This window comes from Acidiphilium sp. JA12-A1, from assembly GCF_000724705.2.
In the GTDB taxonomy this organism is placed as follows: Bacteria; Pseudomonadota; Alphaproteobacteria; order Acetobacterales; family Acetobacteraceae; genus Acidiphilium; species Acidiphilium multivorum.
This window is the reverse complement of sequence record NZ_JFHO01000053.1, coordinates 1-57671: the sequence shown is the minus strand read 5'-3', so window position 1 is coordinate 57671 and position 57671 is coordinate 1. Positions and strand designations below refer to the sequence as shown.

Genomic DNA, 57671 nt, shown 5'->3' with positions numbered 1-57671 from the left:
GCCGGCAATCCGGTCCGCACCGCGCTGGGGTCGGATATCGGCGCCGGAACCAGCTTCTCGCCGCTCGCAACGCTGAACGAGGCATACAAGGTCGCGGCCCTGCGGGGCGAGGCGCTCTCCGCCCACCGGGCCTTCTACCTCGCGACCCTCGGCTCGGCGCGAGCCCTGTACATGGACGACCGGATCGGTCGCCTCGCGCCGGGGTACGAAGCCGATTTCGCGGTGCTCGACCTCGCGGCCACGCCCCTCCTGCGCGAGCGCCTGCGTTTCGCCGACACGCTGGAGGAGGCGCTGTTCGTGCTGATGACGCTGGGCGGTGCGGGATGCGTTCGGGCAACCTACGCGGCGGGCCGCCTCGTGCACGACCGCACCCGGCCCGATGCGTCAGCTCAGGCGGGCGAGGGCTGTTGCGACACCGTCGCCGTAGGCCGGATCGGCGCGACGGCAATTGGCGACGTGCCGCTCCTGGATGTGCCGCGAGGCATCGCCGAGCGCGCGGGCGGTGTTGTCGAATAGAGCCTGCCGTTGCGTTGGCGTCATCAGGCGGAACAGGTTGCCCGGCTGTTCCCAGTGATCGTCGTCGGCGCGATGATCGTGATGTGCTGCGTCCCCCTCCAACGGGACATGCGGTTCGGCATGAGCCGGCTGATCGTCCCAGATGCGGCCGGTATTGGGATGATAGCTGACGATGCCGCCAAGATTGCCGTCGGTACGCATCGCGCCATCGCGGTGATAACTGCGGAACGGGCAGCGCGGCGCATTGACCGGAATCTGGTTGAAGTTGACCCCGAGCCGGTAGCGCTGCGCGTCGCCATACGAGAACAGGCGCGCCTGCAGCATGCGGTCGGGTGAAAACGAGATTCCGGGCACGATGTTGGCGGGCGAGAAGGCGGCCTGTTCAACCTCGGCGAAGTAATTGTCGGGCGCGCGGTCGAGTTCCAGCACTCCCACCTCGATCAGCGGGTATTCGGCTTTTGGCCAGACCTTGGTCAGATCGAACGGATTGTGGCGATGAACCTTCGCTTGCGCCTCGGTCATGACCTGGATCATCAGCGTCCAGCGCGGGAGGTTTCCGGCCTCGATCGCGGCAAGCAGGTCGCGGCCGTGGCTTTCCCGGTCGCGCGCGACGACCGCCTCCGCCTCGGCATCGGTGAGATTGGCGATGCCCTGCTGGCTGCGGAAATGGAATTTCACCCAGACACGCTCATTCGCGGCGTTGATCATCGAGAAGGTATGGCTGCCGAATCCGTGCATGTGGCGGAAGCTTTTCGGAATGCCGCGCTCCGACATCACGATGGTCACCTGGTGGAGCGCCTCCGGCAGAAGGGTCCAGAAGTCCCAATTGTTGTCGGCGCTGCGCAGTCCGGTGCGCGGGTCGCGCTTGATCGCGTGGTTGAGATCGGGAAACCGTAACGGATCGCGAAAGAAGAACACCGGCGTGTTGTTGCCGACGATGTCCCAATTGCCTTCTTCGGTGTAGAACTTCACCGAGAAGCCGCGGATGTCGCGTTCCGCATCCGCCGCGCCGCGCTCACCGGCGACCGACGAGAATCTGACAAAGATATCGGTCCTCTTGCCGATATCGGAAAAGATCTTCGCCTTGGTATAACGTGTGATATCCTGCGTGACGGTGAAGCTCCCGTAGGCGCCCCATCCTTTCGCGTGCATCCGCCGCTCGGGAATCACTTCGCGATCGAAATGGGCAAGTTTCTCGATCAGCCAGATATCCTGCAGCAGCACCGGGCCGCGCGGGCCTGCCGTCATCACGTTGGTATTCTCCGCGACCGGCGCGCCGGTCGCGTTGGTGAAGGGGGTGTCGGTCATGGCAAACTCCTCGGGAGGCCTTCAGGGGCGGTGTTCTTGGGTCAGGCTTTCCATGCGGAACCGCGGATCACCGAGCAGAAATTGCCGCGGTGGAAATGCGCATCCTTGTCGGCGAGTACATCGGCCTTGACGTTGCCGAAGGTGGTGTCGGGCTTGTGGCGGATACCGTTGTAGAATGCGTCGATGATGTCTTCCTTGAAATGCTCAGTGCGGGGATAGGCGCGCACCACGGCTTCGCGCTCGGCATCGGCATAGTCGTCATAGGCGAGACCGAGCACGTCCATCTCCACGCCGGCGGTAACCAGGGCCACCAGCGGATGCATGTGCCGGGGAATGCCGGGCGTGGTGTGCAACGCGATCGCGGTCCAGACCGTATAGACGTCGGCCTCGGCAATGCCGCGGCTCAGCAGGAACGCTTTCGCGACATTGGCGCCGTCCACCTCGAAGCGCTCGTGATGCGAACTGTGGCTCGGCATCAGCCCCATGTCGTGGAACATCGCGCCGGCATAGAGCAGTTCGGCATCATATTTCAGCCCCCGCCGGGTCCCGGCAAGCGCGGCCCAGTAATAAACCCGTGTGGAATGATTGAAGAGAAGAGGCGTCTCCGTATCGCGCACCAGCTCCGTTATCGCATTGGCCAGGGGCGTATCGGGGATACCGATCCCGTTTACTGTGGTTTTCATCGTGATTTCCTTGACTTGACGGCAAGGAGATCATAACCGAGGCGCTGGATGTCCTCTATCGGCGTAACACGTCGAATCCAGACAAAATCCGTGCGGAAAGGCCGTGGCGATGAATGATCGTGGAATAAGGACGATCCTGGTGCTGGCGATGCCGGGCGTGCAGTTGCTCGACGTCTCCGGACCGCTCGACGTCTTCGCGGAGGCAAGCGCCCAGGCCGGGCGGACAGCGTATCGGCTGGAGATCGCCGGGATCGCGCCGGGCCCCATCGTCAGTTCATCGGGCGCGCGCCTGATGCCGGACCGCATCGTCGGCGACGGCATGACAGGCGGCAAGATCGACACGCTGCTGGTCGCGGGCTGTCCCAAAATGCCCGACACGGCGCCGCCGCAGCCGGTGCTGGACTGGCTGCGGCGGGAAGCGCGGCGGGCGCGGCGCTACGGGTCGGTCTGCAGCGGCGCCTTTCTGCTTGCCCAGGCCGGCCTGCTCGACGGCAAGCGGGCAACCACGCATTGGGCGGTGGCGGCGCGGCTCGCGGCGGCGTTCCCCGCAGTCACGCTGGAGACCGACGCGATCCATGTGCGCGACGGCAAGCTGCGCACCGCCGCCGGCGTCACCGCCGGGCTCGATCTCGCCCTCGCTCTGGTCGAGGAGGATCTCGGCCGCGAGATCGCCAAGCGGGTCGCCGCGCAACTGGTGATGTTCTTCAAGCGGCCGGGCGGGCAGTTGCAGTTCAGCCGCAGCGGGGAGTCGCTGCCCTCCGGTCGCGCCATGTTGCAGGAGGTGCAGCGATATGTCGCGGCAAATCCCGCCGCCGATCTCGATGTCGGCAGTCTTGCCGCCCGTACCGGCCTCAGCGCCCGGCACTTCGCCCGGCTGTTCCGCAGTGAAACCGGAATGACCCCGGCCAGCTGGGTGGAATCCGCGCGCGTGACGGCGGCCCGGGAGATGCTCGAAAGTGGCGCGGCCGCGCCGAAGCAGGTCGCGGCGCGGTGCGGGTTCGCCAATGTCGATACGCTGCGCCGGTCCTTCCAGCGTCATGTGGGGGTAACGCCGGCGGCCTACCGCCGGCACTTTGGCGGAAGGGCGTAACGCGCGGCGCCGGCATTTGGCAAACGCAACCGGCTGTGAGACATTTTTGCGATGAGGCGACAATCGGCATCTACCCGCGAGGGGCGGCAAGACCTCCTGCCCGTGCAGCGCCAGGCGCTGATTCTCGACCATGTCCGCCAGCACGGCGCGGCATCGATCCATGATCTGGCGGCGGCGATCGGCTCCTCGGTCTCGACGATCCGGCGCGATCTCGACCGGCTGGAGAAGCGGCGGGCCCTGGCGCGCGCGCATGGCGGCGCGGCCCTGCCGGCCGAACCCGCCGCGACGTTCGAACCCGCCCCGGAACTCGCGGAACAACTCGCGCGCGCGGAAAAGCGCCTGATCGGCGCCGCCGCCGCGGACATGCTCGCACCGGGCGAGAGCGTCATCTTCGACAGCGGCAGCACCGTGCGGTGGGCGGCCCAGGCCGCCATGGCGCGGGCGATCCCGCTCACCGCGGTCACCAACGATCTCGGCATTGCCCAGGTTCTCGCGCAATCCGAGACGATCAGGGTCATCGTCTCCGGCGGCACGGTTCGCCACGGCTCGCTCAGCCTGACCGGCGATCCGGGACGCGACTTCCTGGCCGGGCTCCATGCCGATACGCTGCTGCTCGGCACGCACACGATCAGCGGCACGGCGATCACCGACACCTCGGTGGAGATCGCGGCGATGAAGCGGGCGATGATCCGCGCGGCGCGACGGGTCATTCTCCTCGCGGACTCGACGAAGTTCCGCCTGCCGGCCTTCTGCACGATCTGCGATCTCGACGAGATCGACGCGCTGGTAACCGATGACGGCGTTGATCCGGGCGATCTCGATGCGGCGCGCGCGCGGGGCGTGACGGTCTCGCTCGTCTCGGCGCCGCGCGAAACGCCCCGATGACGACCTCGGTCCGCCTTGTTGCCGATGATCTGACCGGCGCGCTCGATGCGGCCGTCCAGTTCACGGGGCGAAATCCGGGCCTTCCGGTGCTTCTTCGCGCGCGAAACGGCGCGCCTGTGCCGGAGACCGCGGCGATCAGCACCGCCTCGCGTGATCTCGATGCCGATGCCGCCGGGCGGCTCATGGCCGCCGCCGCGCCGTTCCTGGCCGGCGCCGGACTCCGGTTCCTGAAGATCGACAGCCTGCTGCGCGGGCACTGGCCGCGCGATCTCGCGATCCTGCTCGGCGCCTGTCCCGATCACGTATGCATCCTTGCGCCGGCTTTCCCCGCGCAGCGCCGGATCACGCGGAATGGCCGGCAATACGCGCCAGGCGCGGATGGCATCCTGGCTGCCTTGCCGCGGAGTCCCGGCGAGGAACTGGCATTGGCGGGCTGCCGCGCGCGGCACATTCCGGCCGGCGCCCTGCGCGCCGCAGACCTCGCGGCGGCGCCCGGCACAGTGCTGATCTGCGACGCGCTCGTGCAGGAGGATCTGGACCGGCTCGTGGTCGTCGCGCGCGACCACGGCGCCCCCATCCTCTGGTGCGGCAGTGCCGGCCTCGCCCGCGCCCTGGCAGGCGAGGGGCCCTGCCGGATCGTGCCCGAGCCGGGACCGCAGCTGATCCTCATCGGATCGGATCATCCGGTCACGCACGCGCAGATTGCCGCGGTGCCACCCTCCGCCGCGGCGCGGGTTGCCCTGGGAACGGACGGCGAGCGGGCCGCGTCCCTTGTCGCGCAGAGTCTCGCGCGCACGAGTTGCATCGTCACCGCCGATCTCCCGCGCGGCCTCGCGCCCGCCGAGGCCGCGCCGATGATCGCCGCGCGCCTGGCCGCGACGCTGCCCCGCCTGCCGCGGCCATCCGGTCTCGTCGTGATCGGCGGCGAGACGCTTGCTTCCGTCTGCGACGTCATCGGCGCCGAAGCCCTGTGCCTTGCCGGCGAGATCATGCCCGGCGTGCCGGTATCCCGGATCGGCGGCGGCCTCTGGGATGGCGTCGGGCTGATTTCGCGCTCCGGGGCCTTCGGCGCACCCGATTTTCTCGCCCGCCTGCTCGATGATCGCCTTGTCCCATCATGACCGTCCGATACGGCATCTTCAATGATGCAGGACGGCCCGATATGTTTCACAATCAATCATGAAACGTGATCGTTATTGACACGTGAGCCGCCGCGGATCATGTTCCCCCGGTCACGAGTCCGGAGGTGCATTGGTGGCCATTCCGCGTATTGCCGTCACGATGGGGGATCCGGCGGGTGTCGGCCCCGAGATCATCGCGAAGGCCGCCCAGCGCCTGAAGGATCGGATCGAGGCTGGCGAGCTTGCGCTGGTGGTGACGGGGTCCGGCCACCGCCTCGCCGCCGCTTGCGCCGGGTTGGGCATTGCCCAGCCTTTCGCGGCCGTTTCCGCCGATACCCCGCGCGAGGCGCTGCCGCCTTGTGCGCTGGTCGAGGTCGGGCCGGACGCCTCTGCCATCGTGCCAGGCAAGGTATCGGCCATCGCGGGCGAAAGCGCCTATCAGGCGATCGCCGCCGGCGTGCGCATGGCGATGGGCGGCCTGGTCGATGCGATCTGCACGGCGCCGATCAACAAGGAGGCGCTCAATCTCGCCGGCCATCATTACAGCGGCCATACCGAGCTGCTTGCCGATCTCACCGCCGCGCGGAATTCGGTGATGATGCTGGCCCATGGCAACATGCGCGTGAGCCATGTCTGCACCCATGTCGCGCTGCGCGACGTGCCGAAGCGCCTCACGCCCGAGCGGCTGCGTCAGGTGGTGGAACTGACGGCGGACGCGCTGAACCGGCTGGGCATCGCCCGTCCGCGGATCGGCATCGCCGCGCTCAATCCGCATGCCGGCGAGAACGGCCTGTTCGGCCGAGAGGATATCGACATCACCGCCCCCACCGTCGAGGATCTGCGTCGCGCCGGCCACGACGTGACCGGTCCGGTTCCGGGCGACACGATCTTCGTGAAACTGCGGGCCGGCCAGTTCGACGCGGTCGTCGCGATGTATCACGATCAGGGCCATATCCCGGTGAAGCTGCTGGGCTTTTCGGTCGATCCCACGACCGGCGAATGGCAGGCGCTCAGCGGCGTCAACGTCACGCTCGGCCTGCCGATCATCCGCACGTCGGTCGACCACGGCACGGCGTTCGACATTGCCGGCAAGGGCATCGCCAGCGAGCAGAGCCTGCTGGAAGCCATCGACTATGCGGTGCAACTCGCGCAAGGATCGGACCGGACCGCGCCCTCACCGTAACGCAACGACCCGCCACGGCGCGCCGGTCAGGGCGTGCCGATCGATGACAAACGGCCGGACGCGGGCTCTGCCCGGGCGGTCACAAAGGGAGGATAATATTGATGCGCAATACCATCGTTTCCGCAGTGGTCGCGGCCGGCATCCTGGCCGCGACGGGCACCGCCGCCGCCGATAACCTCGTGGCGCCGAAGAGCCTCGCCGCCTGCTTCGTCCCGCAGACGGCATCGACGCCGATGGTCAAGCTGAAGGCGAAGCACGGCCCCTACAAGATCGCCTTCAGCAACTCGTATTACGGCAACAACTGGCGCACCGAGATGCTGAACATCGCCCGCGCCTACGTGAAGCAGCCGGCGGTCGCGAAATACATCTCGAAGTTCGAGATCCAGAATGCCGGCAACAACGTCGCCCAGCAGGTCGCGCAGATCCGCCAGATGATCCTGGGCGGCTACAACGCCATCGTCATCGACGCCGCCTCGCCCTCCGGCCTCAACAGCGTCATCAACGAGGCGGTCAATCACGGCATCGTCGTCGTCGCCTTCGACAATACGGTGACGACCGACAAGGCGATCAACATCAACGAGGACCAGGCGGCGATGGGCCGCATGTGGGCGCAGTTCCTCACGAAGGAAACCGGCGGCAAGGGCAAGATCCTGATGGTCCGCGGCCTCGCCGGCACGACGGTCGATAACGACCAGGGCGACGGCGCCATGGCCGTGTTCAAGAAATCTGCGGGGCTCACGGTCAAGCAGGTCTATGGCAACTGGGATGTCGGGGTGAACCAGAAGGTCACCGCCGATGCGCTCTCGACCAGCCACGATGTCGCCGGCGTCTGGGGCACCGAAGGGGCCACCGGCGCGCTGCAGGCCTTCCTGCAGGTGAAGGCGAAGCTGGTGCCGATGACCAGCGAGTCGGATAACGGCTTCATGAAGCTCGCGGTCGAGCATCACGTCCCGGCGCTGGTCATCGGCCAGTCGCCGGCGCTGGCGGCCGCGGCCATCCGCGCGGCGATCGCCGCCCTCGACGGGCAGAGCCTGCCGCGCACCGCGAACATCCCGCTCAACCCGGTGACGACGAAGCAGATGAAGGCCGGCGTCAACTACTTCCCGAAACTGCCGAACAGCTTCGTCACCGATATCGACATCCCGCAATGCGGCGTGAAGATCCCGGTCGGCGCCGTGGTCCACGGCAGCTGAGCAAGGCGGAACGAGGGCGAGGCCGGTGCCGATTGCGGCTGACGGAGCCCGGCGCGCGGGCGGCGCGGGTGCTGCTGCCGCGCCGACGCTGGCGGCAACCGGCCTGTCCAAGCGCTTCGGCGGCGTCGTCGCGCTGCGGCGGGCCGATCTCGCGCTTTATCCGGGCGAGGTTCACGCCCTGCTCGGCGCCAACGGCGCCGGCAAGAGCACGCTGGTCAAGCTGCTCGCCGGCATCGAGCAGCCGGATGACGGCACCATCGAGGTCGGCGGCGCCGCCATGCGCTTCGCCAGCCCGCACGCCGCCCTCGCCGCCGGCATCGCCACCGTGCACCAGGAACTCTCGCTCTTTCCGAGCCTGAGCGTTGCCGAGAACATCCTCATCGGCCAGGAACCGCTGCGCGGCGGGCACTGGATCGATGCCGCGGCAATGCGCGAGCGGGCGCGCGTCCTGCTGGCAATGCTGGGCGCGACGGATATCGACCCCGACGCGACCGTCGGCGATCTTCCGCTCGCCCAGGCGCAACTCGTCGAAATCGCGAAGGCGCTGTCGACCGATCCGCGCGTCCTGATCCTCGACGAGCCGACCTCCGCCCTCTCCATCGCCGAGGTCGAACACCTGATAACGGTCATCGAACGGCTGCGGGACCGTGGCACGGCGATCGTGCTGATCTCGCACCGGCTCGGCGAAATCGAACGCCTGGCCGATCGCGTGTCCATCCTGCGCAGCGGCGAGAAGGTCGGCGAGTTTCCGCCCGGCGATTTCAGCCGCGACAGGGCGCTGGCCCTGATGCTGGGCGAGGCCTGGCAGGAGCGCCAGACTGCCCGGCCAGCGGAAGCCTTTGCCGGTCGGGCGGACGACACGATCCTTCATGTCAGCGGCCTCACCCTGGCGCCGCATTTCGCCGATATCGGCTTCGACCTCCGCCGCGGCGAGGTGCTCGGCCTCGCCGGCCTCGAAGGGCAGGGGCAGAAGGAATTCCTGTTCGCCCTGTTCGGCCTGTTCCGCCGCGGGCTGGAGGGCGTTATCGAGATCGGCGGCCGGCGACTGCTGCCGCGCCGGCCCCGCGACGCCATCGCGGCGGGCATCGCCCTGATCCCCGACGACCGCAAGACGCTCGGCGGCTTCCTCGGCCTCAGCATCGCGGAAAACATCGCCATCACCGTGCTGGGTTCCCTGCGGCGGCGCCTCCTGATCAGCCGCCGCGCCGAGGCGGACCTGGTCGACGACCATATCCGTCGTCTCGGCATCAAATGCGCCAGCCGCGCGGTGCCGCTCGGCAGCCTGAGCGGCGGGAACCAGCAGAAGGTTGTGGTCGCCAAATGGCTGGCCCGGCGTGAACCCGTCTATGTCTTCTGCGACCCGACGCGCGGTGTCGATGCCGGGGCGCGCGGCGAACTCTTCGGCGTAATCCGCGAACTCGCCGCCCAGGGCACCGCCGTGCTGTTCTATTCCACCGACATTTCGGAGTTTTCGCTGCTGTGCAACCGCGTTCTGGTCTTCCGCGAGGGCCGCGTCGCCGGGTCGCTCGAAGGAGCCTCCATCACGGAACAGAACATCCTCGACCTGTCCTTCCACGAGGCCGCGCATGAAGCCGCCTGAAGCCGCGCGCCCCGCCGCCCCCCGCCGGCGCGGACGGATCGAGAAGCATCTGGGGCCGGTGTCCTGCGCCATCGGCCTTGCCGTGGTGATCGGCCTCTATGCGCTCCGCCAGCCGCTGATCCTCTCGCCCTTTGGCCTCGCCAGCCTCGCCAACGTCTCGGTGCCGCTTGCCCTTGCCGCGATCGGCCAGACCATCGTGCTGCTCGGCGCGGGCCTCGATCTGTCGATCGGCGCCGAGATCACCCTGGTCAACTGCTTCGCGGCGACGACGATGCAGGGCAGCCCGCTCGGCATCGGCGGCATCGTCGTGCTGTCGCTGCTGATCGGCCTCGGGCTCGGCGCGGTGAACGGCCTGATCATCGCCTACGGGCGCGTGGAACCGCTGATCGCCACCTTCTGCACCTCGTTCATCTATGGCGGCGCGGCGCTGATCATCCTGCCGCGCCCCGGCGGCGCCATCCCCGCCGGCTTCGCCAACGCGCTGACCGGCAACTGGGGCATTTTGCCGTTCTCGCTGGTGTTGCTGGCCGCCGCCGTGCTGCTGGCCTGGATTCCCGTCTTCCGCTCCCGCCTCGGCCGGTTCATCGTCGCGGTCGGCGATGACGCCGAAAGCGCGCGCGTCTCCGGCCTGCCGGTGCGCCGCGTCGAAATGACCAGCTACGTGCTGGCCGGACTGTTCGCCGCGATCGCCGCCCTGTTCCTCGCCGCCGAGACCACATCCGGCGATCCCACGATCGGCAGCATCTACACGCTCAACTCGCTCGCCGCCGCGGTGCTTGGCGGCGTCGCGCTGACCGGCGGGCGCGGCACGGCCATCGGGCCGATCCTCGGCAGTTTCCTGCTCTCGATCATCCTCAACGCCCTCGGCGTCTTCAACGTCTCCGCCTTCTGGCAGGATTGCATCGAAGGATTGATCCTCATGGTGGTTCTCGGCCTCGGCGGGCTGCGCCTGCTGCGCGGCGGCAACTGGCTCACGGTGCTGCGCCAGTGACGGCGCCCGGCAAGACGGCGCGCATCGGGACAGGCCCGGCGCCGTTCGTCGCCCGCCTCGGGCCGGCGGCGCGGCGCATGCTGCTGTCCTACCTGATCCTCCTTCTCGTTTATGGCTGCGCCGTCGCGGTGAATCCCGAATTCCTCGGCTGGGGCACCATACGGCTGCAACTCGTGCAGGCGACGTTCATCGGCCTGATCGCGATCGGCGAGACCTTCGCCATCCTGATCGGCCAGATCGACCTTTCGGTGCCATGGACCATCACCCTCTCGGCCATCCTGAGCACCAATCTCGCGGCGGTGTACGGCCATCAGTGGATCGCCTTCGCCATCGTCATCGCGGTCGGCGTCGCGGTGGGGCTGCTGAACACGCTCGGCGTGTTCGTGCTGCGGGTGCATTCGCTGATCTGGACGCTCAGCGTCAACCTGCTGCTCCAGGGCATCGCCCTCGTCTACACGAACGCCGTCGCGCCGACGACCCATATCCCCGGCGCCGCCCGCGCGCTCGCGCTCGGCAATGTGGGGTTCATGCCGGCGGCGTTCCTCGTCTGGATCGTCTGCGGCGCGACTTCCATCCTGGCCCTGCGGGCGATGCCGTTCGGCCGCTCGATCTATGCGATCGGCAACAGCCCGGCTGCGGCCCTGCTCTCCGGCGTGCCGATCGGACGGGTGACGGCGCTGATCTTCGTCATCAGCGCGACATGTGCCGCCTTCGTCGGGCTGCTGCTGAGCGGATATTCGTCGCAGGCCTATCTCGGCATGGGCAACGACTATCTGCTCCCGCCGATCGCCGCCGTCGTCATCGGCGGCACCCGGCTGTCAGGCGGCGAGGGGGGCTATGCCGGCAGCATCGCCGGCGCGCTGACCGTCGTCCTGCTGCAGGCGATCCTGGTGACGCTGAACATTTCCGAAGGCGCGCGCCAGCTCGTCTTCGGCGCCATCCTGCTGGCGCTGGCATTGCTGTTCCTCAAGCGGCGGTCATAGTTGCCGCCGCCGCACTCCCATCGCGAGGCAGGGCGGGATTGAGCCTCTAATGCCGGCAACCCAGCAGCGCCCGCGTCTTCGGGTGAACCGGCTGTTCGAACAGGCTCGCAGGCGGTCCATCCTCGACGATGCGTCCGCGATCCATCACGATGATCCGATCCGCGACATTTCGCGCAAAGCCCATTTCATGCGTCACGATCATCATCGTCATGCCGTCATGCGCCAGATCGCGCATCACCGCGAGCACTTCGCCCACCATCTCGGGGTCGAGCGCCGAGGTCGGCTCATCGAAGAGCATCACCGCCGGCTGCATCGCGAGCGCACGGGCGATCGCGACCCGCTGCTGTTGTCCGCCCGAGAGGGAGGACGGCATCGCCCTGGCCTTGTGCGAGAGGCCGACGCGTGCCAGCAGCGCTTCCGCTCGCGATACCGCTTCCGCTCGCGGCCTGCCGCGAACTTTCATGGGCGCGAGGATGATGTTTTCGATGACATCGAGATTTGCGAACAGGTTGAAGCGCTGGAACACCATGCCGACATCCCGTCGCTGCCGGGCGATGTTGACCTCGAGATCCTCCGCCAGTTTTCCGTTCTGCTCGCGGTAGCCGATCAGGCCACCGTTCACCACGATGCGCCCGCCCTCGATTTTCTCGAGATGATTGATGCAGCGGAGCAACGTGGTCTTGCCCGAACCCGAGGAACCGATCAGGACCACGGTCTCGCCGCGGCGGACGCCGAAACTGACACGGTCGAGAACTTTCGTGTTGCCGAAACGCTTTTCCACGTCCTCGGCTTCGATCAGGAGCGGCTGCATCAGGCGGTTTCCGTCATCGGCTGGCTGATGGCGTCGATGGCGCTGTCGTCGGGCTGCCTGTCCATCCGGCGCTCGACCTGCGCCATCACGACACCCCATATCGTGGTCAACGCGAGAAAATAGAGGGCAAGCACCGAGTAGAGCTCGAAGGTGCGGAACGTGGCCGAATTGATCGTCTCGGTGACCAGCAGCATTTCCGAAACGCCGATCACGCTCACCAGCGTCGAGTTCTTCAGCATGATGTTGAACTGATTGCCGATCGGCAACAAAACCACACGCAACGCCTGGGGCAGCACGACATATCGAAGGATCTGCCAGGGAACCATGCCGAGCGATTTCGCGGCCTCGGTCTGACCGCGATCGACGGCATCGATGCCGGCCCTGAATATTTCGGCCATGTACGCCCCTTCGTTCAGGCCCAGCGCGAGAATGCCGGCCTGCACATTGCCCGCGAGGGTGAGGCCGCCGAGATGGATGTCATGGAACCGGAGAATGCCGGCGGCCGCGAGTCCGGTATAGATGAAGACGATCTGCACCAGCAGAGGCGTGCCGCGCATCAGGAAGATATAGGCCCGCGCCGGCCAACGCAGGACGCCCATCTTCGACCGCCTTGCGAGCGCTGCGGGCAGACCGATCGCGAGCCCGATCGCCTGCCCCCCGACGCTGATCATGATCGTCAGCCAGAGCCCCTCAAGGAAGGCGCCGTTCGGCTCCAGCAGCTGATGCCAGAAATAAGGCCAGTCGAAATGCACCTCGATGCTCCGCGCTCAACCGGGCTTCAGCATGTCGATGCCAAGATTCCACTTCCGGAAGATGGCGGCATAACTGCCGTTCTTCATCATGTCGGCGAGTGCCGAACTGACCGCCTTGTGCAGCACCGCTTCGTTCTTGCGGATGCCGATGCCGGTGGCGATCTTGTAATAGGGCGGGCCGCCCAGCGCGAATTGTCCCGGCGCCTTGTGGATGTAATAGCGCGCGGTTTCGTAGGCGACACCGTAGGCGGCAACCTGGCCGAATTGAAGCTGCTGCAAGGCCTGCGTGTTTTCCGGAAACATCACGATATCGATCGGCTTCTTCCGCGCGCCTGCAAGTTCCTTGTTCGCTGCCTTCAGCAGCACCGTGGCCGTGGTGCCTGTGACCGTCGCAACCTTCTTGCCCGACAGACTTTCAAGCGAGGGAACGGCTCCCTTGCCTCGCTTCACGAGAACGGCCTCGTGCGAAATCATGTAGGGAATTTCGTCGATCACCTTGAGCCGTCCCGGCTTGATGAACAGCTGCGACATGATGATATCGCAGTGCGAGGCGAGCAGGGCAGGGATCAGCCCCGCAAAAGGCATGTTGATCCATTCGGGCTTCACGCCGAGATGGCTCGCGATGGCATCGCCAAGATCGATGTCCAGGCCAACCGGCCTGGTCTCCGCATTCATGAATTCCATGGGCGGCAGATTGACGGCGCTGCAGATGCGCAGGGTGCCCGATTTCTCGATACTCGCGGGCAGGCCCGGGGCCGCGGCATGCGCCGTCGTCAATCCCGCCAGCCCGGCTCCCGCCAATACCCCCAGGGCCGAAAACAGCGCTTTCATTCGAGTCATGATCGGTCTCCATTCGAAGCGGTTGATCTGGTGACAGGGCTGTCAGCACCGGCCCGGATGGATGAAAATTAGGCCGCTGAATGCGGCGCAACAAGACAAAAATATCAAAAAATATGCGTTTATAGAGCTATATGATCAAACAATAGCCAAATAACGAATAAACTCTATGCATACGAATTGAATATGAGCAACGCGAAGCCGGCTCACTTTTGCGGTGCGAAACGTGCCGCCGTGCCGTGCATCAAGCGAAGGCGCTGCCGGCAACACGCTCTGGCCCCTGCCATGACGCGGGTCCATTCTCATCGCGATGGTTGCATGGGGGCGCATCGTCCCCGTTGCCGGCGCCGGCGTGATCGATCCGCCGGCCGTCTCCTTATGCTGCGACCAGTTGCCGCAGGCTTCTGCGGGAGGGGTTTTCGACGTAGCGGTGAACGAGCGCGGTTGAAATGCCCAGGATTGCAATATAACCGCACACCGCCGCCGCACATTCGAGCGCTGTCCCGTGCGCGACATAGGCCAGGAGAAAGCGCGCGCCTTTTTCCACGGGCGCCTGCATCAGATAAAGCGAGTAGCTCGCGGCCCCAACAAGGACGAACGGCTTCGAGGAAGCGAGGCGTCCAATGGGATTTGCCCTCGAACTCGCGGCAAGGATGACAAAGGGAAAGACCAGCACCGGCATGAAGTCGGCAAGGCGGCTCTGGAGCACGAACATCGCTTCCGTGGCGACGATCATCAAGAGTATCGGCACGGTCCAGCGGATACGGCGCACCGGCACCATGTCGACGATGCGGCGCAGCAGGCACCCTTCCGTGAACTCGGCCGCCGCCCGCAGCAGCACCGGCCCTCCAAGGGTCACATTCATCGTGTGGCCAAATATCGTCGAATAACATGCCGCCAATGCCAACGGCAGCGCGACCGCTGCCGACATCACCAGACCATTGTTCAACTTCCGGAGGCCAAATGCGAGGAACGGGAAAAGGATATAGCAGAACATCTCCGCACTAACCGACCATGCCGGATAATTCCAATTGAGATGGTCGGTTAGTCCCCAACTTTGCAGCATGAACAGATCGACCAGAAACTGGCCCGGTTCATAATTCCTCGGATTGAATGAGGGATCGCCCAGCGCAGGCCCCAGGACGACAATCACGACAAACAGCAGCATCGTGAAAAGATAGACCGGATAGAGGCGGGCGAGGCGAAGCCCGATGAATCGCCGGAATGCCGGCACCGTCGGCTGATGGAAATCGGCCGCATGGACATGCCAGATCACGAACCCGCTCAGTGTGAAAAACAGATCGACGCCGAGATAGCCGAGTCGGATCACCCGCAGCGAACCCGCCGGATAGAGGTATGCGAACGCGCCGAAACTGTAATGAAATCCGACAACCCATAGCGCCGCAAGGGCGCGCAATCCCGTCAGTCCTTCCATCCGATCCGACTTTGCCGGCCGTGTTCGGATGTCGGCATATCCGTCGGGAATTTCAGGCAGACCCGGCATCGGGACGGATACATCCGTCTGGCCGGAAAACAGCGCCGGCCGGGTCATCAGGCCCCCCTCGCGCACTGGCCCCGAACGGTGGCGAGCGCTCCGCGTCCAGCATCCCGCGACGAGTGGCGGGCGAGGGGCAATCCTGATCCTGGCTCAACCGGGACCTGCGCCGCCCAGGCCTCACCACGCCACGTCAGAACAAGGCGAGGCGCCAGGCGAAAAGCCCGCAACATTCCAGTTGCGGTGAGAAGCCGAAATGAAAGAATGATTCTATTCCAATATAAACGCACATCTGCTCCAATGTATTTATGACGATTTGGATTTAAAAGTGAGAAATAATGTTTCAAGTGTAAATAAATACATGTTGTTATATGCATTTTTAATATTCACGCGCGACGCGGCTCGTGACGATGAATTTTCTGTTGCCCACATGGCGTCGATGGTGTCGCCACGCACGCTCCGGCCGATCCGGTCAATCCGGAACCGCGACACCGCCCGGCCGGCCTCCCGCATGTCGTGCCCCGGTCCGCTGGCCGCAACATATCGCAACAACTGTTACGAAACAGATACGTTAAATATGGGAAATCCGAAATCCGGCGCCCTTCACACGCACCATCTGCCCGAGCACATTTCGCGTTGACCTTCCCACGATGGAAGGCCCCATATCGCTCCCGCCACCGAACGCCGATCCCAGCCAGGAATATCGCCAATGTCCTCCCGCCTGACACGTCGCCTTCTTCTTGCCGCCGCCGGTTCCGCCGGTGCCGTTCCATGGGTTTCCGCGCAGGCCGGTCAGGCCCCTGCCGCGGCCGCGGGCGGGCATCGCCTGCTGGCCGGCACCCGCACCCTCGAGGTGAACGGCCGCGCGGCCCGGGTCTTCCGTCTCGCCGCCGATAGCGGGCAAGCCGGGCTGTTCCTGGCACCGGGAGAGCGCTTCCGCGTCGATCTGACCAACACGCTCGACGAGCACACGATCATCCACTGGCACGGCCAGCTGCCGCCCTGGACCCAGGATGGCTTCCCCTGGCCGCAGACGCCGCCGCTGGCGCCAGGCGCGACCCGAAGCTACGACTACGCGCCGATCCCCGGCACCTACTGGATGCATTCGCATGACGGCCTGCAGGAGCAGAGCCTGATGACGGCGCCGCTGATCGTCCGCACCGCCGCCGAGATGCGCGAGGACCGGCAGGACATCGTGCTGATGCTGCACGATTTCAGCTTCAGGACGCCGGACGACCTTCTGGCCGGCCTGACGGGGGCGAAGCCTTCCGCCGTCCACGATATGGTCCGCCATGCCGAGAATGTCGCGGCGCCGGCCATGAACATGCATGGCATGGCCTCCGGCGGCATGGCGTCGATGTCCTCCGGTGACATGGGGCAGGGGCACTCCATGGGCGGCATGACCATGGATGTGAACGATATCGACTACGACGCCTTCCTCGCCAACGACCGCACGCTCGCCGATCCCGAGGTGGTGCGCGTCGGGCGCAGCGGGCGCGTGCGCCTGCGCATCATCAACGGCTCGTCCTCCAGCCAGTTCTGGATCGATCTCGGGACCCTCAAAGGCAGGATCGTCGCCGTCGACGGTCATCCGGTTCACCCGGTCGCCGGCGCCCGCTTTCCGCTCGCCATCGCCCAGCGGATGGACATCCTCGTCGACCTGCCGCCCTCCGGCGCCTTTCCCATCCTCGCGCGTCTCGAAGCCTCGCGTCGCCGCACGGGCATCGTCCTGGCAACGCCGGGTGCGCGCATCCCCACGATCGCCGAAACCGGGCACGACAGGACGCCGCCGCTCGACAATGCGCTGGAAATGCGTCTCGCCGCGGCCCAGCCGCTGAGGCCGCGCAAGCCCGACCTCGTGCACCGCATCGACCTGTCCGGATCGATGAAACCCTATCGCTGGGCGCTGAACGGCGACTACTGGCCGCATGTCACGCCGCTCATGCTCGAAGCCGGGCAGCGCGTGGAAATCGAGCTGGTCAATCGCTCTTCCATGGCGCATCCCATGCATCTTCACGGGCATGCCTTCCAGGTCATCGGCATCAACGGCAAGACGGTGAACGGCGCGGTCCGGGATACGGTTCTGGTCACCCCCCGGCACGGCCGCGTGCGGATCGCCTTCGATGCCGCCAATCCCGGCCGCTGGGCCTTCCACTGCCACAACCTCTACCACATGGCGACCGGCATGATGACCGAGTTCCGCTATCGCGGGATCGCGGTCTGACGCAGGGGCCAGGCCGGAACTTCAGGACCGCGCCGCGGGGAGATGATGCCGCGAACAGTCCGTCGCGCACAGCGCGGCATCGGTCTCGATCTGCAGGGTGAGGTGGCCGATCCCGAAATTCCGCTGGATCGCCTCCGCGAGGCGGCCGGTGAAATCATCCCCGGGGTGGCCGCCGGGCGTCACGACATGCAGGGTCATGGCGCTGTCCGTGGTGCTTGTCGGCCACACATGCAGATCATGCACCGCCGATACTTCCGGCCAGTCCAGGACGAAATCGCGCAGCGCGGCGATATCGATGCCGTCCGGCACGCGGTCCATGGCAAGGGCGACCGAATCCCTGAGCAGCCCCCAGGTGCCGGCCAGGATGACGCCGGCGATGGCGAGGCTCGCCAGCGGATCGATGCGCTCCCATCCGGTCAGCAGGATCACGGCGCCGGCCACGACGACGCCGAGCGAGACGAGCGCGTCATAGGCCATGTGCTGGAACGCGGCGCGGATATTGATGTCGGACCCGCGCCCCGCGGCGAACAGCCAGGCGGTGACGCCGTTGACGACGATGCCGATCGCCGCGACGATCATGATCGTCGCCGTGCCGACCGGGGCGGGCTCGAACAGCCGACGGATGGCCTCGACGGCGATGGCGCCGATGGAGATGAGCAGGATCGTCGCATTCATCAGCGCGGCGAGAATGGTGCCGCGCCCGAGGCCATAGGTATAGCGCCGGGAAGGGGACCGCTTCGCCAGAACCGCCGCCACCCAGGCCACGAGCAGGCCCAGCACGTCGCCGAGATTGTGGCCGGCATCGGCGACCAGCGCCATCGAATGCGCCGCGATGCCGGCGATCACCTCGCCGACGACGAACGCGGAATTCAGGATCGCCCCGATCGCGAATGCCGCCCCGAAATCCGCCGGCGCATGGCTGTGCCCGGGGCCGTGGGAATGGCCGTGATGGTCATGGCCGGCATGGGCGTCATGAGCATGATGATCGTGCGGCATGGATAACTCCTCCGAACCGGCCGGATGCCGGGTCAGCAACAGCAGGTGCCGCTCCAGGCTTCGCGGCCTTCCCTGACCAGGAACCAGACAACACCAAGTGATGTCGCGGCGTCCACCCACCAGGCGCCGGTGACCGCCTGAACCGCCAGGCCGATCACGACGACCAGCGAGAGATAGAAGCAGGTTGTGCTCTCCATCGCATCGGCCCGCATCGCGCGGCTGCCGAGCGCATCGGCGACGGCGATCTTGCGCCGCGCGAGCAGATACATCACCGGCATCGCCGCGAGCGTCACCGCGAGGCCGGGCCAGGAGAACGAAGCGCCGGCCCGCGCCGCCAGCCTGAACGCCGCCATGATGACGACAGAGGCGGCAAGGGCGAACAGCAGCCCGCCGGCGAGCCGGCCCGCGAGGCGTTCCGCCTGCTCGCCGAACGCCTCGCCGCGGCGCAGCTCCACGTTCAGGCGCCAGATCAGCACCAGCGCGGAGGCGATCTCGATCACGCTGTCGATCCCGAAGGCGCCCAGCGCCACGCTGCGCGCCCTGAGCCCCGCCAGGATGGCCACCGTCGCCTCGATCGCCATCCAGCCAAGCGTTGCATATTCCAGCCGGAAGGCGCGCCCGATCAGCGCCGCCCTCTCCGCGCGCAGCGCCGGCGCCGGGCTCGTGCCGGCTGTCGGGCCGGCCGCGGCGCAGCAATGGTCCTGAAGCGTTGGCTCGATGGTGGCAGGGGCATCGTCCATGATCACAAAAGCCTCGACAACGGGGAACGCCGCGCCAATCTCGACCCTGTAGCCGCTACAGGGTCAAGGAGGTGCGATTTGCTCGGAATCGGCGAACTCTCCCGCAAGACAGGCGTCAGGATCGAGACGATCCGCTACTACGAGCGGATCGGCCTGCTGGCGCCGCCGGCCCGCACGGCGGGAAACTACCGCCGCTATCGCGAGACCGATGCCGGGCGTCTCCGCTTCATCCGGCGCGCGCGCGCCCTCGGCTTCCCGATCGACCGTATCGGCACGCTGCTCGCTCTGGCGGATCAGCGCGACCGCTCATGCGAGGATGTCGACGCGATCGCCCGCGACCATCTCGACGAGATCGATCGCAAGATCGCCGATCTCACCGCCCTGCGCCGCGAACTGGCATCGATGGTCGGTGCCTGCTCCTCGCGCAGCATCGCCCGCTGCCGCATCCTCGGAGCCCTGGCGTCCGATCGGTGAGCCGGCGCGCCGCGCCCTCGCGTCCGTCCCGTCACGCCGATCGCGCATGGACCTCGACGGTCAGGTGCGAAAGCGATCTGAAGCGGGCGAGCTTCCGCTGGTAGTCGGCAGCGCCCAGCCCGCTCGCCGTCCGCACCGACAGGATGGCCCCCAGATGCCCCGGGCCGAGCCGCCAGAGATGCAGGTCCGCCAGTTCGTCGCCATCCGCCTCGATCGTCTCGCGCAGCCGTTGCGCAAGGCGGCGGTCGGGGGTCATGTCCAGCAGGATCGCGCCGGTGTCGCGGATCAGGCCGAACGCCCAGCTCGCGATGACCAGCGCGCCGACGATGCCGACTGCCGGGTCCATCCATCGCCAGCCGAAGGCGCGCGCCAGCAGAAGGCCGACGATCACCAGGATCGACACCGCCGCATCGGTGGCGACGTGGATCACCGCCGCGCGCATGTTGTTGTCGCGCCCGGTGGTTTCATGGGCGTGCTCGTGCTCGACGAAGTTCACGGCGCCGCTGGCATCGCCGACGGCAACGACCGCGGTGAATTCATGCGGCTCGGGGATTTCCTCGTGCGATTCCAGATAGCCGTCGGCCGCCGTCATCGTGAAGGCCTGGCGCCGACCGCCGGCGCGGATCGTCTCGATCGTCACCGCCGCCGCCGTCGGCAGATCGCCATCCTCCGCCGCCAGGCGGAACCGCGGCGGCACGCCATCCTCGAAAATGCCAAGGCGCATGGCGGCACCGCCGATCGTCACGAGGTGCGTCTCGTCGTCATGGTGGTGGTCATCCCCGTCGTGTCCGTGATGATGCCCGTGCCCGTGCCCGTGCCCGTGCCCGTGCCCGTGCCCATGCCCGTGTCCGTGGGCATGGCCGTGGCTGTGGCCATGGTCATGCCCGCCGGCGAGAATGAGCGCGCTGACCACATTGACGACGAGCCCGAGCCCGGCGATCGGCAGGGCCTCGGCAAAATCGATCGGCACCGGCGCGAAGAACCGCCTGATCGCCTCGTAGCCGATCAGCAGGGCGATCATCGCCAGGACGATGGCGCTGGTGAACCCCGCCAGATCGCCGAACTTCCCCGTACCGAAGCTGAAGCGCGGATCGCCCGCGTGCTTGCGGGCGTAGCGATAGGCGAGGGCGGCGAGCAGCAGGGCGCCGGCATGCGTGCTCATGTGCAGGCCATCCGCCACCAGCGCGATCGACCCGTACAGCGATCCGCCGACGATCTCCAGGATCATCATCGCCGTGCAGATCCAGATCACCCACCAGGTGCGGCGTTCGCTGCGCTCATGGTCGGCGCGCAGGAAAATATGGTCGTGCCCTGCGAAGGTCGTTTGATCAGACATGTCTTGCCTCACTTCAGATAGGCGCGGATCACGGCCAGGAGCTGCTCGGTCGCGTCGTTGTCCTGCGCGTCGGGATGGGTGTCCGCGTCCACGAGGTGCGAACGGACGTGATCCTCGACGACCTCCGCCATCAGCCCCGCGATCGCCCCGCGGACCCCGGCGATCTGCTGCATGACGGTCTCGCAGCCGGCCTCCGCCTCGAGCGCCCGCTCGATGGCCTCGACCTGGCCCCGGATCCGGCGGACGCGCGCCAGCAGCTTCCGCTTTTCACGAACGGTATGGGTCATCCGGCATCTCTAGCATACTCCCCCTCCCTATGACAGGGGGCGCAGCGCCGCGGACGGCCCCGGCGCGCGACCGCCCTTGACATGGGTCAACGCAGGAACCGCCGGCCGATGCTATCCACCATGACCAGTATCGGCATCCGCCCGGATGCCGTTCCGGACACCCTCGAGCGGCGGATCCTGCACTGTGGAGCATGATGTTTCGCGACGGTCGTTCATATGCGGTTCGGCGCTTGCCGCCGCCGCCGCCGGCGTGCCCGGTCCCGCCGCGGCGGCACCGCCCGCCGCGGATGCCGGGCGGGTGCTCGGCCCCGGCGCAATCCCCGTCACCCTCACGGTCAACGGCACCGGCCACATCCTCGCCATCCCGCCGCAGACGACCCTCGCCGATGCGCTCCGCACGATGCTCGGCCTGACCGGCACCAAGGTCGCATGCGATCGCGGCGCCTGTTCCGCCTGCACCGTCTGGCTCGACGGCAAGCCGATCGTCTCCTGCATGTTCCTCGCCATCGATGCCGCGGGGCATCGGGTCACGACGATCGAGGGGCTGGCGCGCGGCGACGACCTCCATCCGGTTCAGGCCGCGTTCATCGCGCACGACGCCCTGCAATGCGGCTTCTGCACGCCCGGCATGGTCATGAGCTGCGCCGCCCTGCTCGACTCCGTGCCGGCACCGACCGACGCCGAGGTGAGGGCGGCCATCAGCGGACATCTCTGCCGCTGCGGCACCTATCCGCACGTCATCGCGGCGACGCTCGACGCCGCGCGTGTCCGGAAATCCTGAGCATGGCGCATGATCCGTCACGCCGCACCGAGCGCTTCCCCCACGGCATCGCCGGGGCCGGCCTCGGGTCGATCGAGCGGTCGGTGCCGGCGGACGAGCCGCCGCCGCTGCCGCCGAACGCCGAACTCGCGGTCATCGGCCGTTCGGTTCCCCGGCTGAACGGGCGCGACAAGGTCACGGGCGCCACGCGCTACACGGTCGACATCGCGCCGCGCGGCATGCTGCATGCCCGCCTGCTGCGCGCGCCCCTCGCGCATGCCCGCATCCGGGCGATCGACGTCGGCGCGGCCCGCGCGCTCGATGGCGTCCGCGCGGTCGTCATCCTGGCGCAGCCCGGCGATCCCCTGTCGGGCATGGTCCGCTATGCCGGCCAGCCGGTCGCCGCACTCGCCGCCGTCTCGCCGGCCATCGCCAGTGCGGCGCTCGATCTCATCCGCGTCGACTACGAAGCGCTCCCCTTCGTCGTCGACATGGAAGACGCCCGCGCCAGCGAAGCGCCGCCGGTCTATGCCCCCGGCACCGCGCCGGCCGGCCATCCCTCCGGCTTCCCGGCCCCCGCCGGTCTCGCCCGACACGGCAACGTCCGCGCCGCCGTGATCGACCGGCGGGGCGACGTCGCCGCCGGCCTTGCCGCGGCCGATGTGGTGGTGGAGGGCACCTATCGCACCCAGGTGCAGACCCATTGCTGCATGGAGCCCCACGCCATCGTCGCGGACTGGACGGAGGACGGGCTCACCGTCCACATGTCCACCCAGTTCACCGCCGGCATCCGCCACGAACTCGCCGCCGCGTTCGCCCTCCCGCTCACCCGCGTGCGCGTCGTGGTCGACGGCATGGGCGGCGGCTTCGGCTCGAAATCGACCCTCGGCACCTATGGGCGCGCCGCCGTCGCCCTCTCCCGCGCGGCCGGCGCGCCCGTCCGCCTGGTGCTGACCCGCGCCGAGGAGCAGGTCGATTCCGGCAACCGGCCCGGCACGTTCCAGCACCTGCGCATCGGCGCCCGGCGCGATGGCACGCTGACCGCGATCGAACTGACCAGCCATGGCACGGCGGGCGTGGCGCTCGGCGCCGGCGTCGGCGACTTTGCCGGCGCGGTCTACCGGTGTCCGAACCTGCTGACATCGCATCGCGACGTCTTCACCAATGCCGGGCCCGGCTGCGCCATGCGCGCGCCGGGAAACGTGCCGGGCGCCTTCGCCTTCGAACAGGCGATCGACGAGCTCGCCGAACGCCTCGCGCTCGATCCCGTTGCCCTGCGCGACAGGATCGATCCCAGCCCGGTCCGCCGCGAGGAACGGCGGATCGGCGCCGCGCGCTTCGGCTGGGCCGCCCGCCAGCCGCCGGGTTCGGATCGGGGGCCGGTCAAGCGCGGCATCGGCATGGCGCAGTCCCACTGGGGCGCGCATGTGCAGATCAACGCGGCCTGCGAGGTCCGTGTCCTGCGCGACGGCTCGGTGGAGGTGATGTCGAGCGTGCAGGATATCGGCACCGGCATCACCACGGTGCTCGCCCAGACGGTGGCGGAAGTCCTCGGCCTGCGCGCGGAGGATATCACGGTCCGCATCGGCGATACCATCTTTCCGTCGGGGCCGCCGTCCTATGGCAGCCGCACGACGGCGTCGATCACGCCGCCCGCCCGCACCGCCGCCTGGCGCGTCCTCCGCCGCCTGCTGGCCGAAGCCGCGCAGCGCCTGGGCGTCGCGCCGGATGCCCTGATCGCCCGCGCCGGGCGGATCATCGTCCGCGACGATCCTGCCCGGGGCCTGGCCTTCGGCGAGGTCACGGCGCGGCTGCGCACGGATTCCATCAGCGAAGTCGCCTCCCGCGCCGACGATTACGCCGGCTTCGGGCAACGCTACGGCGACGCGGCGACGGCCCGGCAGGATCTCGGCGGCGTGCAGTTCGCCGCCGTCGCGGTCGATACCGAAACCGGCATCATCCGGGTCGAGCGCGTGCTCGCCGTCCAGGATTGCGGCCGCCCGATGAACCCGCGTCAGATCGAAAGCCAGGTTCATGGCGGCATCCTGATGGGCCTGTCCTACGCGCTGTTCGAGGACCGCATCATGGACCGTCACACCGGCCGCATGGTCAACCCCGATCTCGAGCAATACAAGATCGCCGGACCGTACGAGACCCCCGCGATCGATGTCGTCCTCCTCGAAAACTACGAGGCCAACAGCGCAACCGATGCCTACGGCATCGCGGAGCCGGCGAACATCGCCACCGCGCCGGCGATCGCCAACGCCGTCCGCAACGCCATCGGCATCCGCATGCGGCGCCTGCCGATGACCCCGGCCGCGGTGCTGGCGGCGCTCGGCGGCTCTCCGTCCCGGAACCTGCCCCCATGAAGCCGTTCGCCACGCTCCGCGCCCCGACGATCGCCGCCGCCGCCGCCTCGGCCTCCACGACGATGGCGGAAGCGATGACCCGCGCCGGCCCGGCGAACGGCGTCGCACTCCTGCGCGCCGGCGGGATCGACGTGCTCGACCTGCTCAAGGAAGATCTGGTGGCGCCCGCCATGCTGGTGAGCGTCATCGACATTCCCGGCCTCGACGCGATCCGCGAGGATGCCGACGGGCTTCACATCGGCGCGGCGGCCACGCTCGCCGCCATCGCCGCGCATCCGCTCGTCCGCGAGCGCTATCCCGCGCTGGCCTCGGCCGTCGGCCACTCGGCCAGCCCGCAGATCCGCAACGTGGCAACGCTCGGCGGCAATCTGCTCCAGCGCCCCCGCTGCTGGTATTTCCGCTCCGCCGCCTATCGCTGCCTGCGCAAGGGCGGCGGCCACTGTTTCGCGCTCGACGGCGAGAACCAGTATCACGCGATCTTCGACAACCATCCCTGCGCGATCGTGCATCCCTCCACCGCCGCGACGGTCCTTGTCGCGCTCGGCGCCTTCGTCGACCTCGCCGATGCGCACGGAACCTCCCGCCGCGTCGGGCTCGAGAATTTCCTCGTCGGGCCGGCCATCGACCTGCAACGCGAGAACGATCTCCAGCCGCACGAAATCCTGACCGCGATCGTTCTCCCCACTCCGCCGTCCGGCGCCCGCATGGCGCATCTGCGCCAGGGCGAGCGCGATTCGATGGACTGGCCGCTGGCCGATGTCGCCGTGCTGATCGAGATGGATACTGTCCGAACCTGCACGCGCGCCGCCATCATCCTCGGCGCGGCGGCGCCGGTGCCGCATCGGGCGCGCGCCGCGGAAGCGGCGCTGCGCGGGCGCGTCATCACCGATGATGCCGCCCGCGAGGCCGCGCGCGCCGCCCTCGCCGGGGCGACGCCGCTCGCGAAGAACGTCTACAAGCTGAAACTGTTCGAGACCCTCATCCGCCGCGCGATCCTGACCGCGGTCGCATAGCCGCGCCCGGCGCTTGACGGTCATCCCCCGCCGCTGCAATCGCCATCCTGCAACCGCATCGGGACGGAGACGACGGGATGGCCGACGACGAACGACATATCCGCGCGGGGCTGATCGGCTACGGCTATGCTGGCCGCACGTTTCACGCCCCGCTCATCAGGGCCACGGCCGGCTATTCGCTCGTCGCGGTCGCCTCAAGCGATGCGGCGAAAGTGCAGGCCGACCTGCCCGGCATCGCGGTCGAGCAGGCCCCCGCCGCGCTCCTCCAGCGCGACGATATCGACCTCGTCGTCATCGCCACGCCGAACGACTCGCATCGCCCGCTCGCCGAAATGGCCCTCGCCGCCGGCAAGCATGTCGTCGTCGACAAGCCTTTTGCCCTCTCGCACGCCGATGCGCAGGCCGTGGTCGCCGCGGCCGAAGCGGCGCATCGCCATGTCGCGGTCTTCCAGAACCGCCGTTGGGACAGCGATTTCCTCGCCATCCGCCAGGCGATCGAAACCGGCCGCATCGGCGCGGTCCGCCACTTCGAATCCCATGTCGACCGGTTCCGCCCCCAGGTCCGCCCGCGCTGGCGCGAGGCAGCGGGCCCCGGCGCCGGGCTGTGGCTCGATCTCGGTCCGCATCTCGTCGACCAGGCGCTCTGCCTGTTCGGATCTCCGTCGCGGGTCATCGCGAGTTTCGCCGCCCAGCGGCAGGGCGCCACGGTCGAGGACTGGGCGCATGTCGTCCTCGAATATCCCGCCCTGCGCGTGATCCTGCACGCCGGCATGCTGGCGGCGGGCGGATCGCATCGCTTCACCGTCCACGGCGAGGCGGGAACCCTGGTCAAGCGCGCGGCCGATCGGCAGGAAGACCAGCTTCGCGCCGGCATGATCCCCGGCGCGCCCGGCTGGGGCGAGGATCCCGACGATTTGCTCCTCCTCGACGGCACCAGCCCCCCGCTGTCCTCGCCCGCGCCGGCCGGCGACCACCGGGCATTCTACGCGGCGCTGCGCGAGGCGCTGCTCGGCCGCGCGCCGAATCCCGTGCAGCCTGACGAGGCGCTCGCGGTGATGGCGGTTCTCGATGCCGCCGCCCGCGCCGCATCGACCGGCAACGCCGCCATCCCCGTTTCAGGCGCATAGCGGCTCATCGGCTTCCGTCACCCCGACCGGCGCGTTGATTTCCCTCAATGCCGCAAACCCTCCGGCATGGGATCGATAGGCCTCACAGCGCGATCGGGCTTCGGACATGTCGAGCAGCGAGCGGAAGCCGCCCTGTCCCGCCTCCCTCGGGACCGGCGGCGGACGGACCATTCCCTTCGGGCGCGCCCGGCGATGACGGCCGCCGAAACCTGGCTCGCCTTCTTCGCCTGCCTCGCGCTGGTCGGCGCCGCCGGGCCGGTGCTGTCGCGCAACGGCGATATCATCGCGGTGAAGACGGGCCTGACCGGCGGCTGGATCGGCCTGATCCTCGTCGCCGCCATCACCTCGCTGCCCGAACTCGCGACCGGCCTCAGCGCCGTGACCATCGCCAACGCGCCGGACACCGCGGTGGGCGATGTCTTCGGCAGTTGCGTCTTCAACCTCGCGATCCTGATCGTGCTCGACTTCATGCAGCGCGGCGAGAGCGTCTACCGCCGCGTGCGCCAGGGGCACATCCTCTCCGCCGGCTTCGGCGTCGTGCTGATCGGCTTCGTCGGCATGAACATCGCCCTGCACGGCCAGGGCATGGCCTTCGCCGCATTCGGGGTCGGCGGCTACACGCCGATCATCTTCCTGCTTTACGCGCTCGGCGCCCGCGCCGTCTTCTTCTACGAGCGCGACCACCGCGAGGACGCCGCCGAAGACGCGGCCGACCGCTATGCCGGAACCACGCTCGGCACGGCGGTCCGCAGCTATGCGCTCGCTTCGGCGGTCGTCGTCGTCACCGGCACGGCGCTGCCATTCGTCGCCGTGGCGCTGGCCGCGGCGATGGGCTGGCAACAGACCTTCGTCGGCACGCTGCTGGTCGCCGCCGTCACCTCGCTGCCGGAACTGGTGGTCAGCGTCGTCGCCGTCCGCATCGGCGCCGTGGACATGGCGATGGCGAACCTGCTCGGCAGCAACATGTTCAACATCCTCATCCTCGGCATCGACGACCTGTTCTACCGGCAGGGCCCGATCCTGTACCGGGTCTCGCCGGTGCATGTCGTGTCGGCGCTGTCCGCCGTCATCATGTCGGGCCTGCTGATCGCCGGCATATTGTATCGCCCGCAGCGGCGCATCTTCCAAACCGTCGGCTGGATCAGCTTCGGCCTGTTCACGATGTATCTGCTGAATTCCTATGTGATCTTCCTCCATGGCACGCACTGACGAACACGGCGCCGGGCCCGAAACCGCTGATGCCGTGCGCTGGCACGCGCTCGGCCCAGACGCCGCGCTGGCCCGTCTCGGCAGCGACGCGGCGCAGGGCCTCACCGGCGAGGAGGCGAGGGCGCGCGCCACCCGCTTCGGTCCGAACGAAATCCGCGAGGGCCGGCAGCGCGGCCGCCTCGCCATGCTGGCCGCCCAGTTCGCCGATGTCATGATCCTGCTGCTGATCGGCGCCGCCATTCTCTCCGGCGTCATCGGCGAACTCGCCGACACGCTGGTGATCCTCGCGATCGTCGTGCTCAACGCGGCCATCGGCTTCGCGCAGGAGGCGCGGGCGGCGCGGGCGGTCGCCGCCCTGCGCCGCCTCGCGGCCCCCACCGCGGTCGCCCTGCGCGACGGTCACCCCGACCACCTCCCGGCCGACCGTCTGGTGCCCGGCGATATCGTGCTCATCGAGGCCGGCAACGCCATCCCCGCCGATCTCCGGCTGCTGGAGGCCGCCGGCCTGCAACTCGGCGAGGCCCCGCTGACCGGGGAATCCGTGCCGGTCGTCAAGCATGTCGCGGCGGCGCCGGACGACCAGCCGCTCGCCGAACGTCACGGCATGGCCTACAAGGGCACGGTCGTCCTCAACGGGCGCGGCCGCGGCGTCGTCGTCGCGACCGGCATGGCGACCGAACTCGGCCGCATCGCCGCCATGCTCGAATCCGCCGCCGCCCCGCGCACGCCCCTGCAGCAGCGTCTCGCCGTCTTCGGCCGGCAGATCGCCATCGCGGCGATCCTGATCTGCGCGCTGATCTTCGGCATCGGCCTGCTCCGCGGCGAGGCGCCGCTGCTGATGCTGCTCACCGCGCTCAGCCTCGCCGTCGCCGCCATCCCCGAGGCGCTGCCCGCCGTCGTCACCGTCCTGCTCGCGCTCGGCGCCTCCCGCATGGCCCGGGCGCAGGCGCTGATCCGCCGGCTGCCGGCGGTGGAAACGCTCGGCTCCGTCACCACGATCTGCTCGGACAAGACCGGCACGCTCACGCTCAACGACATGCGCCTGACCGAGGTCTGGGCCGGCGGCCAGCGCCAGCCCGTCGCGGCGCTCGGCGGGCACGCGCCGCTGCTCCGCGCCCTGCTTCTCTGCAACGATATCGCCGTGGACGAAACCGCTCACGCCATCGGCGATCCGACCGAAATCGCCCTCTGGCGCGCCGCCGCCGACGCCGGGCTCGACCGTGGGCGCGAGGCGGCGCTCACCCCGCGCGTCGCGGAACTCCCCTTCGATTCCGCGCGCCGGCGGATGACGACCGTGCATCGCGACGGCAACCGCTTCGTCGCCTACACGAAGGGCGCGCCGGAAGCCGTCCTGCCGCTCTGCGCCACGATGACGACGGGGCAGGGGGTCGCCGCGCTCGATCCCGAACCGATCGCGCTGGCGGCCGCGCAGATGGCCGAGGACGGCCTGCGGGTGCTCGCCATCGCCCAGGGCGTCCGCAATGCCATGCCATCCGCCGACGCGCTGGCCGAACTGGAACAGGAGCTGACGTTTCTCGGCCTCGTCGGCCTGATCGACCCGCCGCGGCCCGAAGCGCGCGCCGCGGTCGCAACCTGCCGGGCCGCGGGAATCCGCCCGGTCATGATCACCGGCGATCACCCGGTCACCGCGCGCGCGATCGCCCGTGCCCTCGGCATCGTCGGCGATGGCGGCGATGTCATCACCGGCCGCGAGCTCCAGTCGCTCGACGATCCGGCGCTGGCCCGGCGCGTGCGCGAGGCGAGCGTGTTCGCCCGCGTCGATCCCTCCGAGAAGATCCGCATCGTCACGGCCTTGCAGGCGAACGGCGAGATCGTCGCCATGACCGGCGATGGCGTGAACGACGCGCCGGCGCTGGCCCATGCCGATATCGGCGTCGCGATGGGTCGCGGCGGGACCGATGTCGCCCGCGAGGCCGCGAGCCTCGTCCTGCTCGACGACAATTTCGCGACCATCGTCGCGGCGGTGCGCGAAGGCCGCCGCATCTACGACAATGTCCGCAAGTTCGTCCGCTTCGTGGTCGCCTGCAACTCGGCCGAAATCTGGGCGATCTTCCTCGCCCCGTTCTTCGGCCTGCCGGTCCCCCTGGTGCCGATCCAGATCCTCTGGATCAACCTCGTCACCGACGGCCTGCCCGGCCTTGCCCTTGCGGCCGAACCCGGCGAGCCCGACATCATGAGCCGTCCGCCGCGCCCGCCGCGCGAGGGCCTGTTCGATAACGGCATGTTATGGGACGTGTTCTGGTCCGGCCTCGTCATGGCCGCGATCACGCTGTTCACGGAAGCGGGAGCGCTCCGCCTCGGCGATACCCACTGGCAGACGATGGTTTTCACCGTGCTGACCTTCGTGCAGATGTGGCAGATCATGGCGATCCGTTCGTCGCGCGCGTCGCTGTTCACCCAGGGGCTGCTCTCGAACAGGCCGCTGCTCGGCGCGATCGGCCTCACATTCGCGCTTCAAATGGCGGTGATCTACACGCCCGGCCTCAACGGCGCGTTCAACGCCGCGCCTCTGACCGCCGCCGAACTCGCGGTCTGCGTCCTCGCATCGAGCCTGATCTTCATCCTGCTGGAGCTCGTCAAATGGGTCCGGCGCCTCCGGGCGCGGCGCCGTCAGGCGGCATGAACATCGCCGCAAGCCGCGTCAACGCCCATCCATTCAGGACCATGGCGGTCGGAAATCGTTGCCAGTACGACTCGCTTGACAGGCGCGGTCACAATAGTGTCAGATTGTGAGGAAAGGTTTTGTCGTCTTGCGGCTCGAGCCGCACTCGCTGGTTCGAGAAACGCCTGCCGGGATGGACACGGACCATGGCGGATAACGCCCATTACTGGGTATTGCTGGTCTACACCTTTGTCGTGATCGCTCTGGTCGCGGGTATGATCGGCGTGTCCCATTTCCTCGGCCAGCGGCACCTGAAACGGGCCACCATCGAACCGTTCGAATCCGGCATCGTCACCGTCGGCTACGCCCGCTTCCGGCTTCCCGTGCAATTCTATCTCATCGCGATGTTCTTCGTGATCTTCGATCTCGAAGCCGCCTATCTCTACGCCTGGGCCACCGCCGTCCATGCCGCCGGATGGACCGGCTATGTCGTGATCTCGGTCTTCATCCTCGCCCTGCTCGCCGCGCTCGCCTATCTGTGGCGCGCCGGCGCGCTCGAATGGGGGCCAAAGCCCCGCGCGCTTGCGATAGTGCGGAGGCGCTGACGCCATGCGATTCACATTCGGCAAAGGCGCGACGGGACAACGGCTCTCCACGACCGCGCCTCTTCTCCGCGGCCTCGGCACAGCCGGCCAGCCGGCCGCCCCATCCCCCGGCGGCGGCACCTTCACCGATGCGGTGCGCCGCAACGTGGCCCTCGGCCGGCTGGAAGACATGGTGGCCTGGGGCCGCAAATATTCGATCTGGCCGTTCAATTTCGGCCTCTCCTGCTGCTATGTCGAAATGGCGACGGCCTTCACCAGCAAGTTCGACATCGCCCGCTTCGGCTCGGAAGTGCTGCGCGCCACCCCGCGCGAGGCCGACCTGATCGTCATCTCCGGTACCGTGTTCGTGAAGATGGCGCCCGTCATCAAGTATCTCTACGACCAGATGCTTGAGCCGCGCTGGGTGATCTCGATGGGCGCCTGCGCCAATTCCGGCGGGATGTACGACATCTACGCCGTCGTCCAGGGTGCCGACAGTTTCCTGCCCGTCGATGTCTATGTCCCCGGCTGCCCGCCCCGGCCGGACGCGCTGCTCGAAGGGCTGATGCTGCTGCAGAACTCGATCGGTTCCGAGCGCCGGCCGCTCAGCTGGCTGGTCGGTCCCAACGGCGCCGAGAAGATCGAGCGGCCCAGCTTCCGCGATCTCAAACACCAGGAGAGGCAAGCGGCCGGCAGCCTCCCCACGCCGGACAGCGTTTAGGGAGGGCGGGATGCTGACGGAATTCAACAGCATCCCCGCCACAGAGGCCGAACAGGGTATCGTGTCCGACCTGGTCCGCACGCTCGGGCCGATCTCCTTCACCCTGCAGCAGACCGCCGACCGGATCCCGACCATCTGGATCGATCGCGACATCGTGCACGCCGTGCTCCGGCACCTGCGCGACGGTGCGACAAGGCGCTTCCAGATGCTCTACGACCTCACCGCGATCGACGAACGCCAGCGCGTCCACCGCGATGGCCTGCCGAAATCCGATTTCACCCTCGTCTATCACCTCGTCTCCTTCGAGCGGAACGACGATGTCCGCATCAAGGTCCCGCTCGCCGAGGGCGCGCTCGAGGTGCAGAGCATCGCGGATATCTGGCCCAACGCCAACTGGTACGAACGCGAGGTCTGGGACATGTTCGGCATCGGCTTCGCCGGCCACCCGACCCTGTTCCGCATCCTCACGCCGCCGACCTGGACCGGCCATCCGCTGCGCAAGGACTACATCGCCCGCGCCACCGAAATGGGCCCCTACATCCTCACCGAGGAGAAGGAACGCGCCGAACAGGAGGCGCTGCGCTTCAACCCCGAGGCCTGGGGCATGAAGCGGCACAGCGAGAACTCCGACTTCATGTTCCTCAATCTCGGCCCCAACCACCCGAGCGTCCACGGCGTGTTCCGCATCATCCTCCAGCTCGAGGGCGAGGAAATCGTCGACGCCGTGCCCGAGATCGGCTTTCACCACCGCGGCGCCGAGAAGATGGCCGAGCGCCAGTCCTGGCACACCTACATCCCCTACACCGACCGCATCGACTATCTCGGCGGCGTGATGAACAACTTCCCCTACGTGATGGCGGTCGAGCGCCTCGCGGGGATCGAGGTGCCGTCCCGCGCGCAGATGATCCGCATCATGCTCGCCGAGCTGTTCCGCATCGCCAGCCATCTCGTCTTCTACGGCACCATGTCGCAGGATGTGGGTCAGCTTTCGCCGGTCTTCTACATGTTCTCCGACCGCGAGCGGGTGTTCCAGATCATCGAGGCGATCTGCGGCTTCCGCATGCACCCCGCCTGGTTCCGCATCGGCGGCGTGGCGGCGGACCTGCCCCAGGGCTGGGACCGGATGATCCGCGACTATCTCGGCTACCAGTCCAAGCGGCTCGACGAGTACGACAAGCTCGTCATGCGCAACCGCCTCTTCAAGGCCCGCACGATCGGCGTCGGCGCCTACACGCTGGAGGAAGCGCTGGACTGGGGCGTGACCGGCCCCGGCCTGCGCGCCTGCGGCCTCGGCTGGGACTATCGCCGCCAGCGCCCCTATTCCGGATACGACCAGCTCGAGTTCGACATTCCGATCTGCCACAACGGCGACTGTTACGACCGCGTGGTGGTGCATATCGAGGAAATCCGCCAGAGCCTGCGCATCATCCGCCAGTGCCTCGATAACATGCCGCCCGGCCCCTACAAGTCCGACCACCGGCTGACGACGCCGCCGCTCAAGGAGCGGACGATGCAGGACATCGAAACCCTCATCACCCATTTCCTCAATGTCAGCTGGGGCCCCGTCCTGCCGCCCGGCGAGGCGATGGTCAGCATCGAGGCGACCAAGGGCATCAATGGCTATTACCTGGTCGCCGACGGCGACACCGTCTCCTACCGCACCCGCATCCGCACCCCGTCCTTTCCCCATCTGCAGATGATCCCGCTGATCAGCCGCGGCGCCTATGTCGCCGACCTGATCGCGATCATCGGCAGCATCGATTTCGTGATGGCCGATGTCGACCGCTGAACACAGCCCGGCGTCCGCACCGCTCGATGCCGCCCTGCGCGAGACGATCGCGACCTTTCTGCGCGAGTCCGAAACCCCGCGCGCCGCCGGCATCGATGCGCTGAAGGCGGTGCAGAAGCGCCACGGCCATGTCTCCGACGACCATCTCGCCGAAGTGGCCGCCCTGCTCGGCATGACACCCGCCGAGCTCGACGGTGTCGCCACCTTCTACAACCTGATCTTCCGCCGTCCCGTGGGCCGCCACGTCATCCTGCTGTGCGACAGCGTGGCCTGCTGGGTGATGGGCGCCACCGCCGCGCGCAACCTGCTGCGCCAGCGCCTCGGCATCGAGCCGGGGGAAACCACGCCGGACGGCCGCTTCACCCTCCTGCCGATCGTCTGCCTCGGCTGCTGCGACCGCGCCCCGGCCATGATGATCGGCGACGACCTGCACGGCAACCTCACCCCCGAGCGGATCGACGCGATCCTGGAGCAGTACAGGTGATGGCGATGGCGGACCGACCCCTCACTTCATACATCCAGCCCGGCCGCCAGCCGCTCGACATCGCCGGCTACGAGCGCGCCGGCGGCTACGCGGCGATGCGCAAGGCCTTCGGCATGTCGCCGGAAAGCGTCGTCGAGGAGGTCAAGCGCGCGAAGGTGCGCGGCCGCGGCGGCGCCGGCTTCCCCGCCGGCCGCAAATGGGAAGGCGCGCCCCGCGGTGCGGATGCCCCGCGCCATCGCTACCTCGTCATCAACGCCGACGAGATGGAACCCGGCAGCTTCAAGGACCGTCTCCTGCTCGAAGCCGCGCCGCATCTGATGATCGAGGGGATCATCATCGGCGCTTTCGCGGTCCAGGCCGAAACCGCCTACATCTTCGTCCGCGGCGAATACGTGCTGGCGATGGAGCGGCTCTCCCGCGCCGTGGCCGAGGCCGAGGCGCGCGGCTATCTCGGCGCCGACATCCTGGGCTCCGGCTTCTCGCTCACCATCCACGTCCATGGCAGCGGCGGGCGCTACATCTGCGGCGAGGCCAGCGCGTTGTTCTCAGCACTGGAGGGCAAGCGCGCCGTGCCGCGCACCCGCCCGCCGCGCTCGACGACCAGCGGCCTGTGGGGCAAGCCCACCGTCGTCAACAACGTCGAAACGCTGTGCTGCGTGCCGTCCATCATCGAGCGCGGCGCGGACTGGTTTCTCGGCCTCAGCCGCAGCGCGACCGAAGGCGGCACTAAGCTCTACGGCGTCAGCGGCCGGGTCAACCGCCCCGGTCTGTGGGAACTGCCGGTGGGCACGCCGCTCAACGAAATCATCGAGGAGCATGCCGGCGGCATGCGCGAGGGCTACGAGGCGCGCGCGGTGCTGCCCGGCGGCGCGTCGACCGCGTTCATCATGCGCGAGAATTTCGACGTCCCGATGGATTTCGACTCCGTCGGCAAGATCGGCAGCTGGCTCGGCACCGCCAACATCCTGGTGCTGGACCAGAAGCGCTGCCCGGTCGGCCTGCTGCGCAACATCGAGCATTTCTTCGCCCAGGAATCCTGCGGCTGGTGCACCCCCTGCCGCGACGGCCTGCCCTGGGTCGAGCGCATCCTCACGGCGCTGGAAGCCGGCGAGGGCGAGCCGGATGACATCGAGCTGCTCGCCCATCACGTCGACTTCCTCGGTCCCGGCCGCACCTTCTGCGATCTCGCCCCCGGTGCCATGGCGCCGCTGCGCAGCGGCCTGAAATTCTTCCGTGAGGAATTCGAACGTCATGTCAGCGAGCGGCATTGCCCCTGGCACGACACGGCGGAGGGCTGGGCATGACGACCTTCGAGGTGGACGGCAAGACCCTGACCGCGAAGCCCGACGAAAACCTGCTCCAGGCCTGCCTCGGCGCCGGGCTCGACCTGCCGTATTTCTGCTGGCACCCGGCGCTCGATTCGGTCGGCGCCTGCCGGCAATGCGCCGTCAAGCAATATGACGGGCCGGACGACCAGACCGGCCGCATGGTCATGGCCTGCATGACCCCGGTGCCCGAGGGCGCGCGCTTCTCGATCGCCGATCCCGAGGTCGTCGCCTTCCGCGCCAGCGTGATCGAGTGGCTGATGGTCAACCACCCGCATGACTGTCCGGTCTGCGAGGAGGGCGGCGAATGCCACCTCCAGGACATGACGGTGATGACCGGCCACACCTACCGCCGCTACCGCTTCACCAAGCGCACCCATCGGAACCAGGATCTCGGGCCGTTCATCAAGCACGAGATGAACCGCTGCATCGCCTGTTACCGCTGTTCGCGCTTCTATCGCGACTATGCCGGCGGCCGCGACTTCGACGTCTTCGCCGCCCACGATCACGTCTATTTCGGCCGCCACGCCGATGGCACGCTGGAGAACGAGTTCAGCGGCAACCTGATCGAGATCTGCCCGACCGGCGTTTTCACCGACAAGACGTTTTCCGCGCATTACGTCCGCAAATGGGACATGCGCGGCGCGCCCTCGGTCTGCGCCCATTGCGGCCTCGGCTGCAACACCATCGCTAACGCCCGCGCCGACCGGCTGCGCCGCATCGTCAATCGCTACAACGGCGCGGTCAACACCTATTTCCTCTGCGACCGCGGCCGCTTCGGCTACGGCTTCGTCAACGCGCCGGACCGCTTGCGCGCCCCGCTCCGGCGCGGCGACGATGGAAACCAGGCGACGATCGACCGCGACGACGCGATCGCCCGTCTCGCCGCCCTGCTGCGCGCGGGCGATGCCGTCATCGGCATCGGCTCGCCGCGCGCCTCGCTGGAATCGAACTACGTCCTGCGCCAGCTCGTTGGCGAACAGAATTTCTACCCCGGCGTCAGTGCGGCCGAGGCGCGCCTGCTCCGCCTCGTCGCCGACATTCTCGGCTCCGGCGCCGTGCATGTCCCCTCGCTGCGCGAGATGGAGACGGCGGATGCGGTGCTGGTTCTCGGCTCGGACCTGCCCAACGCCGCCCCGCGCGCGGCGCTGTCGATCCGTCAGGCGGCGCGCGGCGCCGGCATCGCGCGCGCGGTGGCGGCGAAAATCCCCGCCTGGCAGGATACCGGCGTCCGCAATCACGCCGGCGACACCCGCAGCCCCGTGTTCATCGCCACCCCCGCCTCCACGCGGCTCGACGACATCGCGCAGCGCGCCCTCCGCGCCGCGCCGGCGGACATCGCCCGCCTCGGCTTCGCGGTGGCCGCCCGCATCGATCCCGCCGCGCCGGATGTTCCTGCCCTGTCCGAAGGCCTCGCCACGGCGGCACGCGAGATCGCCGACGCGCTGCTCGCCGCGCCGAACCCGCTCGTCGTCTCCGGCGTCGAGAGCGGCGAGGAGAGCATCGTCCGCGCCGCCGCCAACATCGCCGCCGCCTTGCGCGCCCGTGGCAAGACGCCGGCGCTGCTGCTGAACGTTCCCGAATGCAACAGCCTCGGCCTCGCCCTGATGACGGCGGGGGAGGCCAGTGTCGAAACCGCGCTGGCGCGGCAGGCGCCCGTCGTCATCGTGCTCGAGAACGACCTCCACCGCCGCACGCCCGCGGCGGTGCTCGAGGCCACGCTGGCCGCCTCGCGCCTCGTGGTGCTCGACCATTCCGAAAGCCCCACCACGCGCCGGGCCGATCTCGTCCTGCCCGCCGCCAGCTTCGCCGAGGCCGAAGGAACCCTGGTCAGCGCCGAGGGGCGGGCGCAGCGCTTCTACCCGCCGATCATCGCGGAGGACGGTCTCGCCGAATCCTGGCGCTGGCTTGTTGCCGCGGCCCGCGCCGCCGGGCTCCCGTCCTGCGAGAGCCTGACCACGACCGACGCCATCGCCGCCGGCCTGGCCGCCTCGCTGCCGCGCTTCGCCGCGCTGCCCGGTGTCGCGCCGCCGGCGGCGTTCCGCGTCGTCGGCTCCCGCATCGCCAGCCAAACCCGCCGCTATTCCGGCCGCACCGCGATCGATGCCGGGCGCAACGTGCACGAACCGAAGCCGCCCGTCCCGGCGGACTCGCCCTTCAGCGCGACGATGGAAGGCCATCACGGCGCCATGCCGCCGGCCCTGCGCCCGGTCTTCTGGGCGCCGGGCTGGAACTCGGTGCAGTCGCTCAACCGCTTCCAGGCGGAAATCGACGGCCCGCTCAAGGGCGGCGATCCCGGCGTGCGCCTGTTCGAATCCCGGCCGGACGCCGCGCGGCCCTACGACGCATCGATCCCCGCCGCGTTCTCCCCGCGGCCGGACGAATGGCTCGCTATCCTGCTGCCCCGCGTCTTCAATGACGATGAACAGGCCGGCCGCGCCCCGCCCATCCGCGAACGCGCGGCCCCGCCCGCGCTCGTCCTCAACGCCGAGGACGCCGCCTCGCTCGGCGTCGCCGCCGGCCAGAACCTGGCCTGCGAGATCGGCGATGCGCGGGAGGACCTCGCGGTCGAGATCGATCCCGCCCTGCCGCGCGGCGTCGCCGGGCTCGCCGGCTTCGCGCAGAGGCCGCACGCCATCCCCGCATGGCTGCGGCTGCGCCCGGCGGAGCCGCCCGTGTCATGACCCACGGCAACGAGATCGTCATCGGCCTGCTGAACGTCGTGATCGGCCTCGCGGTGCTGATGGCGGCCGCCGCGCTGCTGACCTGGATCGAACGCCGCCTGCTCGGGTTCTGGCAGGACCGTTACGGCCCCAACCGCGCCGGCCCCTTCGGCGTGCTCCAGGTCGTCGCCGACGGCATCAAGCTGCTCTTCAAGCAGGACTGGATTCCCCCCTTCGCCGACCCGGTCATCTTCGTCCTCGCCCCGGCCATCTCGATGGTCACGGTGATGCTCGCCATCGCCGTCGTCCCGGCGACGCCGATGATCGGCATCATCGGCAATCTCAATGTCGGCCTGCTGTTCTTCCTCGCCATGAGCGGGCTCGGCGTCTACTCGGTGGTGCTCGCCGGCTGGTCGTCGAACAACAAGTTCTCGCTCCTCGGCGGCATGCGCGCCGCCGCCCAGATGGTCAGCTACGAGGTCTTCATGGGGCTGTCGCTGGTGGGCGTGGTGATGCTCGCCGGCTCCTTCAACCTCACCGATGTCGTGCACAGCCAGCGGCATCTCTGGTACGTGGTGCCGCAATTCATCGGCTTCGTCGTCTTCTTCCTCGGCGGCATCGCGGAAACCCACCGCCTCCCGTTCGACCTGCCCGAAGGCGAGAACGAACTCGGCGCCGGGTTCCACACCGAATATTCCGGCATGAAGTTCGGCATGTTCTTCGTCGGCGAATATATCGGCATCATCGTCGTCTCGGCGATGACGACGGTGCTATTCCTCGGCGGCTGGTATGGCCCGCTGCTGCCGCCCTTCCTCTGGTTCGCGATCAAGACCGGGTTTTTCGTCGCCTTCTTCATCCTGCTGCGCGCCGCCCTGCCGCGCCCGCGCTACGACCAGTTCATGGCGTTCGGCTGGAAGATCCTGCTGCCGCTCACCTTGCTGAACATTCTCGTCACCGGCGCGCTGATGCTCGCCGGGCCGGCCATATGAAGGGGAGGGGATCATGCTGAGTTCGCTGGTCACGCTCTGGTACACGTTCCTCCACCTGTTCCAGCGCAACGTGACGGTATCCTATCCCGACGAGATGCCCTATCTCGCGCCGCGCTATCGCGGCCGGATCGTGCTCACCCGTGACCCCGACGGCGAGGAACGCTGCGTCTCCTGCTATCTCTGCGCGGTCGCCTGCCCGGTCGACTGCATCAGCCTGCAGAAGACCGAAGCCGAGGGAAGGTGGTATCCCGAATTCTTCCGCATCAATTTCTCCCGCTGCATCTTCTGCGGCTTCTGCGAGGAAGCCTGCCCGACCTACGCGATCCAGCTCACCCCGGATTTCGAGATGAGCGAATACGACCGGCAGAACCTCGTCTACGAGAAGGAACACCTGCTGATCAGCGGCACCGGCAAGTATCCCGACTACAATTTCTACCGCGTCTCCGGCCTCGCGATCCCGGGCAAGGACAAGGGCGAGGCCGCGCGCGAGCGCAAGCCGATCGACACGCGCAGCCTGCTGCCATGAACGCGGACGGGAAGGGGAGGCATAGCGGAACATGAACGCCACCTTCGTCATCTCCGCGATCATCGCGGTCGTCGCGACGGCGATGATGATCACCCGCCCCTCCGCCGTGCACGGGCTGCTCTATCTCACGGTCTCGCTGCTCGCCGTCGCCCTCGTGTTCTTCGTGCTCGGCGCGCCCTTCGCAGCGGCGCTGGAGGTCATCATCTACGCCGGCGCCATCATGGTCCTGTTCGTCTTCGTGATCATGATGCTGAACATCGGCGAGGCGGCGGCCCGGCTCGAAAGCAGCTGGCTGCATCCCGCCACCTGGGTCGGCCCGTCCATCCTGGCCCTGCTGCTGGCCATCGAGCTCGGCGCCGTCGCCGTCTCCGGCGGCCTGCGGCACCCCGCCACGTCGGTGATCAGCGCCCATGCGGTCGGTGTGGCGCTGGTCGGCCCCTACATGCTCGCGGTCGAGCTCGCCTCGTTCCTCCTGCTCGCCGGCCTGGTCGCGGCGTTCCATCTCGGCCGCTCGATCATGGGAACGGACTAGCGGGATGGCGACGGTTCCGCTCGGCCAGGGCCTGCTGCTCGCCGCGGTCCTCTTCGCGCTGGGCCTCGTCGGCGTGCTGGTCCGCCGCAACCTGCTGTTCATGCTGATGTCGCTCGAGGTGATGCTGAACGCGGCCGGCGTCGCCTTCATCGTCGCCGGCGCCCGCTGGGCCTCGCCGGACGGGCAGATCATGTTCATCCTCGTCCTCACGCTCGCCGCGGCGGAAGTCTCGGTCGGCCTGGCACTCATCCTGCTGATGCACCGGCGGATCCCCACGCTCGATGCCGATGCCGGCGACGGTCTGAGGGGGTAGAAAGATGCAGCATTTCCTCTGGCTCGTCCCCGCGCTGCCGCTCCTCGGCTCGATCGTCCTGATGCTCGGCACCGGGCGCCTGTCGCACCGCGCCGAGGCGCTGATCGGCGTGCTCTCGGTCGGCCTCGCCGCCGTCGTCGCCTTCGCCATCGCCGGCGCCTTCCTGCTCGATCCGCCGGCCGGCGCCGCCTACCAGCAGTCCCTGTGGCGCTGGTTCGCGGTCGGGCATTTCTCCTTCGGCATCGCCCTGCGGGTCGATCCGCTCTCGCTGCTGATGATGCTCGTCACCAGCGGCGTCGGCTTCCTCATCCATCTCTTCTCGACCGAGTTCATGGAGGGCGAGGAGGGCTACGGCCGCTTCTTCGCCTATCTCAACCTTTTCGTCGCCGCCATGCTGCTGCTGGTGATGGCCGACAATTTCCTCGTCCTCTACGCCGGCTGGGAAGGGGTCGGGCTCTGCTCCTACCTGCTGATCGGCTTCTGGTGGCGCGACCCCGCCAACGGCCTCGCCGCGCGCAAGGCCTTCATCGTCACCCGCGTCGGCGACACCGCCTTCCTGATCGGCCTGCTGCTGATCGCGAGCCGCCTCGGCACGCTGAACATCGCCGGGGCGATGGACGCCGCGTCCCGCACCTGGCATCCCGGCTCGCCGGCCGCGACGCTGATCGCCTTCCTCCTGCTCGGCGGCGCCGTCGGCAAGTCCGCGCAGTTGCCGCTGCAGACCTGGCTGCCCGACGCGATGGCCGGCCCCACCCCGGTCAGCGCGCTCATCCACGCCGCGACGATGGTCACCGCCGGCGTCTACCTCATCGCCCGCACCCATGTGCTGTTCCTGCTCGCGCCGGCGGCGGAAATCACCGTCGGCATCGTCGGCGCGGCGACCCTGCTGCTCGCCGGCTTCAGCGCCCTCGCGCAGAACGACATCAAGCGCATCCTCGCCTATTCGACGATGAGCCAGATCGGCTACATGTTCCTCGCCCTGGGCGTCGGCGCCTGGCGCGCGGCGATGTTCCACTTCATGACGCACGCCTTCTTCAAGGCGCTGCTGTTCCTCTCGGCCGGCGCCGTCACCATGCGCCTGCATCACGAGCAGGACATCTACCGGATGGGCGGCCTCGCCCGGCGCCTGCCCGCCGCCTTCTGGAGCTTCCTGATCGGCAGCGCCGCCCTTGCCGCCCTGCCGCTGATCACCTCGGGGTTCTACAGCAAGGAGGCGATCCTCTCGGGCGCCTGGGCCGACGGCAATGGCGGCCGCGTGCTCTGGCTCGCCGGCGTCATCGGCGCCTTCGTCACCGGGGTCTACATCTTCCGCGCCGTCTTCATCGCCTTTTTCGGCGAGGAACACACCCATGTCAGCGGCTCCTACGGCTGGCGCGTCATCGTGCCGCTGGTGGTGCTCTCGGTGCTCTCGCTGGTCGGCGGCTTCATCGAACTGCCGCCGGCCTTCGGCCACGTCACGCTGCTCTCCAGGCTCCTCGCCCCGGTGCTGCCCCCGACCAGGGAGGTGACCGACATGACCCCGCTGCTGCTCGCCAGCGCCGCGTCCATCCTCGGCATCGCGCTGGCCGCCGTGCTCTACTGGCGCCCGTCGCGCCCGCCGGCCGAAACGCCGCTCTGGCGCTTCTGGCACGCCGCCGCCGGGTTCGACGCGCTCTATGACCGCCTGCTGGTCCGCCCCGTGATCTGGGCAGCCCGGGTCGACCGCGACGATTTCATCGACAGTTTCTACGACGGCATCGCCTGGGCCACGCAGGCGATCCACCGGGCGATCCGGCGCACCCAGACCGGCCGGGTCCGCCTCTATGCCGCGAGCCTCGCCATCGGCTCGGTCGGCCTCATCGCGATCGCGGTGCTGCGATGATCCTGTTCTGGCTCCTCATCTTCCCGGCGGTCGGCGGCGTGCTGGCCTGGATCGCCGGCGCCCGCAACCCGGATGCCCCGCGCTGGGTGTCGATCGCGGTGCTCACGCTCGAACTTCTCATGGCGCTCCCCCTGATCGGCGCCGCCGCCGCGCCCGGCCATGGCGCCTGGATCGCGCAGTTCGACCACTCGTGGATTCCGCAGCTCGGCATCTCCTTCGAACTCGATCTCGACGGGCTGAGCCTGGTCCTGATCCTGCTGACGATCGTGCTCAGCCTCATCTGCGTCGTGATCTCCTGGACCGAGATCACCGACCGCTCCGGCCTGTTCCACGCCAACCTGCTCTGGACCACCACCGGCGTCATCGGCGTCTTCCTCGCGCTCGACCTGTTCCTGTTCTTCTTCTTCTGGGAACTGATGCTGGTGCCGATGTATTTCATGATCGCGCTATGGGGCCACGAGAACCGCTCCTACGCGGCGATCAAGTTCTTCCTCTTCACCCAGGGCAGCGGCCTGCTCATGCTGGTGTCGATCCTCGTGCTCGTCTTCATCCACCAGCGCGCGACCGGCGATCTCACCTTCGACTATTTCGCCCTGCTCGGCACGAAAATGAGCCCGACCACCGGCTTCCTGCTGATGCTCGGCTTCTTCATCGCCTTCGCCGTGAAGCTGCCGGCGGTGCCGTTCCACACCTGGCTGCCGGACGCCCACACCGAAGCCCCGACCGCGGGTTCCGTGCTGCTCGCCGGCATCCTGCTGAAGACCGGCGCCTACGGACTGATCCGCTTCGTGGTGCCGCTGTTTCCCGCGGCGGCGCACGCCTTCGCGCCGGTGGCGATGGCGCTCGCGGTCGCCGGAATCCTCTACGGCGCGCTGCTCGCCTTCGGCCAGAACGACCTCAAGCGCCTGGTCGCCTACAGCAGCATCAGCCACATGGGCTTCGTCCTGCTCGGCGTCTTCGCCTGGAGCACGCTCGCCCTGCAGGGCGTGGTCGCGCAGATGGTGGCGCACGGCATCAGCACCGGCGCCCTCTTCGTCCTGGTCGGCGCCCTGCAGGAACGCATCCACACCCGCGACATGCGGCGCATGGGCGGGCTCTGGGGGCAGGTGCCGCGCCTGTCCGCCTGCGGCATGTTCTTCGCCATCGCCTCGCTCGGCCTGCCCGGCCTCGGCAATTTCATCGGTGAATTCCTCATCCTGCTCGGCAGTTTCCAGGCCAGCGTGGTCTTCACCGTCATCGCCACGTTCGGGCTGGTCGCCGCCGCCGCCTATTCGCTGCTGCTGGTCCAGCGCGCCTTCCACGGCGCGGCGCGGGAACCGGCACCCCATCGCGCGATCGCCGATCTCTCGGCGCCGCATCTCGCCGTCATGGCGGTGCTGGTGGTCGCCATCGTCGGGCTCGGCCTCTATCCGCAGCCCGTCTTCGACGAGGTGGCGCCAGGCCTCTCCGCCGTGCAGCACAGCGCCGCGGTCTCGGCTTCGATGCCCGAGCACCTCGCGGAGCGCGCGCCATGACCGCCCCGGCCATGACCGCCCCGGCCTTCACCGCCAAGGCCTTCGCCGCCTTCGCGCCCTTCACCCTGCTCGGCGCGGTGACGATCCTGGTCATGCTGCTGATCGCCATCCGCCGCGATCACCGCCTCGTCGCCCTGTCGACCATCGCCGGCCTGCTGCTCTGCTGCATCGCCCTGCCGCTCGCCGCCCCCGCATCCCCCGTCGCCGTGACGAAGCTGTTCGTGATCGACGGCGCCGCCCTGTTCTACGCGGGCCTCGTGCTCGTCTCCGCCCTGGTCGTCGCCGCGCTCTCCTGGGTCTATCTCGACCGGGTGGGCGAGGGGCCGCGCGAGGAATACTATCTCCTCCTGCTCACCGCGACGCTGGGCGCCGCCATCCTGCCGGCGAGCGTGCATTTCGCCTCGTTCTTCCTCGGCATCGAAACGCTCGGCATCTCGCTGCTCGGCCTGATCGCCTATGCCGGCCCGCGCGGCAGCGCGGCCGAGGCGGGCACGAAATATCTCATCCTCAGCGGCGCCGCCTCCGCCTTCCTGCTGTTCGGCATGGCGCTGATCTATGCCGCCTTCGGCTCGATGTCCTTCGCCCGCATCGGCGCGCTCGCCCATCAAGCCGGCCCGGCCGATCTCTACCGCCTCGCCGGCATCGCGCTCATTCTCGCCGGCGTCGGCTTCAAGCTCTCGCTGGTCCCGTTCCACATGTGGACGCCCGACGTGTACGAGGGCGCGCCCGCGCCTGTCACCGCCTTCATCGCCGTCGTCTCGAAAATCGCGGTCTTTGCCGTGATCCTGCGCTTCTTCGCCCTCGCCGGCGCTCATGCGGATGTCTCGCTCCGCGCCGGCATCGCCGCGGTCGCGATCCTGTCCATGCTCGCCGGCAACCTGCTCGCCCTGCTGCAGACCAACGTGAAGCGCCTGCTCGCCTATTCCTCCATCGCCCATCTCGGCTACCTGCTCGTCGCCTTCCTCGCCGCCCCGGCGCTCGGCGTCGATGCGGCGGCCTATTACCTAGCCGCCTACGCGGTCACCAGCCTCGGCGCCTTCGGCATCGTCGCGCTGCTCAGCGCGCCGGGCGCGGGGCGCGATGCCGACCGGATCGAGGATTACCGCGGCCTGTTCCGCACCCGCCCGTTCCTCGCCGCGAGCCTCGCGCTGATGCTGCTCTCGCTCGCCGGCATGCCGCCGACGATGGGCTTCATCGCCAAGTTCTACCTCGTCGTCGCCGGCGTCGGCACCGCCCTGTTCTGGCCGGTCGCCGCACTCCTGCTCGGCAGCGTGATCGGCCTCTACTACTATCTGCGCATCCTCGTCGCGATGGCGCTGCCCGCCCCCGGCGATGCGGAGGCGCGACATCCGATCGCCGTGCCCCCGCTCGGCAACGCGGTGATCGGCGCGCTGCTGGTCCTGCTGGTGGTGCTCGGCGCCTATCCCGCGCCCGCCCTCGCGCTGATCCGCATGACCATCGGCCACGGCTGACCGCCGCCACCGCCGCCCGTCATGGCCATGCGCCCTACCGCTGTGCATCCTGCATGGCTGGTCACCCCGACGCCGCCTCAAAATGCTGGCATCGGGACGGCGGAAGAGTCATACTCCCGATAACGTTTGAGTGATGGCCCGCGCATGGCGCGCCATAGTCGGATGCACCGCCCGCACGGGCAGGCGCACCAGCCCGGAAAGCGGTTTCCAGCATCCGCCTGTGCCGGATCTCCATGCAGGCGGGCGTTTCGGTCCTGTCCTTCACGGAACGCGGAGAAAAGTCATGACAACGATACGCCAGGTGCTCGACCAGAAGGGCTGGGGCGCCATCGTGCTCAGCGCGAATCATTTCATCCCGCAGGCCGCGCGGTTTCTCACCGCCAAGCGCATCGGCGCCGCCCCGGTGGTCGACGATCGCGGCGCGCTGGTCGGCATGCTCTCCGAGCGCGACATCATGCGCTTCGTCGGCGAATTCGACGGCGACATCAAGGACCGCACGGCGGCCGACCTGATGACGACGCTGGTCGCCTCCTGCACGCCCGAGGCGACGATCCTCGACGCGATGCTGCTGATGACGACGCATCGCTGCCGCCATCTCCCCGTCTTCGAGGACGGCGTGCTGGCCGGCGTCGTCAGCATCGGCGATCTGGTGAAGGCCCGGCTGGAGGAAGCCGAGTTCGAGGTCGATTCGCTGCGCGCCTACATCGTCTCCTGACGCATCCCGCGCGTGGGCCTCACCGGCTCGCCGGCAACCCCCGCGCGAGCAACCCCTGCATGCCGGCCTCATTGACGGGCTGGCCGAAATAGAAGCCCTGCACGCAGGCCGCGCCGAGCCGGCGCACATGGTTGAGCTGCACCTGGGTTTCGACGCCCTCCACCGTGATCGGCATCCTGATGGCCGTGGCCATGCCGACGATCGCGTTCAGGATCGGCGTCTCGTCCGTCTCCGCGCGGATCCGGCGGAGGAAGGACTGGTCGATCTTCATGGCGTCGAACCGAAACGCATCGAGCTGGGCGAGGGACGAATAGCCGGTGCCGAAATCGTCGAGCACGAGCCGCACGCCCAGCTCCCGCAGCCGGTGCAGCGTCGCCAGGTAATGGCGGTTGCGCGAGACGAGAACGGTTTCGGTGATCTCGAGATGAAGCCGGCGCGGGGCGAGCCCGGTCGCCTCCAGCACATCGCGCACCAGCGCCGGCAGATCGGCCAGTTCGATCTGCCGCGGCGAGACATTGACGGAAAGGCCGACGGCTTCCGGCCACCGGCACGCGGCGGCGCAGGCCTGCCGCAGCACCCAGGCGCCGATCGGCGCGATCAGGCCGGACTCCTCGGCGAGCGGAATGAACTCCGCCGGCGGAATGCGGCCCTGCTCCGGATGGTTCCAGCGCAGCAGCGTTTCCGCGGCGGCGATCGTGCCATCCGCGGTGCGGACGATCGGCTGGAACGCCAGTTCGAGCTCGCTGCGCCCGAGCGCGTCCGCGAGGTCGCGCTTGAGCTGCCGCTTGCGCAGGCTCTCCTGTTCCATCGCCGGCGTGAACACCCGGAAACTCCCCGGCGCCTCCGTCCGCGTCTCGTACAGCGCGAGATCGGCATGCCGGCACAGCCGCGCCGCGTCCCGATCCGCGAGCGAGGCGATCGCGAGGCCGATCGACAGGCTGATCCGCAGCGACAGGTCGCCCAGCTCGAACCGCTCCTCCATCGCGCCGACGATCCGCCGCGCCAGCGTCGTCGCATCCCCCGGCCGGCGCATGCCGTTCAGCAGGATCATGAATTCGTCGCCGCCGGTCCGCGCCAGGATGTCCCTCGGCCGCAGGCACGATTTCAGCCGGCGGGCGACGGTCTTCAGCACCTCGTCGCCCACGCCGTGGCCGAATGAATCGTTGATCTCGGTGAAGTAGTTCACGTCGGCGCAGATCAGCGCCATCGCGCGGCCCCTGGCCTGCGCGGTCAGCGCCGCCTCGAGCCGGGTGAAGAATCCCCTTCGGTTGAACTCCCCGGTGAGCGAGTCGGTTTCCGCCGCCTCGATCAGCCGGTCCTGCGTCAGCTTCCGCTCGGTGACATCGCGGACGAACAGCGAGATGTCATCCTCGCCCGGATAGAGATCGGCCTCCAGCCAGCGCCCGGTCGGCGCCCATGACAGTTCGAGCCGCACCGGCGCGCCGGTCGCGGCCGCGCGCTCCGCGCCGGCCGCCAGCCGGTGGCCCGCGGTGCCGGGGAACAGGTCGGCGAGCCGGTTGCCGACGATCTCCTGCCCGGCGCCTGCGAACCGCGCCGCCCGCGCGTTGGCGAACCGGGCGCGGCCGCCACGATCGAACACGATCACCGCATCCCGCGTCGCCTCCAGCACGCGAAAGGCCAGCGCCTCCGACGATCGCAGCGCGGCCTGCATCCGCCGGTACGCCGTCACGTCCTGGGTCACGCCCCTGAGCCGCCTCGCCCTGCCGCCCGCCTCGCCGATCGGCTCCGCGTACGACACCACGTCCAGCGTCCGTCCGTCGAACGCGGTGAGCCGGTGCTGCACGCTCACCGGCTGTCCGGCCTTCAGCCCGGCGACAAACCGCCGCAGCATCAGCCGGCGATCGGCCGGCGGAAACAGTGCCCGCAACTCGTCGAGCGTCACCGGCCGGTTCCGCGCCTCGCCGCCGGCGAGCTGCCAGGTCTCGGGCGAGAAGCGGATCTCGCCGGCCGCAAGGTCCCATTGCCAGCTGCCGATCTGCGCGAGCCGGTGGGCGGCGGCCTGTTCGCGCGTGCGCTCGGCGAGCTGCTCGGCGCGAAAACGCGCCTCGGCCTTCTCCCGCGCCAGCTCCTCGGCAAGGGTGCGCAGCGTGGTGATGTCGGTCGTCGTGCCGACCATGCGCACCGGGCGACCCGCGATGTCGCGCTCAACCACCATGCCCCGGCTGAGAACCCATTTGTACGATCCATCGGCGCAGCGCAGCCGATGCTCGACCTCATAGCGCGCGGTCCTCCGGTCGAAATGGTCCTGCATCGTCTGCCGGACATAGTCGAGGTCATCCGGGTGGACGCGGGCATAGGCCGCCTCGATATGCGAGCGGGCCGGCATCTCGGCATAGCCCAGGATCCGCCACCAGCCCCGCGAATACCGGATCTCCCCGGTCACGACGTCGCGATCCCAGATCCCCGTTCCGCTCTCCTCCACCGCGAGATTGACGATGTCGGTGAAATCGTCGGGCCTGTTGCCGGCGAGCGTCATCCCGGCGGGAGTCCGGCCCGGCCAGCCTTGGCCCCGATGCCGGGCCGGCGGGATCTCATCGTCGATCCATTGTTATCTGACCTGACCCGGCCGGGCATCGGCGCGCCGCCCAAGGCGGCCGGCAGCGACCGCCGCATCCGGCCGCGCCGACTTCATGGCGGCGCGATCCGGTCGTCTGTATTGAACAGACTCACATCCCAACGAACAAAAAAGCATAAACAAGCCTATTCATGTGCCGGCATTCCGGGAGCTGTTGATCCGAACTGTTCCACCATGGCGGATTCGTCTTGTTTTTGCGGCACAATAGTCGAATTGCCTAAATTTTGTCATTTTTTTAATAAAAAGCAATTGCCGAAGCCGCAACAGAAAATCAAACGCGCCTCGCCACGCCGGTTTCCGAAAAATCATGGTCCAGACTGTAGCCTTTTCAAACCGGGTCCGCATCGGCGCGCAAGGTGCGGGTCGCGGAAGGCGGCATCGCCACCGCGCGACGATACGCCGATGCCGCAAGCGCGCCAACCGGGGCTTTCCCGGCATCCATTCCAATGTCGCGCCTTAATCGAAAATTAACAGGCGCATGTTACATCTTTCCGCATCGGGAAAATCCACGAGGCGCGGTTGCACTGGCGAATGACCTGCATCGGACCAACGCAAGCCGCGGCGCGGACCTGCCATGCCGCAGGGTGCCGCCAGCCTCGCCCGGGCGCACTTCCCGCGCCGATTCGCAAAAGCCGATTGTTCCGGAGGTAGAGTGACAGCAGACAACGCCGCCTTGGTGGCATGGACGGCGCGCGTAGCGCAGGCAACACGGAAGCTGCTGCCGAAAGGCGGCGACCTTGCCTGGCTCCTGCGCCAGAGCATGCATACGCATTTCCAGCGCCTCGCGGTGCTGCCGGTGTTCGGCCTGTCGCGCGGGCCGGTCCGCGTGCTCGATGTCGGCGCCGGCACCGGCGCCCTGTGCCTCGACCTTGCCTGGATGTGCGGTCCCGAAGCCCGGATCACCGCCGTCGACAACGACGCCCACGGCCTCTCGCTGCTGCGGGACCTCGCCGCCGCGCTGCACCTCGCGGTCGATGCCCGGCTGGCAGACGCCTATGCGCTGCCGGTCGAATCCGCCAGCCAGGACCTCACGCTGAGCCGCTTCCTGTTCCAGCACCTCGAACGGCCGGAGGCCGCGCTCGCCGAAATGGTCCGCGCCACCGCCCCCGGCGGCCGCGTCGCGGTCATGGAGGTCGATGACGGCGCTTGGTTCTCCTACCCCGACGAACCTCCGGCCCTGGAGCGGCTGAACGGCGCGGTCCGTCAGTTGCAGGCCTCGGTCGGCGCCGGGCGGCAGGTCGGGCGGCGTCTCTACCGGATGTTCCGCGCCGCCGGGCTCGCGGACGTGCAGGTGCTGGCCGTCCCGCGCGTGCGCCTCGGCCTCACCTACGGTCGCGATTCCGAGCTCGAAACGCATCAGAAGGAGTTCTACCTGAACCAGCGCGACCGTCTGATCGGCGCCGGGCTGATGACCGCGGCCGAATTCGACGAGGCGATGCGGGCGCTCGATGCCAGCTTCGCCGCCGACGATTTCGGCTTCGCCTGCGAATTCGTGGCGATCGGGCGGGTGCCCTGACCCGGCGCGCCGGGCCGGCCCGCGTCCTCAGCCGCTGCCCGGCGTGATTCCGGCGGACCGGATCCGGTCCGAGGCCGAGAGCAGCGCCTCGGCCAGCGCCGCCGCCGGATGCCGTCCCTCCGGGCCGATCACCACGAACTCGGTGAGTCCCAGGAGCGGCAGCCCGGCATCCGGCGGCACCGGCGCGAGGCCCGGCGGAATCAGCCGGGCCGCGTGCGCGGCGAACCCGAGCCCGGCCAGCGCCGCCGCCCGCAACCCGCTCAGGCTGCCCGAACTGCACGCGATCCGCCACGGCAGATGCGCCCGGTCCATCGCCTCCAGCGCCCGCTCCCGCGTCACACTCGGCGGTGGGTAGAGCACCAGCGGCACCGGCTGCCCCGCAACCGGCCGCTTCCCCGGCCGCGCGATCCACACCAGCTCCTCCGCCCAGGCCACCCGCCCGCGCCGGTCGCCCGCCCGCCGCTTCGCGAAGATCAGGTCGAGTTCGCCGGCGTCGAAACCTGCATAGAGCGTCTGGCTCAGCCCCACCGTCAGTTCGAGATCCACCTCCGGATGCCGCCCGGCGAAATCGGCCAGCACCTCCGGCAAGGCGCTGAACACGAAATCCTCCGACGCGCCGATCCGGATCCGCCCGCGCAGCGCGCTCGCCGCGAAATAGGCGTCGATCCGCGCCTCCGCCTCCAGCAGCCGGCGCGCGAAATCCAGCAGCGCGTCGCCATCCGGCGTCGGCGAGACGCGGTGCGTATCCCGCGCGATCAGCCGCCGCCCGGCCAGCGCCTCCAGCCGCGCCACGTGCTGGCTCACGGTCGACTGCCGCAGGCCGAGATGCCGCGCCGCGCGGGTGAAGCTGCGCGCCTCGACCACCGCGATGAAACTCCGCAGCAGCACCGGCTCGAATCGCGGGCGCGCCGGCGCCTGGCCAGCATGATTATCATAAATCATGATTGCCGATATCACGTTCATCACGATTGTCCATGACCGGCATCCTGCTACATCGGCGTCATGTCCATACGCGCCACGCTGTCCCGCCTCGGGATCGACCCCTACCTGTTCTTCCTCCTCGGCACCGTGGCGCTCGCCGCGCTGCTGCCCGCGCGCGGCCTCGCCGCCGTCGTGGTCGGGCACGCGGTTCACTGGGTCGTCGCCCTGCTGTTCTTCGTCTACGGCGCCAAACTCTCCACCGCCGAGGTCCTGCGCGGCCTGCTGCACTGGCGGCTCCAGGGCGCGGTGTTCGCCTGCACCTTCATCCTGTTTCCCGCCCTCGGCCTCGCCGCGGTCACCCTGCTCGGCTCCGCCCTGCCGCCGGCGCTGGCCACCGGCATCATCTTCGTTGCCATCCTGCCCTCCACGGTGCAGTCATCCATCGCCTTCACCTCGATCTCCCGCGGCAACGTGCCCGCCTCGCTGTGCAGCGCGTCGGTCTCGAACCTCGCCGGCATGGTGATCACGCCGCTCCTGGTCATGCTGCTGCTGCACGCGAAGGGCGGGTTCAGCGCCGGCGCGCTGGAAGACATCGCGCTCCAGCTCCTCGCCCCCTTCGCGGCCGGCCAGCTGCTCCGCCCCATCCTTGGCCCCGTCCTGCAACGCCACCGCCTGATCACCACCATCGTCGATCGCGGCTCGATCCTCGTCGTGGTCTATGCCGCCTTCAGCGCCGGCATGGTCGGCGGCATCTGGTCGCGCGTCTCGCCGGAAAGCCTGGTCCTGGTCATGCTGGTCGATGCGGCGCTGCTCGCGCTGGTGCTCACCGTCACCAGCCTCGCCGGCGCGCTCGGCTTCTCGCGCGAGGATCGGATCACCCTCATCTTCTGCGGCTCCAAGAAATCGCTGGCGAGCGGCATCCCGATGGCGAACATCCTCTTCCCGGCGCAGACCGTCGGGCTGATCGTGCTGCCGCTGATGCTGTTCCACCAGTTCCAGCTCTTCGTCTGCACGCTGATCGCCCAGCGCTTCGCCCGCCAGCCGGCGGCGGCTCCCGCCATCGCCGCCCCCGAACGCCGCCTTGCGGCCTGACGCCGGGGTCCGCCTACCGCCCCGGCTTGAGCAGCCGCGCGAGCTCGCCGGGCAGAAGCCCCGCGAGCCCGAGTTCGGCGCAGCTCTCCCGCCAGCGCGCGAGATAGGTGCCGAGCGGCAGGTGGCTCCGCTCCGGCCAGCGGTTCAGCGCGCCGATATCGGCCACCGCCGTCTCGTCCGCCTCCAGCAGTTCCAGCACCGCGGGCACGGCGGGCCGGGCGGCGATCACGGTCCCATGCGTCGCGAGGAAGCCCGCCTGCGCCGCATACCAGCCGCCGAGCCCGGCATCGGCGCCCTGCGCCCGCGCCTCCGCCAGATCCTGTTCGAGCAGGTTCCGCCGATACGCGCGGATCGGCGCCGCATAGGCATTGTTGTGCGGAAACGGCGGCGCCACCGCCCAGCCCTCCGCCAGCCGCCCGAGGCCGCGCAGCGAGAACGCCTCCACCACCGCCTCCTCCAGCCACTGGCACGGGTTGCGCGGCGCATCGCCCCACATCCAGCTATTGGCCATCACATGGCCGAGCTCATGGCCGAACTGGTAGGAGAGATTGATCCAGTCCCGCGCGCCGACATCGACGGCGACGATCGCGGTACCCGGCGCATCGGTATGCAGCCAGACATGCGGCGGGCCCGAGGCAACGTCCTGCACCCGCAGCGCCGCCGGCTGCCGGTCGGAGACAAGCCTGATCCCGTCGAGGCACGCGGCGCGCATCCGCCCGAGCACCGCGAGCACATCGCCGGGCGCCGAGCCGCGCCACGATCCCGCGAGCGAGAGCGGCGCGGTGAGAAGGCTCGCCCCGGTCGGCGTCGCGGCGTCTGCCGTCATGCTCGCTCCCATCATCAACGGTGCCGAGGCCGCGAGCCACAGCACCCTCCTGCGCGCCAGGCGGCAGATAGCGCGATGCGGCACGGGCGTTCGCTCCCCATCCGCGGGCAGGGCAGTGGCGTCGGCATCGGTCATGCAAGAGAAACTAACACCAGCGCCGGCCCGGCGAAAGCGGAATCGTTTCGCCGCCGCCACGCCGCGCACCCACCGCGCGCCATCGATCGAAAAAGCCCAATGCCGATATCGATCTTTTCTATCGCTCACGGAAACTTGCTGTCACATAAACTTGCTCTGAACCCCCTGTGAGATTCCGGAAACAGGGTGGTCACTCCAGTCCGCTGCCCTTATTTCAACGGCGATCATGACGGAGGATCGCATTGTCGTTGTGTGATGAGGCGCGTCTGAAGGAACGGCGGTTCCGCCCGTGGCGCCGTCTGGCGCCGCTAACGCCATTGCTGCTCACCGGCTGTTCCGGCGGGCCGTTCCGCGTGTTCGACCCGAAGGGGCCGGTCGCCCGCGCGTCGCTGAATTTCACCATCATCGACGTCGTCGTGATGGCCTTCATCATCGTGCCGACGGCGTGCTTCATCCTCTGGTGCATCTGGCGCTACCGCCGCTCCCGCGCCGCCGCCTACAGCCCCGGCTTCAGCCACTCCCTGAAGCTCGAAGCCGTCATGTGGGGAATCCCGATCGTCGTCGTCGCCGGCCTTGCCTATGCCTCCTACAACGGCACCTTCGCGGTCGATCCCTACGGCCCGCATGTCCTGCGCATGCCGGCGAGGGCAGGGCGCTCGCACCCGCTGAAGATCGACGTCGTCGCAACCGACTGGCAGTGGCTCTTCATCTATCCGAAGCAGCATGTCGCCAGCGTCGACCGGCTCGTCGTGCCCGCCGGCCGCAATGTCGAGTTCCGCCTGACCTCGACCAGCGTCGTCAACGACTTCTTCATCCCCCAGCTCACCGACATGATCGACGTGATGCCCGGCATGCGCACCAAGGATGCGATGCGCGCCAACGGCCAGGGGCGCTACGAGGGCTTCGCCGCCAATTTCAGCGGCGCCGGCTTCTCCTGGATGCGCTTTGCCACCGATGTCGTCGGCAAGAGGGGATTCGCGAAATTCGTGCGCCACGCGGCAGCCGCCCCGGCCGCGCTGACCTACGCCACCTTCGAGCGTTTCGCGCGGCCGACGATCAATCTCGACCAGCGGCCGCGCTATTTCAGCGCCCCGGCGCCGCACCTGTTCCGCCGCATCGTCGAGGCGTCGCGCAACGGCAAGACCTACCCGGTTCCGCCCCGCCTCACCGAAGCGATGGCGCGGGACCTGCGCGCCGGGGCCAGCTATTTCTCTCATCCGGCCGCGTCGCGCGGAACATCCGGCTGACGCCGGCAGCGGAAAGGAAGACTGCGTGCTCGTTCATCTTCAAGGTCCATGGTCGCCGCTGCTCGGGCGCCTGACTCTGAGTGCCATCCCCTACACGAGCCCGATCGTCGACGGCGCCTTCGTCTTCGCCGCCGGCGCGGCCGTCATCGTCATCGCCGCCATCACCCTCTCCGGCCGCTGGGGCTATCTCTTCCGCGAATGGCTGACGACGCTCGATCACAAGAAGATCGGCGTGATGTATGTCATCGTCGGCCTCGTGATGATGTTCCGCGGCTTCATCGACGGGCTGATGATCCGCACCCAGCAGATGATGGCGGACGGTCCGCATTCGCCCGGCCACCTGCAGGCCCTGCACGGCTACCTCCCGCCCTTCCATTTCGACCAGATCTACAGCTCGCACGGCGTGATCATGATCCTGCTCGCCGTCACCCCGCTGCTCACCGGCCTGTCGAACATCATCGTCCCGCTGCAGATCGGCGCGCGCGACATGGCGTTTCCCTACCTCAACGCCGTCGGCCTCTGGCTCACCGCCGTCGCCGCGGCGCTGGTGATGCTCTCGCTCTTCGTCGGCGACTTCTCGCATGACGGCTGGATCGGCCTGATCCCGCTCACCGAACTGCCCTACAGTCCCGGCGTCGGCGTCGATTACTGGATGTGGGCGATCCAGATCGGCAGCGTCGGCACCACGCTCAACGCGATCAACATGATCGCGACGATCGTGAAACTCCGCGCTCCGGGCATGACCTGGTCGCGGCTGCCCTTCGTGGTCTGGACCTCGCTGACGACCAACATCATCGCGCTGACGGCCTTTCCCATCCTCGGCGTCGCCCTGGCGATGCTCGGCGCCGACCGCTATCTCGGCACCCATTTCTTCACCGCCGGTCTCGGCGGCAACCTGATGCTCTACACCAACCTGTTCTGGATCTGGGGGCATCCGGAAGTCTATTTCGTCGTCCTGCCGGCCTTCGGCTTCATCTCCGAAATCATCCCCACCTTCGCCGAAAAGCCGCTCTTCGGCTACGCGACGATGGTCATCGCCACCTTCGCCATCGGCGGCATTTCCTGGGGCGTCTGGCTGCACCATTTCTTCACCATGGGCGCCGGGCCGGGGATCAACATCTTCTTCAGCACCGCCACCATGCTCGTCGGCATCCCGACCGGCGTGAAGGTGTTCAACTGGGCGCTGACGCTCTGGCGCGGCCGCCTGCGCTTCGAGCCGCCGATGCTCTGGGCGCTGGGTGCCTTGTTCCTCCTCCTGGTCGGCGGCCTCACCGGCATGATGCTGGCCATCCCCGCCATCAACTACACGGTGCATAACAGCGTGTTTGTGGTGGCGCATTTCCACTGCATGATGCTGCTGATCGCCTACGCGATCTTCGGCGCCATCATCTTCTGGTTTCCCAAGCTCTTCGGCTTCCATCTCGACGCGCCCTCGGCGCGCGCGAATTTCTGGTCCTTCTCGGTGGGCACCGTGCTGGTCTTCGGCGCCATGTTCGCCCTCGGCCTGATGGGCATGACCCGCCGGCTCGACTATCTCTCCAACCCCGGCTACGAGCCGCTGCTGATCGTCGAGGAAATCGGCATCTTCTTCTACTGCGTCTCGGTCTACTACTTCGCGAAGATGATCTGGGTGAGCATCCGCGATCGCGCGCGCAACCGCGCCGGCGCCGATTGCTGGACCACCGGCCGCACGCTCGAATGGCTCACCCGCACCCCGGTGCCCTTCTACAATTACGCCGTCATTCCCGTCGTGAACGAGCGCGACGAGCTGGCCTGGCGGCGCGAGCGCGGGGTCGAGTCGGTGCAGCCCGACATCACGGCGGACATCCATTTGCCGAAGAACACGGTGGCGCCGCTGCTGATCGGCGCGCTGTCCATGGGCTTCGGCTTCGGCATGGTCTGGCGGATCTGGTGGCTCGCCGGCCTCTCCCTGCTCGGGATCATCGCGGTCGTCATCGCCCGCTCCTTCGTGCGGCAGACCGAGTTCGTGCTCACCGCCGAGGAGTTGCGCCGGCACGAGGCCGGGCAGCACCTGTCCGACATTTCGGCCGACCATATCAGCCCGCCGGTCGCCGAGCTGGAGCTGTTCTCATGAGCGATACGGATCTCACCCTCTGGGTGCGCGGCGAGCCCCCCGCGCACGATGCGATCGGCACGCAGACCTACGGCTTCTGGCTCTACATGATGAGCGACGCGCTGATCTTCGCCGCCCTCTTCGCCTCCTACGGCGTGCTCGATCACGCCTGGAACGCCGCCGGCGGTCCCACCGCGCGCGCCATCGTCCACCCGGTCGAGGCCTTCTGGCAGACCATCCTGCTGTTCGGCGCGGTCCTGTCCGGCAGCCTCGCCATGGCCGGCATGAAGCGCCGCAGCCGGCCGGCGGCCGCCGGCTTCCTGCTGCTCGCGGCCCTGCTCGGCACCGGCTTCGTCGCCCTCGAACTGCGCGACCTGGTCACCCTGGTCATGGCCGGCGACACGCCCGAACGCAGCGCCTTCCTCTCGATGTTCTTCCTCCTCGTGGCCACCCACGGGCTGCACGTCATCTTCGGCCTGCTGTGGATGGGGGTGATGATCGTGCAGGTCCTCGCCTTCGGCTTCACCGCCCCGGTCGTCACGCGCCTGCTCAACATGCAGATGTTCTGGCAGTTCCAGGCGGCGATCTGGGTCTGCGTCTTCGTCTTCGTCTATCTCCAGGGAGCGATGTGATGTCCGCCCGCCACGCCGATCCGCTCGACCATCCCGAAATCGCCCTCGTCAGCGCGCCGGCCGCCGTGGCCGGCACGCTGCTGGCCCTGCTGGCGATGGCGGTCGCCCTGCTGCTCACGCTGCTCCACGCCGGCACGCCGGCGATGCGGATGGCGGGCGCCGGCTGCCTCGCCGTCGTCGCCCTCGTCTCCCAGGCGCTGTTCCTCTTCCGCCTCGGCCTCGGCGAGACGCAGATCTGGAAGACGGTCGCCCTCGTCCTCGTCCTGCCGCTCTTCGTCGTCACCATCGGCCTGACCGACATCATGTTCCATTCCCTCCAGGCCCGCACCATGCTGGAGATCCCGCTGCACGGCGGCCTCGGCCCGTAAACGCCCGCGCGCGTTGACACACCGGGCGTGCGCGCGCGTTTACACCGCCTGCGTCCTCGCGCATCATCCCCTCATGCAGACGCAGCGCGACTGGGCCGCCCTGCTCGCGGCCGCGCAGGCGGGCGACCGCCGCAGCTACGAGGCGCTCCTGCGGGCCGCGCTGCCCTGGC

At 68.4% G+C, this 57671-nt stretch carries 49 protein-coding genes and 1 pseudogene (1 of these 50 running past the window's edge); 37 read left to right on the top strand and 13 right to left on the bottom strand.

Annotated elements, in window-relative coordinates; genetic code table 11:
• Positions 1 to 357, top strand: a pseudogene (gene guaD, locus RT91_RS10340) (guanine deaminase); its annotated part reaches 945 nt to the left of the window's first position; the annotation flags it as partial.
• A 27-nt stretch (positions 358 to 384) separates the two neighbouring features.
• Here the strand turns inward: guaD and RT91_RS20560 are convergent.
• Both RT91_RS20560 and RT91_RS10335 read right to left on the bottom strand, forming a co-directional pair.
• On the bottom strand, positions 385 to 1824 hold the full coding sequence (locus RT91_RS20560; RefSeq protein ID WP_082468582.1) for a catalase: 1440 nt from the start codon (positions 1822 to 1824) through the stop codon (positions 385 to 387).
• 41 nt (positions 1825 to 1865) lie between these two features.
• On the bottom strand, positions 1866 to 2507 hold the full coding sequence (locus tag RT91_RS10335; RefSeq protein ID WP_011942026.1) for an HD domain-containing protein: 642 nt from the start codon (positions 2505 to 2507) through the stop codon (positions 1866 to 1868).
• Positions 2508 to 2616: 109 nt separating this feature from the next.
• Between RT91_RS10335 and RT91_RS10330 the strand changes: the two genes are divergently transcribed.
• The 8 genes from RT91_RS10330 (at position 2617) to RT91_RS10295 (ending at position 11553) form a co-directional block, all read left to right on the top strand.
• Positions 2617 to 3597, top strand: coding sequence for a GlxA family transcriptional regulator (locus RT91_RS10330; RefSeq protein ID WP_011942025.1), 981 nt, complete (start codon positions 2617 to 2619; stop codon positions 3595 to 3597).
• Positions 3598 to 3648: 51 nt separating this feature from the next.
• Positions 3649 to 4482 carry a DeoR/GlpR family DNA-binding transcription regulator gene (locus RT91_RS10325; RefSeq protein ID WP_035187143.1) on the top strand — a complete coding sequence of 278 codons (834 nt, stop codon included), beginning with the start codon at positions 3649 to 3651 and terminating at the stop codon, positions 4480 to 4482.
• Positions 4479 to 5603 carry a four-carbon acid sugar kinase family protein gene (locus RT91_RS10320; protein WP_035187141.1) on the top strand — a complete coding sequence of 375 codons (1125 nt, stop codon included), beginning with the start codon at positions 4479 to 4481 and terminating at the stop codon, positions 5601 to 5603. Before RT91_RS10325 ends, RT91_RS10320 begins: the two co-directional genes overlap by 4 nt.
• A 133-nt stretch (positions 5604 to 5736) precedes the next feature.
• Positions 5737 to 6786: a 4-hydroxythreonine-4-phosphate dehydrogenase PdxA gene (pdxA, locus tag RT91_RS10315; protein ID WP_035187139.1), complete on the top strand. Its 1050-nt coding sequence runs from the start codon at positions 5737 to 5739 to the stop codon at positions 6784 to 6786.
• A 101-nt stretch (positions 6787 to 6887) separates the two neighbouring features.
• Positions 6888 to 7979: a substrate-binding domain-containing protein gene (locus tag RT91_RS10310; RefSeq protein ID WP_007423506.1), complete on the top strand. Its 1092-nt coding sequence runs from the start codon at positions 6888 to 6890 to the stop codon at positions 7977 to 7979.
• Positions 7980 to 8004: 25 nt separating this feature from the next.
• Complete coding sequence (locus RT91_RS10305) at positions 8005 to 9579, top strand: sugar ABC transporter ATP-binding protein (protein WP_035187138.1); 1575 nt, start codon at positions 8005 to 8007, stop codon at positions 9577 to 9579.
• On the top strand, positions 9566 to 10570 hold the full coding sequence (locus RT91_RS10300; RefSeq protein WP_013639598.1) for an ABC transporter permease: 1005 nt from the start codon (positions 9566 to 9568) through the stop codon (positions 10568 to 10570). The genes RT91_RS10305 and RT91_RS10300 overlap by 14 nt, the downstream gene beginning before the upstream one ends.
• Complete coding sequence (locus RT91_RS10295; protein WP_035187137.1) at positions 10567 to 11553, top strand: ABC transporter permease; 987 nt, start codon at positions 10567 to 10569, stop codon at positions 11551 to 11553. The genes RT91_RS10300 and RT91_RS10295 overlap by 4 nt, the downstream gene beginning before the upstream one ends.
• A 46-nt stretch (positions 11554 to 11599) precedes the next feature.
• Here RT91_RS10295 and RT91_RS10290 read toward each other — a convergent pair whose 3' ends face one another.
• From RT91_RS10290 to RT91_RS10275, 4 genes are all read right to left on the bottom strand, one after another.
• Complete coding sequence (locus RT91_RS10290) at positions 11600 to 12364, bottom strand: amino acid ABC transporter ATP-binding protein (protein ID WP_035187135.1); 765 nt, start codon at positions 12362 to 12364, stop codon at positions 11600 to 11602.
• Positions 12364 to 13116, bottom strand: a complete 753-nt coding sequence (locus tag RT91_RS10285; protein WP_035187133.1) for an amino acid ABC transporter permease — start codon at positions 13114 to 13116, stop codon at positions 12364 to 12366. The genes RT91_RS10290 and RT91_RS10285 overlap by 1 nt, the downstream gene beginning before the upstream one ends.
• A gap of 15 nt (positions 13117 to 13131) precedes the next feature.
• Complete coding sequence (locus RT91_RS10280; RefSeq protein WP_007423512.1) at positions 13132 to 13956, bottom strand: ABC transporter substrate-binding protein; 825 nt, start codon at positions 13954 to 13956, stop codon at positions 13132 to 13134.
• Between the two features lie 373 nt (positions 13957 to 14329).
• On the bottom strand, positions 14330 to 15505 hold the full coding sequence (locus RT91_RS10275; protein WP_035187180.1) for an acyltransferase: 1176 nt from the start codon (positions 15503 to 15505) through the stop codon (positions 14330 to 14332).
• A gap of 652 nt (positions 15506 to 16157) precedes the next feature.
• Here RT91_RS10275 and RT91_RS10270 point away from each other — a divergent pair.
• Complete coding sequence (locus tag RT91_RS10270) at positions 16158 to 17672, top strand: multicopper oxidase family protein (RefSeq protein ID WP_035187131.1); 1515 nt, start codon at positions 16158 to 16160, stop codon at positions 17670 to 17672.
• Between the two features lie 21 nt (positions 17673 to 17693).
• On the opposite strand, the gene RT91_RS10265 is transcribed toward RT91_RS10270, so the two are convergent.
• Together RT91_RS10265 and RT91_RS10260 are read right to left on the bottom strand one after the other, a co-directional pair.
• A complete protein-coding gene (locus RT91_RS10265; protein ID WP_035187129.1) occupies positions 17694 to 18668 on the bottom strand; it encodes a cation diffusion facilitator family transporter in 975 nt (324 codons plus the stop codon).
• A gap of 32 nt (positions 18669 to 18700) precedes the next feature.
• On the bottom strand, positions 18701 to 19408 hold the full coding sequence (locus RT91_RS10260; RefSeq protein ID WP_035187179.1) for a cation transporter: 708 nt from the start codon (positions 19406 to 19408) through the stop codon (positions 18701 to 18703).
• A 78-nt stretch (positions 19409 to 19486) separates the two neighbouring features.
• On the opposite strand from RT91_RS10260, the gene RT91_RS10255 reads away from it, so the two are divergent.
• Positions 19487 to 19882: a helix-turn-helix domain-containing protein gene (locus tag RT91_RS10255; RefSeq protein ID WP_035187128.1), complete on the top strand. Its 396-nt coding sequence runs from the start codon at positions 19487 to 19489 to the stop codon at positions 19880 to 19882.
• Between the two features lie 31 nt (positions 19883 to 19913).
• On the opposite strand, the gene dmeF is transcribed toward RT91_RS10255, so the two are convergent.
• On the bottom strand, positions 19914 to 21218 hold the full coding sequence (gene dmeF, locus RT91_RS10250; protein WP_035187126.1) for a CDF family Co(II)/Ni(II) efflux transporter DmeF: 1305 nt from the start codon (positions 21216 to 21218) through the stop codon (positions 19914 to 19916).
• Positions 21219 to 21226: 8 nt separating this feature from the next.
• The gene (locus RT91_RS10245; RefSeq protein ID WP_007423520.1) at positions 21227 to 21505 is read right to left on the bottom strand and encodes a metal/formaldehyde-sensitive transcriptional repressor; all 279 of its coding nucleotides are present in this window, start codon (positions 21503 to 21505) and stop codon (positions 21227 to 21229) included.
• A gap of 184 nt (positions 21506 to 21689) precedes the next feature.
• On the opposite strand from RT91_RS10245, the gene RT91_RS10240 reads away from it, so the two are divergent.
• The 20 genes from RT91_RS10240 to RT91_RS10145 all read left to right on the top strand — a co-directional run bounded on the left by RT91_RS10240 (position 21690) and on the right by RT91_RS10145 (position 46094).
• A complete protein-coding gene (locus RT91_RS10240; RefSeq protein ID WP_035187125.1) occupies positions 21690 to 22286 on the top strand; it encodes a (2Fe-2S)-binding protein in 597 nt (198 codons plus the stop codon).
• Between the two features lie 2 nt (positions 22287 to 22288).
• On the top strand, positions 22289 to 24634 hold the full coding sequence (locus tag RT91_RS10235; protein WP_035187123.1) for a xanthine dehydrogenase family protein molybdopterin-binding subunit: 2346 nt from the start codon (positions 22289 to 22291) through the stop codon (positions 24632 to 24634).
• A complete protein-coding gene (locus RT91_RS10230) occupies positions 24631 to 25647 on the top strand; it encodes a xanthine dehydrogenase family protein subunit M (RefSeq protein ID WP_035187122.1) in 1017 nt (338 codons plus the stop codon). The genes RT91_RS10235 and RT91_RS10230 overlap by 4 nt, the downstream gene beginning before the upstream one ends.
• 77 nt (positions 25648 to 25724) lie before the next feature.
• A complete protein-coding gene (locus RT91_RS10225) occupies positions 25725 to 26774 on the top strand; it encodes an oxidoreductase (RefSeq protein ID WP_035187121.1) in 1050 nt (349 codons plus the stop codon).
• A 192-nt stretch (positions 26775 to 26966) separates the two neighbouring features.
• The gene (locus RT91_RS10220; RefSeq protein WP_035187119.1) at positions 26967 to 27983 is read left to right on the top strand and encodes a sodium:calcium antiporter; all 1017 of its coding nucleotides are present in this window, start codon (positions 26967 to 26969) and stop codon (positions 27981 to 27983) included.
• Positions 27970 to 30627: a cation-translocating P-type ATPase gene (locus RT91_RS10215; protein ID WP_035187118.1), complete on the top strand. Its 2658-nt coding sequence runs from the start codon at positions 27970 to 27972 to the stop codon at positions 30625 to 30627. The genes RT91_RS10220 and RT91_RS10215 overlap by 14 nt, the downstream gene beginning before the upstream one ends.
• Positions 30628 to 30812: 185 nt before the next feature.
• The gene (gene ndhC / locus RT91_RS10210; protein ID WP_013639611.1) at positions 30813 to 31211 is read left to right on the top strand and encodes an NADH-quinone oxidoreductase subunit A; all 399 of its coding nucleotides are present in this window, start codon (positions 30813 to 30815) and stop codon (positions 31209 to 31211) included.
• Between the two features lie 4 nt (positions 31212 to 31215).
• The gene (locus RT91_RS10205; protein ID WP_013639612.1) at positions 31216 to 31911 is read left to right on the top strand and encodes an NADH-quinone oxidoreductase subunit B; all 696 of its coding nucleotides are present in this window, start codon (positions 31216 to 31218) and stop codon (positions 31909 to 31911) included.
• A 10-nt stretch (positions 31912 to 31921) separates the two neighbouring features.
• On the top strand, positions 31922 to 33700 hold the full coding sequence (gene nuoC, locus RT91_RS10200) for an NADH-quinone oxidoreductase subunit C/D (RefSeq protein WP_035187117.1): 1779 nt from the start codon (positions 31922 to 31924) through the stop codon (positions 33698 to 33700).
• Positions 33687 to 34184, top strand: a complete 498-nt coding sequence (nuoE, locus tag RT91_RS10195; RefSeq protein WP_007422600.1) for an NADH-quinone oxidoreductase subunit NuoE — start codon at positions 33687 to 33689, stop codon at positions 34182 to 34184. Before nuoC ends, nuoE begins: the two co-directional genes overlap by 14 nt.
• Positions 34184 to 35488 (top strand): NADH-quinone oxidoreductase subunit NuoF, encoded by a 1305-nt coding sequence (nuoF, locus tag RT91_RS10190; RefSeq protein ID WP_011942001.1) that lies wholly within the window; start codon positions 34184 to 34186, stop codon positions 35486 to 35488. The genes nuoE and nuoF overlap by 1 nt, the downstream gene beginning before the upstream one ends.
• Positions 35485 to 38193: an NADH-quinone oxidoreductase subunit NuoG gene (gene nuoG / locus RT91_RS10185; RefSeq protein ID WP_035187115.1), complete on the top strand. Its 2709-nt coding sequence runs from the start codon at positions 35485 to 35487 to the stop codon at positions 38191 to 38193. Before nuoF ends, nuoG begins: the two co-directional genes overlap by 4 nt.
• Positions 38190 to 39161: an NADH-quinone oxidoreductase subunit NuoH gene (gene nuoH, locus RT91_RS10180; RefSeq protein WP_007423371.1), complete on the top strand. Its 972-nt coding sequence runs from the start codon at positions 38190 to 38192 to the stop codon at positions 39159 to 39161. The genes nuoG and nuoH overlap by 4 nt, the downstream gene beginning before the upstream one ends.
• Before the next feature lie 13 nt (positions 39162 to 39174).
• A complete protein-coding gene (nuoI, locus tag RT91_RS10175; protein WP_007423370.1) occupies positions 39175 to 39687 on the top strand; it encodes an NADH-quinone oxidoreductase subunit NuoI in 513 nt (170 codons plus the stop codon).
• Positions 39688 to 39718: 31 nt separating this feature from the next.
• The gene (gene nuoJ, locus RT91_RS10170) at positions 39719 to 40219 is read left to right on the top strand and encodes an NADH-quinone oxidoreductase subunit J (RefSeq protein ID WP_011941998.1); all 501 of its coding nucleotides are present in this window, start codon (positions 39719 to 39721) and stop codon (positions 40217 to 40219) included.
• A 4-nt stretch (positions 40220 to 40223) separates the two neighbouring features.
• Positions 40224 to 40532, top strand: a complete 309-nt coding sequence (gene nuoK, locus RT91_RS10165) for an NADH-quinone oxidoreductase subunit NuoK (protein ID WP_007423368.1) — start codon at positions 40224 to 40226, stop codon at positions 40530 to 40532.
• 4 nt (positions 40533 to 40536) lie between these two features.
• Positions 40537 to 42393: an NADH-quinone oxidoreductase subunit L gene (gene nuoL / locus RT91_RS10160; RefSeq protein WP_007423367.1), complete on the top strand. Its 1857-nt coding sequence runs from the start codon at positions 40537 to 40539 to the stop codon at positions 42391 to 42393.
• Positions 42390 to 43907, top strand: a complete 1518-nt coding sequence (nuoM, locus tag RT91_RS10155) for an NADH-quinone oxidoreductase subunit M (RefSeq protein WP_035187114.1) — start codon at positions 42390 to 42392, stop codon at positions 43905 to 43907. The genes nuoL and nuoM overlap by 4 nt, the downstream gene beginning before the upstream one ends.
• A gap of 11 nt (positions 43908 to 43918) precedes the next feature.
• Entirely contained in the window at positions 43919 to 45379 is a 1461-nt protein-coding gene (locus RT91_RS10150; RefSeq protein ID WP_035187176.1) for an NADH-quinone oxidoreductase subunit N, read from the top strand.
• Between the two features lie 283 nt (positions 45380 to 45662).
• Complete coding sequence (locus RT91_RS10145) at positions 45663 to 46094, top strand: CBS domain-containing protein (protein ID WP_007423364.1); 432 nt, start codon at positions 45663 to 45665, stop codon at positions 46092 to 46094.
• A 19-nt stretch (positions 46095 to 46113) separates the two neighbouring features.
• Here RT91_RS10145 and RT91_RS10140 read toward each other — a convergent pair whose 3' ends face one another.
• The gene (locus RT91_RS10140) at positions 46114 to 48591 is read right to left on the bottom strand and encodes a GGDEF domain-containing phosphodiesterase (RefSeq protein WP_051788240.1); all 2478 of its coding nucleotides are present in this window, start codon (positions 48589 to 48591) and stop codon (positions 46114 to 46116) included.
• A gap of 751 nt (positions 48592 to 49342) precedes the next feature.
• Here RT91_RS10140 and RT91_RS10135 point away from each other — a divergent pair.
• Positions 49343 to 50206: a methyltransferase domain-containing protein gene (locus RT91_RS10135; RefSeq protein WP_013639622.1), complete on the top strand. Its 864-nt coding sequence runs from the start codon at positions 49343 to 49345 to the stop codon at positions 50204 to 50206.
• 27 nt (positions 50207 to 50233) lie between these two features.
• Here the strand turns inward: RT91_RS10135 and RT91_RS10130 are convergent, their stop codons facing one another.
• Positions 50234 to 51148, bottom strand: coding sequence for a LysR family transcriptional regulator (locus tag RT91_RS10130; RefSeq protein WP_035187173.1), 915 nt, complete (start codon positions 51146 to 51148; stop codon positions 50234 to 50236).
• A 60-nt stretch (positions 51149 to 51208) separates the two neighbouring features.
• Here RT91_RS10130 and RT91_RS10125 point away from each other — a divergent pair, with 60 nt between their 5' ends.
• Positions 51209 to 52219, top strand: a complete 1011-nt coding sequence (locus RT91_RS10125; protein WP_011941990.1) for a bile acid:sodium symporter family protein — start codon at positions 51209 to 51211, stop codon at positions 52217 to 52219.
• A 13-nt stretch (positions 52220 to 52232) separates the two neighbouring features.
• Here RT91_RS10125 and RT91_RS10120 read toward each other — a convergent pair whose 3' ends face one another.
• Positions 52233 to 53045 (bottom strand): hypothetical protein, encoded by an 813-nt coding sequence (locus tag RT91_RS10120; protein WP_240314259.1) that lies wholly within the window; start codon positions 53043 to 53045, stop codon positions 52233 to 52235.
• A 377-nt stretch (positions 53046 to 53422) separates the two neighbouring features.
• Between RT91_RS10120 and RT91_RS10115 the strand changes: the two genes are divergently transcribed.
• The 4 genes from RT91_RS10115 to RT91_RS10100 are packed head-to-tail and all read left to right on the top strand — an operon-like array spanning position 53423 to position 57501.
• Positions 53423 to 54427: a cytochrome c oxidase subunit II gene (locus RT91_RS10115; RefSeq protein ID WP_013639625.1), complete on the top strand. Its 1005-nt coding sequence runs from the start codon at positions 53423 to 53425 to the stop codon at positions 54425 to 54427.
• Positions 54428 to 54452: 25 nt separating this feature from the next.
• A complete protein-coding gene (locus RT91_RS10110) occupies positions 54453 to 56522 on the top strand; it encodes a cbb3-type cytochrome c oxidase subunit I (protein ID WP_011941987.1) in 2070 nt (689 codons plus the stop codon).
• A complete protein-coding gene (locus RT91_RS10105) occupies positions 56519 to 57133 on the top strand; it encodes a cytochrome c oxidase subunit 3 (protein ID WP_035187110.1) in 615 nt (204 codons plus the stop codon). The genes RT91_RS10110 and RT91_RS10105 overlap by 4 nt, the downstream gene beginning before the upstream one ends.
• Entirely contained in the window at positions 57133 to 57501 is a 369-nt protein-coding gene (locus RT91_RS10100; RefSeq protein ID WP_007424448.1) for a hypothetical protein, read from the top strand. The genes RT91_RS10105 and RT91_RS10100 overlap by 1 nt, the downstream gene beginning before the upstream one ends.
• Positions 57502 to 57671 lie beyond the last annotated feature (170 nt).

Coding starts and splice junctions, on each gene's coding strand:
- RT91_RS20560 (WP_082468582.1), bottom strand. CDS start 1,824: ATGACCGACACCCCCTTCACCAACGCGACCGGCGCGCCGGTCGCGGAG.
- RT91_RS10335 (WP_011942026.1), bottom strand. CDS start 2,507: ATGAAAACCACAGTAAACGGGATCGGTATCCCCGATACGCCCCTGGCC.
- RT91_RS10330 (WP_011942025.1), top strand. CDS start 2,617: ATGAATGATCGTGGAATAAGGACGATCCTGGTGCTGGCGATGCCGGGC.
- RT91_RS10325 (WP_035187143.1), top strand. CDS start 3,649: ATGAGGCGACAATCGGCATCTACCCGCGAGGGGCGGCAAGACCTCCTG.
- RT91_RS10320 (WP_035187141.1), top strand. CDS start 4,479: ATGACGACCTCGGTCCGCCTTGTTGCCGATGATCTGACCGGCGCGCTC.
- RT91_RS10310 (WP_007423506.1), top strand. CDS start 6,888: ATGCGCAATACCATCGTTTCCGCAGTGGTCGCGGCCGGCATCCTGGCC.
- RT91_RS10300 (WP_013639598.1), top strand. CDS start 9,566: ATGAAGCCGCCTGAAGCCGCGCGCCCCGCCGCCCCCCGCCGGCGCGGA.
- RT91_RS10290 (WP_035187135.1), bottom strand. CDS start 12,364: ATGCAGCCGCTCCTGATCGAAGCCGAGGACGTGGAAAAGCGTTTCGGC.
- RT91_RS10280 (WP_007423512.1), bottom strand. CDS start 13,956: ATGACTCGAATGAAAGCGCTGTTTTCGGCCCTGGGGGTATTGGCGGGA.
- RT91_RS10275 (WP_035187180.1), bottom strand. CDS start 15,505: ATGACCCGGCCGGCGCTGTTTTCCGGCCAGACGGATGTATCCGTCCCG.
- RT91_RS10270 (WP_035187131.1), top strand. CDS start 16,158: ATGTCCTCCCGCCTGACACGTCGCCTTCTTCTTGCCGCCGCCGGTTCC.
- RT91_RS10265 (WP_035187129.1), bottom strand. CDS start 18,668: ATGCCGCACGATCATCATGCTCATGACGCCCATGCCGGCCATGACCAT.
- RT91_RS10260 (WP_035187179.1), bottom strand. CDS start 19,408: ATGGACGATGCCCCTGCCACCATCGAGCCAACGCTTCAGGACCATTGC.
- dmeF (WP_035187126.1), bottom strand. CDS start 21,218: ATGTCTGATCAAACGACCTTCGCAGGGCACGACCATATTTTCCTGCGC.
- RT91_RS10245 (WP_007423520.1), bottom strand. CDS start 21,505: ATGACCCATACCGTTCGTGAAAAGCGGAAGCTGCTGGCGCGCGTCCGC.
- RT91_RS10235 (WP_035187123.1), top strand. CDS start 22,289: ATGGCGCATGATCCGTCACGCCGCACCGAGCGCTTCCCCCACGGCATC.
- RT91_RS10230 (WP_035187122.1), top strand. CDS start 24,631: ATGAAGCCGTTCGCCACGCTCCGCGCCCCGACGATCGCCGCCGCCGCC.
- RT91_RS10225 (WP_035187121.1), top strand. CDS start 25,725: ATGGCCGACGACGAACGACATATCCGCGCGGGGCTGATCGGCTACGGC.
- RT91_RS10220 (WP_035187119.1), top strand. CDS start 26,967: ATGACGGCCGCCGAAACCTGGCTCGCCTTCTTCGCCTGCCTCGCGCTG.
- RT91_RS10215 (WP_035187118.1), top strand. CDS start 27,970: ATGGCACGCACTGACGAACACGGCGCCGGGCCCGAAACCGCTGATGCC.
- ndhC (WP_013639611.1), top strand. CDS start 30,813: ATGGCGGATAACGCCCATTACTGGGTATTGCTGGTCTACACCTTTGTC.
- RT91_RS10205 (WP_013639612.1), top strand. CDS start 31,216: ATGCGATTCACATTCGGCAAAGGCGCGACGGGACAACGGCTCTCCACG.
- nuoC (WP_035187117.1), top strand. CDS start 31,922: ATGCTGACGGAATTCAACAGCATCCCCGCCACAGAGGCCGAACAGGGT.
- nuoE (WP_007422600.1), top strand. CDS start 33,687: ATGTCGACCGCTGAACACAGCCCGGCGTCCGCACCGCTCGATGCCGCC.
- nuoF (WP_011942001.1), top strand. CDS start 34,184: ATGGCGATGGCGGACCGACCCCTCACTTCATACATCCAGCCCGGCCGC.
- nuoG (WP_035187115.1), top strand. CDS start 35,485: ATGACGACCTTCGAGGTGGACGGCAAGACCCTGACCGCGAAGCCCGAC.
- nuoH (WP_007423371.1), top strand. CDS start 38,190: ATGACCCACGGCAACGAGATCGTCATCGGCCTGCTGAACGTCGTGATC.
- nuoI (WP_007423370.1), top strand. CDS start 39,175: ATGCTGAGTTCGCTGGTCACGCTCTGGTACACGTTCCTCCACCTGTTC.
- nuoJ (WP_011941998.1), top strand. CDS start 39,719: ATGAACGCCACCTTCGTCATCTCCGCGATCATCGCGGTCGTCGCGACG.
- nuoK (WP_007423368.1), top strand. CDS start 40,224: ATGGCGACGGTTCCGCTCGGCCAGGGCCTGCTGCTCGCCGCGGTCCTC.
- nuoL (WP_007423367.1), top strand. CDS start 40,537: ATGCAGCATTTCCTCTGGCTCGTCCCCGCGCTGCCGCTCCTCGGCTCG.
- nuoM (WP_035187114.1), top strand. CDS start 42,390: ATGATCCTGTTCTGGCTCCTCATCTTCCCGGCGGTCGGCGGCGTGCTG.
- RT91_RS10150 (WP_035187176.1), top strand. CDS start 43,919: ATGACCGCCCCGGCCTTCACCGCCAAGGCCTTCGCCGCCTTCGCGCCC.
- RT91_RS10145 (WP_007423364.1), top strand. CDS start 45,663: ATGACAACGATACGCCAGGTGCTCGACCAGAAGGGCTGGGGCGCCATC.
- RT91_RS10140 (WP_051788240.1), bottom strand. CDS start 48,591: ATGACGCTCGCCGGCAACAGGCCCGACGATTTCACCGACATCGTCAAT.
- RT91_RS10130 (WP_035187173.1), bottom strand. CDS start 51,148: ATGATTTATGATAATCATGCTGGCCAGGCGCCGGCGCGCCCGCGATTC.
- RT91_RS10125 (WP_011941990.1), top strand. CDS start 51,209: ATGTCCATACGCGCCACGCTGTCCCGCCTCGGGATCGACCCCTACCTG.
- RT91_RS10120 (WP_240314259.1), bottom strand. CDS start 53,045: ATGACGGCAGACGCCGCGACGCCGACCGGGGCGAGCCTTCTCACCGCG.
- RT91_RS10105 (WP_035187110.1), top strand. CDS start 56,519: ATGAGCGATACGGATCTCACCCTCTGGGTGCGCGGCGAGCCCCCCGCG.
- RT91_RS10100 (WP_007424448.1), top strand. CDS start 57,133: ATGTCCGCCCGCCACGCCGATCCGCTCGACCATCCCGAAATCGCCCTC.